39 protein-coding genes and 2 pseudogenes are annotated in these 43,172 nt (G+C 74.9%); 11 read left to right on the plus strand and 30 right to left on the minus strand.

The annotated features are described in order from the left end of the window. Both Ae505Ps2_RS02740 and guaA read right to left on the minus strand, forming a co-directional pair. Positions 1 to 197 (minus strand): annotated as a pseudogene (locus tag Ae505Ps2_RS02740) (IS701 family transposase); the annotation flags it as partial. A 225-nt stretch (positions 198 to 422) separates the two neighbouring features. Next, on the minus strand, positions 423 to 1,973 hold the full coding sequence (gene guaA / locus Ae505Ps2_RS02745; protein WP_075310204.1) for a glutamine-hydrolyzing GMP synthase: 1,551 nt from the start codon (positions 1,971 to 1,973) through the stop codon (positions 423 to 425). 179 nt (positions 1,974 to 2,152) lie between these two features. Here guaA and Ae505Ps2_RS02750 point away from each other — a divergent pair, with 179 nt between their 5' ends. Continuing rightward, positions 2,153 to 3,001 (plus strand): hypothetical protein, encoded by an 849-nt coding sequence (locus Ae505Ps2_RS02750; RefSeq protein ID WP_075310203.1) that lies wholly within the window; start codon positions 2,153 to 2,155, stop codon positions 2,999 to 3,001. A gap of 3 nt (positions 3,002 to 3,004) precedes the next feature. Here the strand turns inward: Ae505Ps2_RS02750 and Ae505Ps2_RS02755 are convergent, their stop codons facing one another. Continuing rightward, positions 3,005 to 3,439 carry a hypothetical protein gene (locus Ae505Ps2_RS02755; RefSeq protein WP_020622337.1) on the minus strand — a complete coding sequence of 145 codons (435 nt, stop codon included), beginning with the start codon at positions 3,437 to 3,439 and terminating at the stop codon, positions 3,005 to 3,007. Positions 3,440 to 3,538: 99 nt separating this feature from the next. Between Ae505Ps2_RS02755 and Ae505Ps2_RS02760 the strand changes: the two genes are divergently transcribed. From Ae505Ps2_RS02760 to Ae505Ps2_RS02770, 3 genes are all read left to right on the plus strand, one after another. Continuing rightward, a complete protein-coding gene (locus Ae505Ps2_RS02760; RefSeq protein ID WP_075333883.1) occupies positions 3,539 to 4,027 on the plus strand; it encodes an FBP domain-containing protein in 489 nt (162 codons plus the stop codon). Between the two features lie 138 nt (positions 4,028 to 4,165). Then, complete coding sequence (locus Ae505Ps2_RS02765) at positions 4,166 to 4,543, plus strand: NUDIX hydrolase (protein ID WP_075310200.1); 378 nt, start codon at positions 4,166 to 4,168, stop codon at positions 4,541 to 4,543. A 165-nt stretch (positions 4,544 to 4,708) separates the two neighbouring features. Next, positions 4,709 to 5,806, plus strand: coding sequence for a Fic family protein (locus Ae505Ps2_RS02770; protein ID WP_212567604.1), 1,098 nt, complete (start codon positions 4,709 to 4,711; stop codon positions 5,804 to 5,806). Positions 5,807 to 5,897: 91 nt separating this feature from the next. On the opposite strand, the gene Ae505Ps2_RS02775 is transcribed toward Ae505Ps2_RS02770, so the two are convergent. Continuing rightward, a complete protein-coding gene (locus Ae505Ps2_RS02775) occupies positions 5,898 to 7,022 on the minus strand; it encodes a GuaB3 family IMP dehydrogenase-related protein (RefSeq protein ID WP_075310199.1) in 1,125 nt (374 codons plus the stop codon). Between the two features lie 50 nt (positions 7,023 to 7,072). Further along, positions 7,073 to 8,584 (minus strand): IMP dehydrogenase, encoded by a 1,512-nt coding sequence (gene guaB / locus Ae505Ps2_RS02780; RefSeq protein WP_020622332.1) that lies wholly within the window; start codon positions 8,582 to 8,584, stop codon positions 7,073 to 7,075. Positions 8,585 to 8,733: 149 nt separating this feature from the next. On the opposite strand from guaB, the gene Ae505Ps2_RS02785 reads away from it, so the two are divergent. Continuing rightward, positions 8,734 to 9,141, plus strand: coding sequence for a DUF5319 domain-containing protein (locus Ae505Ps2_RS02785; protein ID WP_083696187.1), 408 nt, complete (start codon positions 8,734 to 8,736; stop codon positions 9,139 to 9,141). Positions 9,142 to 9,241: 100 nt separating this feature from the next. Here Ae505Ps2_RS02785 and Ae505Ps2_RS02790 read toward each other — a convergent pair whose 3' ends face one another. The 4 genes and pseudogenes from Ae505Ps2_RS02790 to Ae505Ps2_RS02805 all read right to left on the minus strand — a co-directional run bounded on the left by Ae505Ps2_RS02790 (position 9,242) and on the right by Ae505Ps2_RS02805 (position 13,710). Then, on the minus strand, positions 9,242 to 10,429 hold the full coding sequence (locus Ae505Ps2_RS02790; protein ID WP_075553387.1) for an anti-sigma-D factor RsdA: 1,188 nt from the start codon (positions 10,427 to 10,429) through the stop codon (positions 9,242 to 9,244). Then, positions 10,422 to 10,995, minus strand: a pseudogene (locus tag Ae505Ps2_RS02795) (sigma-70 family RNA polymerase sigma factor). The gene Ae505Ps2_RS02790 and the pseudogene Ae505Ps2_RS02795 overlap by 8 nt, the downstream one beginning before the upstream one ends. 866 nt (positions 10,996 to 11,861) lie before the next feature. Then, on the minus strand, positions 11,862 to 12,458 hold the full coding sequence (locus tag Ae505Ps2_RS02800) for a response regulator transcription factor (protein WP_010225624.1): 597 nt from the start codon (positions 12,456 to 12,458) through the stop codon (positions 11,862 to 11,864). A gap of 202 nt (positions 12,459 to 12,660) precedes the next feature. After that, positions 12,661 to 13,710, minus strand: coding sequence for a hypothetical protein (locus tag Ae505Ps2_RS02805; protein WP_075333886.1), 1,050 nt, complete (start codon positions 13,708 to 13,710; stop codon positions 12,661 to 12,663). A gap of 84 nt (positions 13,711 to 13,794) precedes the next feature. Between Ae505Ps2_RS02805 and Ae505Ps2_RS02810 the strand changes: the two genes are divergently transcribed. Continuing rightward, entirely contained in the window at positions 13,795 to 14,136 is a 342-nt protein-coding gene (locus Ae505Ps2_RS02810) for a WhiB family transcriptional regulator (protein ID WP_075310195.1), read from the plus strand. A 130-nt stretch (positions 14,137 to 14,266) separates the two neighbouring features. Here the strand turns inward: Ae505Ps2_RS02810 and groL are convergent, their stop codons facing one another. Continuing rightward, a complete protein-coding gene (gene groL / locus Ae505Ps2_RS02815; protein WP_020623961.1) occupies positions 14,267 to 15,889 on the minus strand; it encodes a chaperonin GroEL in 1,623 nt (540 codons plus the stop codon). A gap of 120 nt (positions 15,890 to 16,009) precedes the next feature. Next, positions 16,010 to 16,306 (minus strand): co-chaperone GroES, encoded by a 297-nt coding sequence (gene groES / locus Ae505Ps2_RS02820; RefSeq protein ID WP_198932340.1) that lies wholly within the window; start codon positions 16,304 to 16,306, stop codon positions 16,010 to 16,012. Between the two features lie 273 nt (positions 16,307 to 16,579). Between groES and Ae505Ps2_RS02825 the strand changes: the two genes are divergently transcribed. Then, complete coding sequence (locus Ae505Ps2_RS02825) at positions 16,580 to 18,172, plus strand: alkaline phosphatase D family protein (protein ID WP_233147663.1); 1,593 nt, start codon at positions 16,580 to 16,582, stop codon at positions 18,170 to 18,172. Positions 18,173 to 18,189: 17 nt separating this feature from the next. Next, complete coding sequence (locus Ae505Ps2_RS02830; RefSeq protein WP_083695280.1) at positions 18,190 to 19,101, plus strand: aldo/keto reductase; 912 nt, start codon at positions 18,190 to 18,192, stop codon at positions 19,099 to 19,101. On the opposite strand, the gene rimI is transcribed toward Ae505Ps2_RS02830, so the two are convergent. The 8 genes from rimI to glmS all read right to left on the minus strand — a co-directional run bounded on the left by rimI (position 19,080) and on the right by glmS (position 28,256). After that, positions 19,080 to 19,571, minus strand: coding sequence for a ribosomal protein S18-alanine N-acetyltransferase (gene rimI / locus Ae505Ps2_RS02835; protein WP_075553388.1), 492 nt, complete (start codon positions 19,569 to 19,571; stop codon positions 19,080 to 19,082). The two genes, Ae505Ps2_RS02830 and rimI, sit on opposite strands and share 22 nt — an antisense overlap. Further along, a complete protein-coding gene (tsaB, locus tag Ae505Ps2_RS02840) occupies positions 19,568 to 20,290 on the minus strand; it encodes a tRNA (adenosine(37)-N6)-threonylcarbamoyltransferase complex dimerization subunit type 1 TsaB (RefSeq protein ID WP_075310192.1) in 723 nt (240 codons plus the stop codon). Before tsaB ends, rimI begins: the two co-directional genes overlap by 4 nt. A 10-nt stretch (positions 20,291 to 20,300) precedes the next feature. Next, positions 20,301 to 20,777, minus strand: a complete 477-nt coding sequence (tsaE, locus tag Ae505Ps2_RS02845; protein ID WP_075310190.1) for a tRNA (adenosine(37)-N6)-threonylcarbamoyltransferase complex ATPase subunit type 1 TsaE — start codon at positions 20,775 to 20,777, stop codon at positions 20,301 to 20,303. Then, positions 20,774 to 22,027: an alpha/beta hydrolase gene (locus Ae505Ps2_RS02850; protein ID WP_075310188.1), complete on the minus strand. Its 1,254-nt coding sequence runs from the start codon at positions 22,025 to 22,027 to the stop codon at positions 20,774 to 20,776. Before Ae505Ps2_RS02850 ends, tsaE begins: the two co-directional genes overlap by 4 nt. Then, complete coding sequence (gene alr, locus Ae505Ps2_RS02855; protein WP_075312782.1) at positions 22,024 to 23,148, minus strand: alanine racemase; 1,125 nt, start codon at positions 23,146 to 23,148, stop codon at positions 22,024 to 22,026. The genes Ae505Ps2_RS02850 and alr overlap by 4 nt, the downstream gene beginning before the upstream one ends. Positions 23,149 to 23,294: 146 nt before the next feature. Continuing rightward, positions 23,295 to 24,719, minus strand: coding sequence for an argininosuccinate synthase (gene argG / locus Ae505Ps2_RS02860; RefSeq protein ID WP_075310186.1), 1,425 nt, complete (start codon positions 24,717 to 24,719; stop codon positions 23,295 to 23,297). A 51-nt stretch (positions 24,720 to 24,770) separates the two neighbouring features. Then, a complete protein-coding gene (locus tag Ae505Ps2_RS02865) occupies positions 24,771 to 26,309 on the minus strand; it encodes an NAD(P)H-hydrate dehydratase (RefSeq protein ID WP_075553389.1) in 1,539 nt (512 codons plus the stop codon). A gap of 87 nt (positions 26,310 to 26,396) precedes the next feature. Continuing rightward, the gene (gene glmS / locus Ae505Ps2_RS02870; RefSeq protein ID WP_075310182.1) at positions 26,397 to 28,256 is read right to left on the minus strand and encodes a glutamine--fructose-6-phosphate transaminase (isomerizing); all 1,860 of its coding nucleotides are present in this window, start codon (positions 28,254 to 28,256) and stop codon (positions 26,397 to 26,399) included. A 117-nt stretch (positions 28,257 to 28,373) separates the two neighbouring features. Here glmS and Ae505Ps2_RS02875 point away from each other — a divergent pair, with 117 nt between their 5' ends. Next, on the plus strand, positions 28,374 to 29,264 hold the full coding sequence (locus tag Ae505Ps2_RS02875; protein ID WP_249265211.1) for a dienelactone hydrolase family protein: 891 nt from the start codon (positions 28,374 to 28,376) through the stop codon (positions 29,262 to 29,264). A gap of 148 nt (positions 29,265 to 29,412) precedes the next feature. Here Ae505Ps2_RS02875 and Ae505Ps2_RS02880 read toward each other — a convergent pair whose 3' ends face one another. Together Ae505Ps2_RS02880 and shiA are read right to left on the minus strand one after the other, a co-directional pair. Beyond that, the gene (locus Ae505Ps2_RS02880; protein ID WP_084786189.1) at positions 29,413 to 30,528 is read right to left on the minus strand and encodes an alcohol dehydrogenase catalytic domain-containing protein; all 1,116 of its coding nucleotides are present in this window, start codon (positions 30,526 to 30,528) and stop codon (positions 29,413 to 29,415) included. Between the two features lie 27 nt (positions 30,529 to 30,555). Continuing rightward, positions 30,556 to 31,911 (minus strand): shikimate transporter, encoded by a 1,356-nt coding sequence (gene shiA / locus Ae505Ps2_RS02885; RefSeq protein WP_020624596.1) that lies wholly within the window; start codon positions 31,909 to 31,911, stop codon positions 30,556 to 30,558. A 150-nt stretch (positions 31,912 to 32,061) separates the two neighbouring features. Here shiA and Ae505Ps2_RS02890 point away from each other — a divergent pair, with 150 nt between their 5' ends. Next, a complete protein-coding gene (locus tag Ae505Ps2_RS02890) occupies positions 32,062 to 32,850 on the plus strand; it encodes an IclR family transcriptional regulator C-terminal domain-containing protein (RefSeq protein WP_020624595.1) in 789 nt (262 codons plus the stop codon). A gap of 15 nt (positions 32,851 to 32,865) precedes the next feature. Here Ae505Ps2_RS02890 and Ae505Ps2_RS02895 read toward each other — a convergent pair whose 3' ends face one another. The 9 genes from Ae505Ps2_RS02895 to eccCa form a co-directional block, all read right to left on the minus strand. Next, positions 32,866 to 33,195 carry a hypothetical protein gene (locus Ae505Ps2_RS02895; protein WP_075333887.1) on the minus strand — a complete coding sequence of 110 codons (330 nt, stop codon included), beginning with the start codon at positions 33,193 to 33,195 and terminating at the stop codon, positions 32,866 to 32,868. Then, on the minus strand, positions 33,189 to 33,470 hold the full coding sequence (locus Ae505Ps2_RS02900) for a hypothetical protein (RefSeq protein WP_075553391.1): 282 nt from the start codon (positions 33,468 to 33,470) through the stop codon (positions 33,189 to 33,191). The genes Ae505Ps2_RS02895 and Ae505Ps2_RS02900 overlap by 7 nt, the downstream gene beginning before the upstream one ends. Positions 33,471 to 33,616: 146 nt before the next feature. Next, positions 33,617 to 34,954: a phosphoglucosamine mutase gene (gene glmM / locus Ae505Ps2_RS02905; RefSeq protein ID WP_075310174.1), complete on the minus strand. Its 1,338-nt coding sequence runs from the start codon at positions 34,952 to 34,954 to the stop codon at positions 33,617 to 33,619. A gap of 11 nt (positions 34,955 to 34,965) precedes the next feature. Beyond that, the gene (gene rpsI, locus Ae505Ps2_RS02910) at positions 34,966 to 35,532 is read right to left on the minus strand and encodes a 30S ribosomal protein S9 (RefSeq protein WP_073576859.1); all 567 of its coding nucleotides are present in this window, start codon (positions 35,530 to 35,532) and stop codon (positions 34,966 to 34,968) included. Positions 35,533 to 35,561: 29 nt separating this feature from the next. Beyond that, a complete protein-coding gene (rplM, locus tag Ae505Ps2_RS02915) occupies positions 35,562 to 36,005 on the minus strand; it encodes a 50S ribosomal protein L13 (RefSeq protein WP_020622762.1) in 444 nt (147 codons plus the stop codon). A 234-nt stretch (positions 36,006 to 36,239) separates the two neighbouring features. After that, positions 36,240 to 36,530, minus strand: a complete 291-nt coding sequence (locus tag Ae505Ps2_RS02920) for a WXG100 family type VII secretion target (RefSeq protein ID WP_075312780.1) — start codon at positions 36,528 to 36,530, stop codon at positions 36,240 to 36,242. Between the two features lie 14 nt (positions 36,531 to 36,544). Beyond that, positions 36,545 to 36,847 carry a WXG100 family type VII secretion target gene (locus Ae505Ps2_RS02925; protein ID WP_075310172.1) on the minus strand — a complete coding sequence of 101 codons (303 nt, stop codon included), beginning with the start codon at positions 36,845 to 36,847 and terminating at the stop codon, positions 36,545 to 36,547. A gap of 156 nt (positions 36,848 to 37,003) precedes the next feature. Beyond that, positions 37,004 to 38,443, minus strand: coding sequence for a type VII secretion-associated protein (locus tag Ae505Ps2_RS02930; RefSeq protein WP_075553392.1), 1,440 nt, complete (start codon positions 38,441 to 38,443; stop codon positions 37,004 to 37,006). Continuing rightward, positions 38,440 to 42,306 (minus strand): type VII secretion protein EccCa, encoded by a 3,867-nt coding sequence (eccCa, locus tag Ae505Ps2_RS02935; RefSeq protein WP_075310168.1) that lies wholly within the window; start codon positions 42,304 to 42,306, stop codon positions 38,440 to 38,442. The genes Ae505Ps2_RS02930 and eccCa overlap by 4 nt, the downstream gene beginning before the upstream one ends. A gap of 118 nt (positions 42,307 to 42,424) precedes the next feature. On the opposite strand from eccCa, the gene Ae505Ps2_RS32410 reads away from it, so the two are divergent. Continuing rightward, positions 42,425 to 43,172: EsaB/YukD family protein (locus Ae505Ps2_RS32410; protein ID WP_212567605.1), on the plus strand; the 748-nt coding region annotated here is incomplete at its 3' end.

A 43,172-nucleotide genomic window follows, 5' to 3' on the forward strand; every position in this document is an offset into this window, starting at 1 on the left:
AGCAGCCGCTGCATCCCGTCCGGCGACATCGCCCCGGCGTGTTCGGCGAGGGTCCAGCCGTTCTTCCGCTCGAGCCCCGCGAGCAGGCCTCGCAGGTAGGTTCCGACCCGCCGGCGCGGCTCGACCCTGCGGAAACGGCCAGAGATCAGCTCCACCACCGCGTCCAACGAGGCCACCCACCCGGCAAGATCAACCACGCGGTGATCATCACCGCCGAACGGCCGTCAGCCTCTCACCACACGCCGAACTGCCGTTGCAGTACTAAAGGGTCATCACGGGAGCCGGCGGGCTGGGGAGCGCCGCCGGACCCGCTGCCGCCCGCGTGGCAGCGGCGTCCGACGGGGGTCGGACACCGCACAGGCCCGGGCTGGCCGGGGCGGGGCCGAGACATCGGCCCCGCCCCTGTTACGTCGGGCCCCGGCTCACTCCCACTCGATGGTGCCCGGGGGCTTGCTCGTCACGTCGACGACCACCCGGTTGACCTCGGACACCTCGTTGGTGATCCGGGTCGAGATCCGCTCGACGACGTCGTAGGGCAGCCGGGTCCAGTCCGCGGTCATCGCGTCCTCGCTGGACACCGGACGTAGGACGATCGGGTGGCCGTACGTGCGGCCGTCGCCCTGCACGCCGACGCTGCGGACGTCGGCCAGCAGCACCACCGGGCACTGCCAGATCTCGCGGTCCAGCCCGGCGGCGGTCAGCTCCTCGCGGGCGATCGCGTCCGCGGCGCGCAGGGTCTCCAGCCGGTCGCGGGTGACCTCGCCGATGATGCGGATGCCCAGGCCGGGTCCGGGGAACGGCTGACGTCCGACGATGACCTCGGGCAGCCCCAGCTCGGCGCCGACCATCCGGACCTCGTCCTTGAACAGCGCGCGCAGCGGCTCGACGAGCTCGAACTCGATGTCGTCGGGCAGCCCGCCGACGTTGTGGTGGCTCTTGATGACCGCGGTGCCGTCACCGCCGCCGGACTCCACGACGTCCGGGTACAGCGTCCCCTGCACGAGGAACCCGACGTGGTGGTCGGCGACGACCTCCGCCGTGGCCGCCTCGAAGACCCGGATGAACTCCCGGCCGATGATCTTGCGCTTCTGCTCGGGCTCGGTGACCCCGGCGAGCGCGTCGAGGAACCGGTCGGCGGCGTCGGCGACGTGCAGCGTCGCGCCGGTGGCGGCGACGAAGTCCTTCTCGACCTGCTCACGCTCACCCGACCGCATCAGCCCGTGGTCGACGAACACGCAGGTCAGCCGGTCACCGATGGCGCGCTGGACGAGCGCGGCGGCGACCGCGGAGTCGACCCCGCCGGACAGCCCGCAGATCGCGCGACCGTCGCCGACCTGGGCGCGGATCGCCTCCACGGTGTCGTCGATGATCGACGCCGTCGTCCAGGACGGGCGGATGCCCGCGACGTCGTGCAGGAACCGGCGGAGCACCTCCTGGCCGTGCGGGGAGTGGCCGACCTCCGGGTGGTACTGCACGCCGGCGAGGCGCCGCTCGGTGTCCTCGAACGCGGCGACCGCGACCCGGTCGGTGGAGGCGGTGACGGTGAAGCCCGCCGGCGCCGCGGTCACCGAGTCCCCGTGGCTCATCCACACCGGGTGCGTGCGCGGCAGGCCGTCGTGCAGCGTGCCGGGGGTGCCGGTGAGCGCGACCTCGGTGCGGCCGTACTCGCGGGTGCCGTCGTGGGCGACCTCGCCGCCCAGCGCGCGGGCCATCGCCTGGAAGCCGTAGCACATGCCGAACACCGGGATGCCCGCCTCGAACAGCGCCGGGTCGACCGCGGGGGCGCCCTCGGCGTACACGCTCGCGGGTCCCCCGGAGAGGATCACCGCGGCGGGCTCGCGGGCCACGATCTCGGAGACGGGCAGGGAGGCGGGCACGATCTCGGAGTAGACGTCCGCCTCGCGCACGCGACGGGCGATGAGCTGCGCGTACTGGGCGCCGTAGTCCACGACGAGGACGGTCGGGGTCTGCACACGACCAGGGTAAACGGGCGACGCAGGTCACCCGCCGTCCGTACCGCCCCGGCACCGTCCCGGCACCGTCTCGTCGATCCTGATGATCCCCGCCCGGCCGCAGGCGTGCGGCGTAACGGCGAGGCCCGGTTGCTCCGATGGGGGGATGACGGCACCGTACGACCTGGAGGCACGCCCCGATGGCCACCACCCCGACCGGCCACACCACCGGCACCAGCACCGGCGATACCCCCGCCGACCCGGCCGTCGACGGCACCACCACGACCGTCGCGCCTCTCGTCCCCGCCCAGCGCTCCGCGCCGGAGCAGGAGACCCGCCCGGCCGCCGCGCCCACCGCGGCGCCCACCGCGGCCGCCACCCTGGCCCCCGTCGACGAGCCCGTGGCCGCGGAGCCGGTCCGGGAGACCGCGGCACCGGTCGTCCCCCGGGCCCGCGCTTTCCGGGCCCGGGTCCTGCCGGTGTTCCTCTGCGCCGCCGCCACCGGCACCGCCGCGATCGCCGCCGCAGGGCTGATCATGTCCCCGCCGGCGACCTCGCCGCTGCCCACCCCGCAGACCGTGACCGCGTCCGGCGCGACGGTGCCCCAGGGCCCGCCGCTGCCGCAGACCGTCGCCGCGTCGCTGGTCGGGTCCGCCGCCGGGACCGGCCTGTGGGCCGGGGACCCGGTCGTCGCGATGACGGCGTGGCGCGACAACGGCGGCCTCACCCACCTCACCGCGATCGGCGACGGCTTCACCCGGGTCGCCGACGCCGCGGGCCGTCAGGACGCGGTGGCGCTCGCCGTCGCCTGCGGACGGCTGCGGACCGCCGTCGACGCCGCGCGAGCCTACGACGCCGTGCCCGACGCCGCCGCCCAGACGTCCTGGGCCGCGCTGCTCGACCACGGCGCCGCCGCCGCCACCGCGGGGACCTCCGGGGCGCTCGCGCTGGACCCGTCCCAGCTGTCGGTGTTCACCACGCAGGCGAACCTGGTGCGCGACGACCTGACCGCGGTCACCGACCGGGTCCGCGCCGTCCTGGCGGGCTGACCCTCACTCCTCGTGCCGCCCGCGCGACCGCAGCGGCGGCGGCTGCACCGACCCGAGCAGCGCCCGCAGGTCCGCCGCGCTCGCCGCGCGTCGCCCGAGGTCGACCGCGACGGTCGGCGCGATGTCGCGCAGCCGGCCGAGCAGGGCCGGGGCGGCCAGGTCGTACCGGCCCCCGGCCGTCCCGGTGACGATCGCGTCCGGGCGCAGCGCCCGCACCGCCTCCGGATCCGGGCTGCGGTCCTCGCCGACCGGGTCGACGCCGTCGAGCGTCCCCGCGCAGCCGACCAGCTGCGCGCCCAGCTCCAGCAGCAGCTCCCCCACCCGGGGATCGGTCGCGACCACCCGCACGACCGGCCCGCGCAGCGGCACCGGGGTCCCGGTCGCGTCGACGAAGGCACGTCCGCCGCCCATGGCGGCTCCGGCGGTGGGGCGGCTCATCGGCGGGCTCCTCCTGGGGTGACGACGGCGTCACCCCCGAACCTACCGCGGCGAAACCCGTTCGACCGCCGTCACCGGAGGCGCCTAGCGTGGTCCGCCGTGACCAGCCCGACCGAGACCCGGATCCGCCGCGCCCTCACCAACTGTTCCAAGGGGGAGGCGACGCGGCTGGTCCTGCCCGCGTGGGTCCGCGACCTGGACCCGGACCGGCTCGACGACGTCCGCGGCTGGCGTGACCCGAAGGCCCCCGACCGCGGGGTACTGCTCGTCCCGACCGACGACGGCCCGGCCGGTGTCGTCCTGCGCGCAGCCTCCGGCGGCGCCCGGTCCGCCGCGATGTGCGCGCTGTGCCGGACCACCCACACCGTCGGCGGGGTCGCGCTGTTCGCCGCTCCCCGGCGCGGGGCGAAGGGACGCCAGGGCGACACCGTCGGCACCTACATCTGCGCCGACCTCGCCTGCGCCGAGCACGTCCGTGTGGAGACGGCCACGGCCGCGCTCAAGCCCACCCCCGGCACGACCGTCGACGAGCGACGGGCCGGGCTGCGGGAGCGGGCCGTGGAGTTCGTCGCCGCCGTCACCGGGTGACCCAGCACTCCCCTGCTCGCATCGCTTGTCGTCATCGGCTCCCTCGTCGCTGCCTGCGACAACGACGACGAGGAGAGGACACGACCGCTGACCGGCGGCTACTGCGCCCGCGCGTGGTGGTGCTGATCTACTCGACCGGTGGATCAGCAGCTGATTGCAGTCGCGGTGGTTCGTGGCCCGCACGGCGTCCTGGTCGGCCGCCGGGCTGATGGCATCCCGCTGTGGGTGTTCGCAGGCGGAAAGGTCGAGCAGGGCGAGACCCCTGCCGCGGCCGCCGTGCGGGAGACGGCCGAAGAGACGGGCCTCGTGGTCGACGTCGTCACTGAGATCGGGCGCCGTCGCCACCCGCGGACCGGACGGCTGATGGTCTACGTTGCGTGTCGCCCCGTCGGCGAGGTCGAGCCGGTCGCGGCGCCGGAAGAGCTGGCCGAGGTTCGGTGGGTGTCCCCGGTCGAGCTGAGCGAGCTGATGCCGGATCTGTTCGGCCCGGTCCGCGAGTACCTCGGGGAGGAGTGAGCGGCCGGTCGCCCCGACGACACGAAGAACGGCTCGGAGGCCGAGAGCCGTGGGACGCGACCAGGATCAGTCGGGCAAGGCGTGGCGTGGACGTGTCACGAGACCTGACACGTCCGGCCAACGTGTTAGGTTCATCCGAATTTTTTAACGTGTGGAACGGATGAGGTGAAGGAGTCGACGCGTGCCCTGGAGCCCCGACGTTCCTTCAACGATCTGCCCCCGCTGCCGCCGGCCGGACTGGACCTCGAGCCGAAGCCCGTGCTCAAAGCGACCATCGAAGCCCGAACAGCGCTGGCGACACTCGCCCAGGCCGGCCAGTTCCTGCCGAACCCGAACATCCTGCTCCATGCTGTCCCGCTACTCGAGGCGCAGGCCAGCTCCGAGATCGAGAACATCGTGACCACGGCCGATGAGCTGTTCAAGCACGTCGACTCCGGCGGGGGAGATCATGCCACCACGGAGGCACTGCGCTACCGCAGCGCGCTGTTCGCAGGGGTCGAGTCGATCAGGGACCGGCCGCTCACGTCTGTGACAGCAGCTCGAATCTGCTCCGAGTTGCAGGGCCGGGAGATAGACGTTCGTGCGGTGCCCGGCACGCGCATCGCCAACCCGGCCACACGGCGAGTCGTGTACGCACCGCCCGAGGGTGCGGACCTCATTCGCGACAAGCTCTCGGCTTGGGAACGCTTCGTCCACGCTGACGACGATCTCGATCCACTGGTGCGCATGGCGGTGGGCCACTATCAGTTCGAGGCCATCCACCCCTTCCACGACGGCAACGGTCGTACCGGCCGCGTCATCAACATCCTGATGCTCATCGAGGCTGGTCTGTTGAACGACCCGATCCTCTACCTCTCACGCGCCATCATCGCCCGCAAGAACGACTACTACCGACTCCTGCGAGCCGTGACAGAGGACGGCGCCTGGATCGAGTGGGTCCTCTACATGCTCGACGTCGTCCGCGAGTCCGCTGTGTCGACGACGCGAAAGATCGGAGCCATCCGCACGTGCCAGGAGGACATCGCCGAGCGAGCTCGCGCTGCCACCTCGGGTGGACGGGACGCGCAGTTCCTGGCCGTGCTGTTCGAACAGCCCTACTGCCGCATCAGCACTGTCGCACGCCGGTGTGACGTATCGCGCCAGACCGCTTCCACCTGGCTGCACGCCCTGGTCGAGGCAGGCCTTCTCCACGACGTCAAGGCCGGTCGAGAGACCCTCTTCGTCAACCACGAGTTCCTGAGTGTGTTGACTCGCCCTGAGTGACAGAGCACGAAGAGTGCGAGCGCTGACCGGCGACGACGACCACCAGCTCGTGGTCCCGCCGGACGGCGGAACTACGGCTCGGGGGGCCGGCTCAGGTCCGCAGGTTCAACCCGACCCGCTGGAACTCCTTGAGGTCGGAGTAGCCGGTCTTCGCCATCGCCCGGCGCAGCGCGCCGAACAGGTTCGTGGTGCCGTACGGGCTGTCGGTCGGCCCGAACAGCACCTGCTCCAGGGACCGGCCGGACCGGGCGAGCCCGGTCACCTCCGACCGCGGCAGCGACGGGTGCGCCGCCGAGGAGGTCCAGTAGAGCCCGCCGGCCGGGGACTCCGCGGCCTCGGCGAGCTGCTCGCCGAGCATGACCGCGTCGGCGCCGCAGGCCACGGCACGCGCGATGTCACCCGAGGTGCCGATGCCGCCGTCGGCGATCACGTGCACGTACCGGCCGCCGGTCTCGTCGAGGTAGTCACGACGGGCAGCCGCGGCGTCGACGATCGCGGTCGCCATCGGGACGCCGACCCCCAGCACCTCGTCAGTGGTGGTCGAGGTGGCCTGCCCGTACCCGACGATCACGCCGGCGGCGCCGGTGCGCATCAGGTGCAGCGCGGTGCGGTAGTCCCCGACACCACCGGCGACGACCGGGACGTCCAGGTCGGCGATGAAGTCCTTCAGGTTCAGCGGCTCGCCGTCCGAGACGTGCTCGGCGGAGACGATCGTGCCCTGCACGACGAGGATCTCGACGCCCGCGGCGAGCAGCGCCGGGGTGAGCTCGCGGGCGCGCTGCGGGCTGACCCGCGCCGCCACGGTGTGCGAGCTGTCGCGCAGCGGGCGCAGTGCCTCGGTGATGAGGTCCTGCTGGATCGGGGCCTGGTGCAGCTCCTGCAGCAGGGCGACCGCGGAGTCCGGCTCGTCGCCGGTGGCCGCCGCGACGATGCGCTCCAGGGCGCCCTTCGGGTCGGCGTGCCGGGCCCACAGACCCTCCGCGTTCAGCACCCCCAGACCGCCGAGCTCACTGATCCGCACCGCCGAGTCCGGCGACACCACCGCGTCGGTGGGGTGGGTCAGCAGCGGGATGTCGAAGCGGTAGGCGTCGAGCTGCCAGGCCGTCGAGACGGCCTTCGAGCTGCGGGTCCGCCGCGACGGGACGATCTCGATCTGGTCGAGGTCGTAGGCACGACGGGCCTCCCGGCCCATCCCGATCTCCACGAGGTCACGCACGGGCACCACCCTAAGCGGCGCTGCTCAGAGCGGTGCTGGGGCCCCCGTGACTACCGCGCGGCGTAGTTGGGGGCCTCGACGGTCATCGTGATGTCGTGCGGGTGGCTCTCCTTGAGACCGGCCGCGGTGATCCGCACCAGGCGCGCCTGCTGCAGGTCCGGGATGGTCTGCGCGCCGACGTAGCCCATGCCCGAGCGCAGCCCGCCGCCGAGCTGGTGCACGACCGAGGACAGCGGCCCGCGGAACGGGATCCGGCCCTCGATGCCCTCGGGGACGAGCTTGTCCTCGCTGAGCACGTCGTCCTGGGCGTAGCGGTCCTTCGAGTACGACCGGCCCGCCGCGCCGGCGCGGCCCTGCATGGCGCCCAGCGAGCCCATGCCGCGGTAGGTCTTGAACTGCTTGCCGCCGACGAGCACGACCTCGCCGGGCGACTCCGCGGTGCCGGCCAGAAGCGAGCCCAGCATGACCGTCGACGCGCCGGCCGCGATCGCCTTGGCGACGTCGCCGGAGTACTGGATGCCGCCGTCGCCGATCACCGGGACGCCGGCCGGGGCGCACGCCCGGGTGGCCTCGTAGATCGCGGTGATCTGCGGGGCCCCGACCCCGGCGACGACCCGGGTGGTGCAGATCGAGCCCGGCCCGACGCCGACCTTCACCGCGTCCGCGCCCGCCTCGACGAGCGCCTTGGCGCCGTCGAAGGTGGCGACGTTGCCGCCGACGACGTCGACGTGGTCGCCGACCTCGGCGCGCAGCTTCGCGACGGTCTCCAGCACCCGACGGGAGTGACCGTGCGCGGTGTCGACCATCAGGACGTCCACACCGGCCTCGACGAGCTGCATCGAGCGGGCGTAGGCGTCGTCGCCGACCCCGACCGCGGCGGCGACGACGAGCCGCCCGTCCGGGTCCTTGGTCGCCAGCGGGTACTGCTCGGTCTTGTTGAAGTCCTTGATCGTGATGAGGCCGCGCAGCATGTCGTCGCCGTCGACGATCGGCAGCTTCTCCAGCTTGTGCCGGCGCAGCAGGCCCAGCGCCGCCTCCGCGGTGACGCCGACCTTGGCCGTCACCAGGGGCGCGCGGGTCATGACCTCCGACACGGGCCGGTCGGTGTCGACCTCGTAGCGCATGTCGCGGTTGGTGATGATGCCGACCAGGCGGCCGGTCTCGTCGGTCACCGGCACGCCGGAGATCCGGAACTTGGCGCACAACGCGTCGACGTCGGCCAGGGTCGCGTCCGGGCTGCAGGTCACCGGATCGGTGACCATGCCGGCCTCGGACCGCTTCACCACCTCGACCTGCGCCGCCTGCGCGTCCGGGGAGAGGTTGCGGTGCAACACCCCGAGACCACCGGCGCGGGCCATCGCGATCGCCATCCGGGACTCGGTGACCGTGTCCATCGGGGACGACACCAGCGGCACCTGGACCCGCACCCGGCGGGTCACCTGGCTGGAGGTGTCGGCCGAGCTGGGGATCACGTCCGACTCGGCGGGCAGCAGCAGCACGTCGTCGAAGGTCAGCCCGAGCATCGCGAACTTGTCCGGCAGGCCGCCCATCTCGCTCGTCATCTCTCCGGGGCTCCTCTAGCGGTCGAAGCAGTGTTGTCGAGGCGTTGCGGTCGACGCTGACGGCGGGCTCCCGCCGCAGGCCGCCATCGTACGTCCACCACCCCGGGGTGGGCCGGGCCCCGACCCCCCGCACCGGTACCGTGTACACCGTGTCACCAGAGGCGCTGCCACCGGACCCGTTCGCCGGAGACCCGGATGATCCTGCGCTGTCGATGCAGGCCTACGACGACCGTGGTGACGGCGCGTGGCCGGGTTCCGGTGACCCGGAGGTAACCCCGTTGAACGAGACCGACCGCGGCGAGATCCTCGCCGACCTGGCGGACCTGGCCGTCTACCAGGCACTGCTGGCGGGCCGCGGCGTCCGCGGGATCGTCGTCGACTGCGCCGACTGCGGCGAGCAGCACTTCCACGAGTGGAACCTGCTGCGCGCGAGCCTGCAGCAGCTCCTCGACGAGGGCCGGATGCGGCCGCACGAGCCGGCCTACGACCCGGACCCGGCGCACTACGTCACGTGGGAGTACTGCCGCGGGTACGCCGACGCGACCCTCGCCGACTGAGCCCGGCGCGACCCCACCAGACACGAAGGGCCCCGGAGGAGATCCTCCGGGGCCCTTCGCCGTGCTCGGTGCCGTACCGCGTCATCGCGTCGGTTCGGCGTCAGTTCGGCCTGCTGCTCACCGCGCCGGTCGTCGTCGACGACGGCGGGGTGGTGTCGTCCGCCGGGTCGCTCTGCCCCTCCCCGGCTGCGGTGGGCCGGGTCGTGGGCGAGGTCGTCGGGGTCGTCTGGTCCGCCTGGCCCTCCGTCGTCGGCGAGGTCTCCGACGGCGACGGCGCCGGGGTGGGTGCCGTCTCCCCCGGCCCGCTCAGCACCGACGGGTCGGTGGTGCCCTCCGGCGAGGTCGGACCACCCGGGGTGGTCGTCCCCTCCGACGGCGGCGGGGACGGCGTCGGGGTGTCCTCGTCGCCCTCGGTGACCGGAGGCGGCGGGGCAGGGGTCCCGTCGCGCAGCGGCGACCGCGGGTCGGTGGGTGTGCCCGGCGGGGTCTCGGCGACCTTCTGGCTCAGGAAGCGGTTCTGCTGCTCGAAGTCGTCGCGCACGTCCGGTGCGGTGCGGTCGACCAGCGGGCCGAGCGCGGCGAGCTCCTGCTGCGCACCGACGGTGTCCCCGGCGGCGAGCTTGGCGTTGACCCGCTCGATGCCCTCGCGCAGCGTGGCCGCCGCCTGCACCTGCTCGGCGCGCTCGCTGTAGAGCACCCGGGAGACCCCCCACAGGGCGTCGCCCGGCTGGGCCTCGTGCGCGCTGATCGACACGACGGCCAGCGCACACGCCGCGACCGCCGCAGCGGCGACGAGCGGGCGCAGGAAGGAGACCTTCCGCGACGGCTTCGCCGGCTGCAGGATCTGGACGGCCTCGTCGGTGTCGACGAGCTGCGGGATCGGGTCCCGGTCCACCCCGTCCTTCCACGACGAGAGCATCGCGGCCAGGTGGTCGTCGACGTCGTAGCCGCGCCGGCCTGGCCCGGACACGCCGAGCCCGGAGGACAGGGCGTTGATCAGCTCGTCGTCGGCCTGGAGCTCGACGAGGTCGACCGGGCCCTCGTCCTCGATGTCGTCGAAGGCGTCCCAGTCGTCGCCGCGGGCGGCGTGCCGCCGCACGACCGGCTGCGGGACGGTGTGCGCGTCGAACGGCAGCGGGTGGCCCCGGTGACCGAGCGGGTGGGAGTGGCCGTTGGTGCGGGGCGGGCGGGGCTCGCCGAAGCGGCCACGCGTCACCGGCGCGGGCGGACGCTCCCAGCCCTCACCGGGTGGGGGGAAGCCCGGACCGTGCGGACCCTGGTCACGCATCCCGGACCACCTGCTCACTCATCATCTTCCTCAGCCGGGCCAGCGCCCGGTGCTGGGCGACGCGGACGGCGCCCGGAGTGGAGCCGACAGCCGCCGCGGTCTCCTCCGCGGACAGTCCCACGACCACGCGCAACACGATGATCTCCCGATGCTTCTCCGGAAGGATCTCCAGGAGCTTGGACATCTCCTGCGACAGTTCCACCTGCAGGGCCCGGGACTCGGGGCCGTCGGAGGACTCCATGCGGTCCGGCACGTCGGCCATCGGTTCGGAGCGGTTCCGGGACGCAGCCCGGTGCGCGTCGATGACCTTGTGGGACGCGATGCCGTAGACGAAGGCGAGGAACGGGCGCTTGCACCCGGTACCCCGGCAACGCCGTGAGCACGGCCACGCAGACCTCCTGGGCGACGTCGTCCGCCGAGACGGACCCTCGGTCGGTCCCGAGTCGGGCGCGGCAGTAGCGCACGACGAGGGGCCGAATCATGGCGAGAACGCGCTCGACCGCGGACCGGTCGCCGGCCATGGCGGCTTCGATCCACTCGTCGGGAACGTCTCTTGATTCACTCATCGTGGGGAACCGCCCAGGCGTTACGAGCATCCAGCAGTGTCATCCGATCGTGGAAGCAACCCGCGTTCGCGCAGGTGAGATCGGCTCGGATCCACCGTATCCGAGCGGGACTCGCCGACGGGAGTCGCTCCATGCCAGATCAGACGATCGTGCACAGTTCCGGGTTGCGCGGGGCCCGTCCGCAACACGTCCACGGGGCGACCACGGTCGGCAAGCGGTTCGTCACCCACCGCAGAATGCGGTCACCGGACGCAGTGAAGATCGTCCGCGTCCGATCACCGGCGGTGGACCGCCCGGCGCGGGTCGCGTCCGGTTCGGCGCGGGATCCGGACGGTCGTCGTCGAGGTCGCGGGACTGCGGTGACGCGTGTGATCCCAGGGACGTGGGGGACACCGGGTGACAGTTCCCGGCGTCCCGTCGACCGCTCGCCGAGCGAGGGCCGATCGGAGGCCGCCGTTACGACGTCCGGCGCATCCGTCGTCGCCCTCGGCCCGGGGCCGCCCGCGTGCCCGGCGGGGACCGTCACACGCCGGCGGGGGTCGGTCACCTGCCGGGCGGGCGTCCCGGTCGTGGGATTCGGCGGGGTCCGGTCGCGGGGAGCACGACCGGCGTCCCGTCGGCGGGGCGGCGGACCGGCCGGAGCCGGTCGGTGCGGACGACCCGGGCGCGATGTCCCGGGTGCGGGCCGCGAGGTCGGCAGCGGCCCGTGTGCGTGGGGTCCGGACACGGGGGTCCGGGGCGTGGAGCCGGACCGCGGGGGTCGGTCCGGCTCACGATGCCCACCCGCGCGCGGGTGGGGTGGAGCGGCCGGTTCGGGGTCGGTCGCTCGGCGGTGCGGGGTCGTGCCGTTCCGGGTGGGGACCCGGTCAGGACACCAGGCCGCGTCGGAAGCCGTGGGCCACGGCCTGCGCGCGGTCACGGACGCCGAGCTTGCGGAACAGCCGGCGTGCGTGGGTCTTCACGGTGTCCTCGGACAGGTAGAGCTCGCGGCCGATCTGGCCGTTGCTCTTGCCCTGGCTCATCCCGCGCAGTACCTGGAGCTCGCGCTCGGTGAGCTGGACCCCCGGGTCGGTGGGGACGCGCGGGGTCGGCACCGAGGTGCTGGCCAGGGTGTGTGCCAGCGCGGCGACCAGCTCGGGACGCGAGGCGTCCCAGCGCAGGTAACCGCGCGCCCCACCGGCGATGGCGGCGGCGATGCTGCCGGCGTCGTCCGGGGCTCCGAAGACGATGACGTTGGCCTGCGGGTGAGCGGCCACCAGTCGGCGGGTGGCCTCCACCCCGGTGGGCACAGCACGCTGCGTCCCGACCAGGACGACGTCGACGGACTGGCGGGCGTAGCGGGCGAGGAGTTCGTCCCCGTGGGCGACGCAGTCGATGCGTTGGACCCCCGGGACCGCGGACATGACGCGAGTCAGTCCCTCGCGGACGCTGCGACGATCGTCGCAGATGAGTACCGTCGTCACGACGATTCCTTCCTGCAGCTTCCTGCAGCCGGGTGATTCTTCACCCTCCGAATCGGCGGGTGACACTCTCACCTTGACACGGTCGGGGCGATTTTGTGCCCTCCGTTCGGCGCGCTGATCCACGTGCCTCAGCGTCATGTGGGTGAAGCGTCGCCGAATGGAGTAGTCCATACGGTACATCGTCCGGACCGGACTTCGGGCACTACTCCCGCAGCAGGTCCCGCCCGCTACGGTCACTTCGCGTATAGAGGACGCTCACCGTGTGCAACACCGCATGTCGGCGACCCTCCGCATCCGCTCGGCGACTGCGCGTATCGACTGGTGACGCTCCGGCGTGTCGCGCTGCGGCGACCGGTCCGGAACCGGCGTCCGGCGTCGCCCGATCGGCCCCCGCCCGCCCGCGGTGCGGCCCGACGGGTACGGCATCCGGGCCACCCCCGGCCGGCTCCGATGCCCCGTCCGGCCCTGGCCCCGCGAGGTCGGCCCGGGCGAGCAGCGCGGGGCGGTGCAGCGGGAGCAGCCCGTGTGCGAGCGCGTCCGCGGCCACCGCGTCCAGCGCCGCGACGGCGCCCGCCCGGTCCCGCCCCGCCACCCCGGCGGCGACCGCCCGGACCAGACGGCTCTTGAGCACGTGCCGTGTGGACCCGAGCGCCAGCGCCCCGGCCAGTGCCTCGTCGGCGGCGGCGAGCGCCGCGGCCGGGTCCCCCGCGACCAGCGCGGTCTCCGCCCGCACCCATCCGTACCGGACCCGGGTGCGGTGACCCTGCGGGCCGCACCACGGCCGCGCCCAGCGCAGCAGCGCGGCGGCGGTCGCGACGTCGAGGCGACCGAGCGCGTCGGCGGCGAGACCGGTCAGCGCGTCGGCGACGGCCGCGGCGCGGTCGAGGCCCCACGGCCCGGGGTCACGCGGGGTCCCCGCGTCCGGCAGCACGAGTCGCAGCGCGGCGCCGTCGAGCGCGGCCGCGGCGCGGTGCCCGCCGAGCTGCCGCAGGTGGGAGGCCCGGGTGACGGTCGCGTGTGCCCGCGGCACCACCCCGGCCGCCGGGTCACGGCGCACCCCGTCGAGCAGCGCGGCCGCGGCCGCGTAGTGCCCGGAGCCGCCCCGGGCGACCGCGGCCGCCCACCGCAGCTCCGGTGCCCCGTCCGGGCGCGCCGCCCCGGCCACCTCCCGGTCCGTCGCCGCCCCGGTGATCAGGGCCCGGATCCCGGCCGACGGCTCTCGGTCTGCACCACCCTGTCGGACGTGCACCATCGTTCACCTCGAATCAGGTTTGCGGCCGCCGTGGCCAGGGAATCTGAGCGTCGTCAGGTTCGATAGCGAAGGCAGGTGACGAACATGGCGGACATCCGGAGGCTTCCCGGCCCGGTCGCCGACATCTACGACTGGCAGATGGAGGGAGCCTGCCGGGGGATGGACAGCGCGTTCTTCTTCCATCCCGAGGGTGAGCGCGGTCCCGCCAGGGCCCGTCGCGAGACCCGAGCGAAGCAGGTCTGCTCCGAGTGCCCCGTGGTGCAGCAGTGCCGCGAGCACGCACTCAAGGTGCACGAGCCCTACGGCATCTGGGGCGGCCTGTCGGAGTCCGAGCGGGACGCGATCATCCGCGGTCCGCGCCGCACGCTCAAGGTCGCCGCCGAGGCGGCCGTCCAGCCGGTGGAGATTCCCGTCCACACCGCCTGAGAGCCCCGACCGACGGGGGCTCCCATCTCCCGACGGACGGCACATCCACTTCCTGCCCCGCAACGCACAACGGCGGGCGACCCTCGGGTCGCCCGCCGTCGTCGTGCTCGGGGTGGAGCTGAGCCAGGGCTCAGTGCCCGTGACCGTGCCCGTGGCCACCGGCCGGGGCCGGGTCGGCCTCCTCCGGCTTGTCCACCACGGCGCTCTCGGTGGTCAGCACCATGCGCGCGATGGACGCGGCGTTCTCCACGGCCGACCGGGTCACCTTGACCGGGTCGATGACGCCGTCGGCGAGCAGGTCCCCGAAGGTGCGGGACGCCGAGTTGTACCCGGTCCCCCAGCCGCCCTCGGCCACCTTCGACACCACGATCGCGCCCTCGTCGCCACCGTTCTCGGCGATCCAGAACAGCGGGGCCGACAGGGCCTTGCGGACGATCGCGACACCGGTCGCGGCGTCCCCGGTCAGGCCCAGGCCGCCGTCGAGCTCGGCCGCGGCGTGCACCAGCGCCGAACCGCCGCCGGGCACGATGCCCTCCTCGACCGCCGCACGGGTCGCCGCGACGGCGTCCTCGATGCGGTGCTTGCGCTCCTTGAGCGCGGTCTCGGTGGCGGCACCGGCCTTGATGACCGCGACGCCGCCGGAGAGCTTGGCCAGGCGCTCCTGGAGCTTCTCCTTGTCCCAGTCGGAGTCGGACTCCTCGATCTCGCGCTTGAGCTGCGCGACACGGCCCTCGACGTCGGCCTTGGCGCCGGCGCCCTCGACGATCGTGGTGGCGTCCTTGGTGACGACGACGCGGCGGGCGCGGCCCAGCAGCTCGAGCCCGGCCTCGTTCAGCTTCAGGCCGACCTCGGGGTTGATGACCTGACCGCCGGTGGCGACCGCGAGGTCGTCCATGAACGCCTTGCGGCGGTCACCGAAGAACGGCGACTTGACCGCGGCGACCTTGACGGTCTTGCGGATCGAGTTGACGACCAGCGTGGACAGGGCCTCGCCCTCGACGTCCTCGGCGATGATCAGCAGCGGCTTGCCCTCGCCGAGCACCTTCTCCAACAGCGGGAGCAGGTCCTGGATGGAGCTGATCTTGTCGCGGTGCAGCAGGATGTACGGGTCGTCGAGCGCCGCCTCCATGGACTCGGAGTCGGTGACGAAGTACGGCGACAGGTAGCCCTTGTCGAACTGCAGGCCCTCGGTGATCTCCAGCTCGGTGGAGAGCGTGGAGCCCTCCTCGACGGTGATCACGCCGTCCTTGCCGACGGTGTTGATCGCCTGGGCGATCAGGTCGCCGATCTCCTGCTCGCGCGAGGCGATGGCGCCGACCTGCGCGATGTGGCTCTTGGCGTCGACCGGGGTGGCCTTGGACAGCAGCACCTCGGAGACCTTCGCCGACGCGGCGGCGATGCCCTGGCCGAGGGCGAACGGCGCGGCACCGGCGGCCACGTTGCGCAGGCCCTCCTTCACCAGGGCCTGGGCCAGCACGGTGGCGGTGGTGGTGCCGTCACCGGCGACGTCGTTGGTCTTGGTCGCGACGGTCTTCGCCAGCTGGGCGCCGAGGTTCTCGAACGGGTCCTCGAGGTCGACCTCACGGGCGATGGTCACGCCGTCGTTGGTGACGGTCGGACCGCCGAACTTCTTGTCGATGACGACGTGGCGGCCACGCGGGCCGAGCGTCACCTTGACGGCATCGGCGAGCTGGTTCACGCCACGCTCGAGCGCGCGACGGGTGTCCTCGTCGAAGCTGATCTGCTTCGCCATGTCTTGTTCTCGCTACCTCTCGGAGTTTCGCTCTGGTTCTCGGGGGAGAAACGCGACCGCCCCGGTGCGGACCACCGTGGGGTGGACCACCCGGGGCGGTACGTCAGGCGATGGCTCGCGTCAGTTGACGACGGCCAGCACGTCGCGCGCGGAGAGGATCAGGTACTCCTCGCCGTTGTACTTGACCTCGGTGCCGCCGTACTTCGAGTAGATGACGACGTCGCCGACGGCCACGTCGAGCGGGACGCGGTTGCCGTTGTCGTCCACCCGGCCCGGGCCGACGGCCAGGACCTTGCCCTCCTGGGGCTTCTCCTTGGCGGTGTCCGGGATGACGATGCCGGAGGCGGTGGTGGTCTCCGCCTCGCTGGCCTGGACGACGAGCTTGTCCTCGAGCGGCTTGATGTTCGCCACGACGATGACCTCCCCTTCCTGGGGTGAATCCGGTGTCACGGGTTCTCTAGCGGTGTCAGCAGCGCGCACGTGACGACTCCCGCCCCGCCGTCGCGGGTGTCGGAGCGGAGGTCGTCCGCCGCGCGCATTGGCACTCTATCCATGAGAGTGCCAGAAGCCGAGCGGGGGCTCAACCGCACCGTTCGGGACTGTCCGGAGTTCCCGGTCGTCGCCCGTTGTTCACGTCCTCGTCGCCGGGCCGCCGGGTGTCACTCGATCGGGAACGTTGCACTGCACATCGTGGTCACCTCCCGCCGTTCGCTGCTGCGCGCCGGACTCACCGCCGCCGCCGTCACCGCCGCCGCACCCCTGCTGCCGGGCGCCGCCGTCGCGGCGCCCGGGCCCGCACCGGCCCGGCCGCCCGGCGACCCGTTCGGTCTCGGCGTCGCCTCCGGGGAACCCGACGCGACCTCGGTCGTGCTGTGGACCCGGCTCGCCACCGACCCCCTCGCCGACGACGGCCTGGGCGGTGTCGGGAACCGCGCCACCGACGTCGAGTGGGAGATCGCCGACGACGAGCGCTTCACCCGCGTCGTGCGTCGCGGCCGGGTCCGCACCGGGCCGGAGGCGGGCCACAGCGTGCACGTCGAGGTGCCGGGCCTGCGCCCGGGCCGCGACTACCACTACCGCTTCCGCGTGGGCCGCACCGTCTCCGACGCGGGCCGCACCCGGACCGCGCCCCCGCCGGCCTCGATGACGCCGGTGCACATGGCCTTCACCTCCTGCTCCCAGTTCGAGCACGGCTGGTTCACCGCGTACCGGCGGATGGCCGAGGAGCGCCCGGACGTCCTGCTGCACCTGGGCGACTACATCTACGAGTACCCGGCGAAGGACTACGTCGCGCCCGGCGGGAACGTGCGCGACCACGCCAGCCCGGAGACGACGACGCTGGCCGGCTACCGGCAGCGCCTGGCCCAGTACCACGCCGACGCCGACCTGCAGGCCGCCCACGCGGCCGCGCCCTGGCTGGTCGTGTTCGACGACCACGAGGTCGAGAACAACTGGGCCGGCGACGTCCGGGAGCTGCCGATCGACCCACCCGGCGACTTCACCGCCCGCAAGGCCGCCGCGTTCCGCGCGTACTGGGAGAACATGCCGCTGCGCGCCGCCCAGCGCCCCCGCGGCGCGGCCATGCGGCTGTACCGGCGCGTCGGCTACGGCGGGCTGGTCACCTTCCACATGCTCGACACCCGTCAGTACCGCGGCGACCAGCCCTGCGGCGACACCTTCCGCAGTGACTGCGCAGAACGCACCGACCCGGCCCGCTCGCTGCCCGGCTCGGCACAGGAACACTGGATCGCCGACGGCTTCGCCCGCTCCCGCGCCCGCTGGGACGTGCTCGGCCAGCAGGTGTTCTTCTCCCAGGTCGACTACACCCCGGGCGCCGGGCGCGGCTTCAACCCGGACGCGTGGGACGGCTACCCCGGCTCGCGCGACCGCGTCGTCGACTCCTGGGTCGCGGCCACGCAGCGCGGCCGGGCCCGCAACCTCGTGGTGCTCACCGGTGACGTGCACGCGCACTGGGGGGCCGACGTCAAGCGTCGCTTCGACGACCCCGCCTCGCCGGTGGTCGGCACCGAGCTGGTGTCCAGCTCGATCACCTCGGGCGGTGACGGCTCGGAGAAGCAGAACGGTTCCGACACCGTCCTCGCCGAGAACCCGCACATCCGGTTCCACAACAACCGCCGCGGCTACGTCAGCACCCGGTTCACCGCGGACCGGATGGAGGCCGAGTTCAAGGTGGTGCCGTTCGTGAAGCAGCCGGGCGCCCCGGTGCAGACGCGCGGACGGTTCGTGACCGAGGACCGGCGGCCCGGCCTGCGGCCCGTCTGAGGAGTAGGTTCGGCGACGTGGCTGACCTGGTTCTCGGCGCGAACGTGTTCGGCTGGACGGCGGACAGGGAGACCTCCTTCGCCGTCCTCGACGCCTTCGTCGCCGCCGGCGGACGGATGATCGACACCGCGGACTCCTACATGTGGCGCGCACCGGGGAACTCCGGCGGCGAGTCCGAGACGATCCTCGGCGAGTGGATGGCAGCCCGCGGCAACCGCGACGCGCTGCACCTCGCGACGAAGGTCGGCGCGCTGCCCGGCCGGGAGGGTCTGTCGGCGGAGAACATCGCGGCGGCGGCGCGGGACTCGCTGCGCCGCCTGGGCACCGACCGGATCGACCTGTACTACGCCCACCGCGACGACGAGGCGACCGCGCAGGAGGAGACCCTCGACGCGTTCGACGCACTGGTCCGCGAGGGGCTGGTCCGCGAGATCGGCGCGTCGAACTTCAGCCCGGAGCGGCTGCGGTCGGCGCTGGAGATCTCCGCGCGCGACGGGCTGACCGCGTTCAGCGCCATCCAGCCGCACTACAACCTCATGGAGCGCGACGACTTCGAGGCGGGCCTGGCCCCGCTCGCCGAGTCGGAGAAGCTGGCCGTCCACCCCTACTTCGGGCTGGCCAAGGGCTTTCTCACCGGCAAGTACCGGCCGGACTCCCCCGCGCCGGAGGGCCCGCGGGCCGAGGGCGCGGCGGCGTACCTGGACTCCCGCGGCCGCGCCGTGCTGGCCGGGCTCGACGAGATCTCCGCCGGCTACGGCGTGCCGGTCCCGGCGATCGCGCTGACCTGGCTGGCCGCACAGCCCGCGGTGACCGCGCCGATCGCGAGCGCGCGGAATCCCGAGCAGCTGGAGCAGCTGCTGCCGATGCTCACCCTGGAGCTGACCGAGGACGAGCTGCGCCTGCTGTCCTACCTGTCCGCGACGTCCTGAGCGGGCGTGCGCACGCGGTCGCGGCGCATCGTGTAGGCGTCGGCCATCGACGGCCGGTAGTAGCGCTTGCGCACCCCGACGACGGTGAACCCGGCGCTCTCGTAGAGGGCCCGGGCCGGCTCGTTGTCGGTGCGGACCTCCAGGAACACCGTGGCCGCCAGCTCGTCGGCGACGGCGAGCAGCCCGTTCAGCAGGGCGCGGCCGATGCCGTGGCCCTGCCAGGCCGGATCGACGCCGATGGTGTGCACCTCCGCCTCGGCCATCGGCGGCCCGGCGACGACGGCGAGCCCGGCGTAGCCGACCAGCTCGTCCCCGGCCCGGGCGGCGAGGTAGAGCTGCCCGGAGGTCACGGCGGCGCGGAAGGCCTGCGCGGTCCACGGGTCGTCCCCGGGGAACAGGATCTGCTCCAGCTCCGCGCAGCGCCGGGCGTCGGACCGGTACAGCGGGCCCAGCGCGACGGTGGCGTTCATGCGGTGACGCGCTTGCGCCCGGTCGGTTCGACGGCGTCCGGGCGGCGCAGGTAGAGGGGCTCGACCGGGGCGGGGGCCCGGCCGGCGAGCAGGTCCGCCGCGGCGACGCCGACCAGCCCCTCGACGGTCGGGGCGCCGGGGCCGCCGATGTCGCGACCGAGCCGGTCGGCGAACGCCGGATCACCGATCACGGTGCCGATCGCCAGCTCGTCCAGGCGCGCGGCCAGCGCCTCCGGGGCCTCGACCGCGGGACCGGACAGCCTGCGGACCGAGTGGGCGTCGGCGGGGTCGGAGGCGTCGTAGGCGGCCCAGTAGACCTCCCTGCGCCGGGCGTCGGTGACGACCAGGAGGTTCCCGCCGGTGTGCAGCCCCCAGGCAGTGTCGATGTGCGTTCCGCCTGCGCTCCACGCGATCGCATCGTGGGTGACGACACCGTGCACGGGCACGTCGAGGGCGTGGCCGAGCGCGGCGGCCGAGGCGATCCCGACCCGCAGCCCGGTGAACGGGCCCGGTCCGGCGCCGACGACCAGCGCCTCGACCTCGGTGAGCGCACGGCCCGCCTCGGCGCACAGCGCGCGGACCGCGGGCATCAGCAGCTCGCCGTGCCGGCGGCCGTCGTGCGCGCGGGCGGCGACGGTCACCGGCGCGGCGTCGGGGCGGAGGTCGACGAGACCGGCGGTGACGACGGTCGTCGCGGTGTCGAGGGCCAGTACCAGCACGCCCGCGAGCCTACGGACGCGCGGTACGGCGCAGCGTCGCGACCCGGGTGTCGTCGTCGCGGCGCTCCAGGGCGATCGTCACCGCGGACCCGGCGAGCCGCTCCGCGACCCCGACGCCCCATTCGACGGCGACGACCGCGCGGTCCAGCTCGGTGTCGAGGTCGAGGTCGTCCAGCTCGGCCGCCACGTCCACGTCCCCGTCGGGACCGCCCAGCCGGTAGGCGTCGACGTGCACCAGCGCCGGGCCGTCGCCCGCGGAGGGGTGCTCACGGGCGATCACGAACGTCGGCGAGGCCACCGTGCCGGTCACCCCGAGCCCGCGGGCCAGGCCGCGGACCAGGGCGGTCTTGCCCGCGCCGAGCGGACCGGCCAGGAGCACCACGTCGCCGGCGACCAGCTCGCGGCCGACCGTCTCGCCGAAGGACTCGGTGTCGGCGACGGTCGGCAGCTCCGCGACGACGGCGTCCGCGCCGGGAGCGGGGATCACGGCCGGTCCTTCTTCCGGGACCGCCCGGCCCTGGCCGGGACGCGGCTGCCCCGGCGGACCCGGCCCGCGCTGCGCAGCAGTCCCTGCAGGGCGCTGCCGCCCGCCGCGGCCTGGTCGTCCTCGGTCGCGTCGGTGACCTGCGGCGGCCGCTTGGCCCGCAGTTCGCCGCCCGCGGTGCGCTCGGTGGTGCGGGCGATCAGCCCGTCCAGCTCGGCGTCGACGACCTCGGGCTGCTCCAGCATCGGCATGTGCCCGACCCCGGGCAGCCGCACGAGCCGTGCGGTCGGGATCGCCTCGGCGATGACCTCGCTGTGCCGCCACGGGATGATCCGGTCGCCGTCGCCCGCCAGGACGAGCACCTCGCAGCCGGACAGGCCGGGCAGCGCCGCGAGCCGGTCGTGGGTGCCGAGGGTGTCGACGAAGTCGGTGAGCGCGCCGACGGCGTTCGAGTCGATCATCGTGTCGACGAGGTCGACCATCCGCGGGTCGACCTGGCGGTCGCCGTAGGCGAAGCGCTTGGTGAACATCCAGATGATGTCGCCCAGCGCGCGCCGGCCCGTCTCGACCAGGCCGGGCTGCCACGCGGCGAGCCCACCGAGGGTCCGGATGATCGGGTTGCGCCGGGACAGGAACGTCCCCGGCAGCCCCGAGGACGCCATCTCCCCCGCCGAGGTCGACACCAGCGCCACCCCGGCGACGCGCTCGTGGAACAGCTCGGGGTGCTGCTCGGCCAGCGCCATCACGGTCATGCCGCCCATCGAGTGCGACACCAGCACCAGTGGCCCCTCGGGAGCCAGCGAGCGGATCACCGCGTCGAGGTCGCGGCCGAGCTGGTCGATCGTGCAGGAGTCCGCGGGCGCCCGCTCGGAGCGGCCGTGGCTGCGCTGGTCGTAGAGCACCATCCGCACCGACGGGCCGGTCAGCCCGGCCAGGTGCGGCCGCTGCTCCTGCCAGGTGCGCCGGTCGAGGGCGAACCCGTGCACGAGCACGACGGTCAGCGCGGGCTCCGAGCCGTCGGCCGGCGCGACCACCTCGCAGGCGATGCGGATGCCGTCGTCGGCCATCACCGACATCTCCTCGCCGACGGTGCCCGGCGGCGTCTCGGCGTGCGCGGACATCTCGGTGGCCAGGCTGCGGCGGGTGGCGGCGATCTTGCGTCGCTGCGCGGCGACACCGACCCCGGCCGCGGCGCCCGCCGCGCCGACCACACCGCCCGCGATCCCGGCGACGGTCCATCCCCTGCGGCTCATGCGACTCCCCCGCGCCCGTCGGTCACCGTGCGGCGGACCCGCCCCCGGACGCCCGTGACGATCTCGTAGTGGATGGTGCCCAGCTCGTCGGCCCACTCGCGGGCGGTCGGGCCGCCCTCGGTGCCGGTGCCGAACAGCTCGACCGGGTCGCCGATCGCGACCGGCAGCGTCCCCGGCCGACCGCAGTCGACGACGAACTGGTCCATGCAGACCCGCCCGGCGACCGGCCGGACGGTGCCGCCGATGCGCACGCGCATCCGACCGCCGTCGTTGAGGCGGCGCGGGACGCCGTCGGCGTAGCCCAGCGGCACCAGTGCCAGCGTGCGGGGCTCGCGGGCGACCCACTCGTGGCCGTAGGACACGCCCTCGCCCGGCTCGACGGTCTTGGTGAGCGCGACCCGGCCGCGCAGCGTCATCGCCGGGCGCAGCGGGCTGTCGGCGGGGTCGGCGATCGGGTCGAGGCCGTAGACGGCGATCCCCGGCCGGACGACGTCGAGGTGCAGGTCGGGGCGGGTCATCAGGCCCGCGGAGTTGCACAGGTGCAGCTGCGGTGCGAACCCGCGGTCCCGGGCGAGCGCGGCGGCGGCGTGCAGCCGCGCGGCCTGGCTGTCGACGGCGGGCTGGCCCGGCTCGTCGGCGGCGGCGAGGTGCGACCAGACGGCCGCGACCTCGCAGGTGCCGTCGGCGACCCCGTCCGCGACGGCGTCGAGCAGGGCGGGCCACTCGCCGGGCGGGCAGCCGTTGCGCGACAGCCCGGTGTCGGCCTTGAGGTGCAGCCGGACCCTGCGGCCCGCGGCGCGGGCACCGGCCAGCACCGCGGCGAGGTGCTCACGGCCGGACACCGACAGCTCCACCCCGGCGGCGACGGCGGCGGCGAAGTTCTCGTCGGGCAGGTGCAGCCAGGACAGCAGCGGCGCGTCGACCCCCTCGGCACGCAGCGCGAGCGCCTCGTCCAGGGTGGCGACGCCGAGCCGGGTCGCCCCTGCCGAGAGCGCCGCCCGGGCGACGGCGGCGGCGCCGTGGCCGTAGCCGTCGGCCTTGACCACGACCATCGTCTCGGCGCCCGAGGCGAGACCGGACAGGTACCGGGTGTTGTGCCGGACGGCGTCGAGGTCGACCACCGCCTCGGCCGCCGGTGCGCCGGGGACGCGACCGTGGCCGGGCCCGTACGTGCGTCCGGGTCCCGGGCCGGGAGCGTGGTCGGTCGTGGGTGACACGGCCCCGATCATCGCATCCCGGCCCGACGGGGCCCGGTCCTGCGCCCGGCTCAGTCGTTCCCGGCCTCCATCGCGGCCCGGTCGAGGGACTCCTCTGCCTGCTCGGCGTCGGGGTCCGACGGCGTCGCGGTGATCTCCGCCGCACGCCCGGCCTCGACCTCGCCGACGAAGGTGCCGAACTCGCCGCCGAGCATCCCGGTGGCCGAGTACTGCTCCAGCTTGGCGCGGGAGTCGGCCAGGTCCAGGTTGCGCAGGGTGAGCTGGCCGATGCGGTCGCCCGGGGTGAACGGGGCGTCCTCGACGCGCTCCATCGACAGCCGGTCCTCGGCGTAGGCCAGGGCGGGGCCGCGGGTGTCGAGCACCGACCAGTCGTTGCCGCGGCGCAGCCGCAGGGTGACCGAGCCGGTGACCGCGTTGCCGACCCAGCGGGTCAGGGACTCGCGCAGCATCAGCGACTGCGGCTCCAACCAGCGGCCCTCGTAGAGCAGCCGGCCCAGGCGGCGGCCCTGCTCCTCGTAGGCCGACAGCGAGTCGTGGTTGTGGATCGCGGAGACCAGGCGCTCGTAGGTGACGAACAGCAGCGCCATCGCCGGGGCCTCGTAGATGCCCCGGCTCTTGGCCTCGATGATCCGGTTCTCGATCTGGTCGGTCATGCCCAGGCCGTGCCGGCCACCGATCCGGTTGGCCTCGGCGACCAGCGCGACCGGGTCGTCGTAGCGGACACCGTTGATCGCGACCGGGCGACCGGACTCCCACTCGACGGTGACGTCCTCGGTCTCGACCGTGACGGCCGGGTCCCAGAACCGCACGCCCATGATCGGCTCGACGATCTCGATCGAGGTGTCGAGGTGCTCCAGCTTCTTCGCCTCGTGGGTGGCGCCCCAGATGTTGGCGTCGGTCGAGTACGCCTTCTCCGCGGAGTCCCGGTAGGGCAGCTCGCGCTCCCCCAGCCAGGCGCTCATCTCCGCGCGGCCACCGAGCTGGTCGACGAACGCCTCGTCCAGCCACGGCTTGTAGATCCGCAGGGCCGGGTTGGCGAGCAGGCCGTAGCGGTAGAACCGCTCGATGTCGTTGCCCTTGAAGGTCGAGCCGTCGCCCCAGATGGAGACGCCGTCGTCGGCCATGGCGCGGACCAGCAGCGTGCCGGTGACGGCGCGGCCGATCGGGGTGGTGTTGAAGTAGGGCATCCCGCCGGCGCGGATGTGGAAGGCACCGCAGGCGATCGCGGCGATGCCCTCGTCGACCAGCGCGCGGCGGCAGTCGACGACGCGGGCGGCCTCGGCGCCGTACTCCAGCGCGCGCTCGCGGACGGCGACGAGGTCGGGCTCGTCGGGCTGTCCGAGGTCGGCGGTGTACGCGTAGGGGACCGCGCCGTTCTCGCGCATCCAGGCGACCGCGACGGAGGTGTCGAGGCCACCGGAGAAGGCGATGCCGACGCGCTCGCCGACGGGGAGGCTGGTCAGGATCTTCGGCACGCGCGGAACGCTAACAACCCGCTCCCGGCGCAGGTCCGCCGGTGTGCCGCTTCAGTACGGGGCTGCGGCCGCCCGCACCGCCCGCAGCGCGACCGGGATCGCCGCCTGCATCGCCGACGCCGGAGCCGGGACCGGCGGCAGGCCGTGCTCGCGGGCGGCCGCCGTCGCGGCGCGGGCGTGCACCAGCGTCGCGCAGCCCGCCGCCCACCACGGGTCGAGCCCGGCGGCGAGCAGCGCGCCGATCATGCCGGTGAGCACGTCGCCGGAGCCCGCGGTCGCGGCCCAGGAGTCCGCGGCGGGGTCGACCAGCACCCGTCCGTCCGGTGCGGCGACGACGGTCGCGTTCCCCTTCAGCAGCACCGTCACCCCGAGGTCGGCGGCGGCGCGGCGGGCGGCGCCGATCCGGTCGGGCCCGACCTCGCCCGCGATCCGGGCGAACTCCCCCGCGTGCGGGGTGAGCACGACGGGCTCGCCGTGGATCCGGTCCCGCAGGTGCGCGTGCTGTGCGAGCAGGGTGATCGCGTCGGCGTCGAGGCAGAGCGGCACCTCCCGGCCCAGTGCCTCCTCCAGCACGGCCAGGCCCTGCCCACCGGTGCCGAGCCCCGGCCCGACCGCCCAGGCCTGGGTGCGTCCGGCGTCGGTGATGTCCCCGGTGGCGACGATCTCCGGCCAGTGCCTGCGGACCTCGTCGGCGGCGGACCCGGCGAAGCGCACCATCCCGGAGGTGGCCAGGGCCGCGGCGCCCGCGGCGAGGACGGCGGCGCCCGGGTAGGTGGCCGACCCGGCCGCGATCCCGACGACGCCCTGGCTGTACTTGTCGTCGTCCGGCCCGGGGACGGGCCACCGGTCGCCGACGTCGGCGTCGGACAGCACCCGGGCGTGCGGCTCGACCCCCTCCAGGAAGGGCCCGAGCCCGAAGTCCACCAGCCGCACCGGCCCGCACAGCGGCGCGGCGAGGGCGTGCACCGGCTTGCGGGTGCCGAAGGTGACCGTCAGCGCGGCGCGCACGTGCGGCCCGTCGGTCGCCCCGGTGTCGCCGTCGACCCCGGAGGGCAGGTCGCAGGCCACGATCGGCACGCCGGCCCCGTCGGCGGCGGCGACCAGCTCCGGCGCCGGGTCGCGCAGCGCACCGCGCCCGGAGATCCCGACGATCCCGTCCACGACGACGTCGGCGCCGGCCACCAGCGCCCGCGCCGCGTCGAGCCCGCCGGCACCGGCGGCGACCGGGGTCCCCGCCCCGGTGCCCCCGGGGTCGGCGGCCGGGGCGGAGGGGGTCAGGGCCAGTACCCGCCCGCGGGCCCGGCGCAGCGCGGCCAGACCCTCCGGGTGCGCGCGGTCCGGGGCCAGCAGCACCGCGGTGACGTGCGCGCCCCGGCGGCGCAGCCCGGCGCCGGCCCACAGCGCGTCGCCGCCGTTGTCACCCGCCCCGATGAGCAGCACCACCCGGCGGCCGTAGGTGGAGCCGAGGAACTCGCCGACGTGGTGGGCGAGCCCGGCCGCGGCCCGGCGCATCAGCACCCCGTCGCCGACGGTGCGCATCATGGCCGCCTCGGCCGCCCGTACCTGGTCCGCGGTGTGGAGCGCGTGCATGGCCGCGAGGCTAGCGCCGGGCGCCCGTGTCCGACGGTCGTGGAGCGGGGCGCCCGCGTCGCGAGCGCTCCGCTCCCCGACCGGTGATCACTCGACGGTGACCGACTTCGCCAGGTTGCGGGGCTTGTCGACGTCGTAGCCGCGGGCCCGGGCGATCTCGGCCGCGATGACCTGCAGCGGGATCGTGGCGACCAGCGGCTGCAGCAGCGTCGGTACCGCGGGCAGCTCGAAGAGGTGGTCGGCGAAGGGCCGCACCGTCTCGTCGCCGGCCTCGGCGAGCACCACGGTGCGGGCACCGCGCGCCTTGATCTCCTGGATGTTGGACAGCAGCTTGGAGTGCAGCACCGCGCGCCCCTTCGGCGACGGCATCACCACCACGACCGGCAGCCCGTCCTCGATCAGCGCGATCGGGCCGTGCTTGAGCTCGCCGGCGGCGAACGCCTCGGCGTGCATGTAGGCGAGCTCCTTGAGCTTGAGCGCGCCCTCCAGCGCCACCGGGTAGCCGACGTGCCGCCCCAGGAACAGCACCGCCTTCGACGGCGCCAGCTCCTGCCCGAGCGCGCGGGCCTCGCCGAGGGACTCCAGCACCTGGGCGACGGCCGCCGGGATGGCCTCCAGCTCCTCGAACTCGCGGACCACCTCGTCCGGGTACTTGGTGCCGCGCGCCTGCGCCAGGGCCAGGCCGACCAGGTAGTTCGCCGCGACCTGGGCGGTGAACGTCTTCGTCGCGGCGACGCCGATCTCCGGGCCCGCGTGGGTGTAGATCACCGCGTCGGACTCGCGCGGGATCTGTGCCCCGTTGGTGTTGCAGATGGCCAGCACCCTGGCCTTCTGCTCCTTGGCGTGGCGCAGCGCCTCCAGGGTGTCCGCGGTCTCGCCGGACTGGGAGATCGCGACGACCAGCGTCGAGCGGTCCAGCACCGGGTCGCGGTAGCGGAACTCACTGGCCAGCTCGATCTCGACCGGGATCCGGGTCCAGTGCTCGATCGCGTACTTCGCGAGCAGACCGGAGTGGTAGGCGGTGCCGCAGGCGACGACGAAGACCTTGTCGACGTCGCGCAGCTCCTGGTCGGTGAGCCGCTGCTCGTCGAGCACGATGCGCCCGTCGACCAGGTGGCCGCGCAGGGTGTCGGCGATCGCGGTCGGCTGCTCCTCGATCTCCTTGAGCATGAAGTAGTCGTGACCGCCCTTCTCGGCGGCCGCGAGGTCCCAGGTCACCTCGAACGGGTTGACCGCCACGGGCTCCCCGACGAAGTCGGTGACCTCGTAGCCGTCCCGGGTGATCGTGACGACCTGGTCCTGGCCGAGCTCGACCGCGGAGCGGGTGAACTCGATGAACGCCGCGACGTCGGAGGCCAGGAACGTCTCGCCGTCGCCGATGCCGAGCACCAGCGGGGAGTTGCGGCGGGCGGCGACGATCCGGTCCGGCTCGTCGGCGTGGGTCACGACGAGGGTGAACGCGCCCTCCAGCCGCCGCGCGACGGCGCGCACCGAGGCCGGGAGGTCCCCGGCGGTGTCACCGTGGGCGTAGGCGAGCGCGACCAGGTGCGCGGCGGTCTCGGTGTCGGTGTCGGACTCCGCCCAGATGTCCTGCGCCTCCAGCTCGGCCCGCAACTCCAGGAAGTTCTCGATGATGCCGTTGTGGACGACCGCGAGCCTGCCGTCGCTGCTGCGGTGCGGGTGGGCGTTGCGGTCGGTGGGCGGGCCGTGCGTCGCCCACCGCGTGTGCCCGATGCCCGAGGTCCCGGTGAACCGGTCCCGCCCGATCTCGTCGAGGCGTGCCTCCAGGTTGGCCAGGGCGCCCGCCTTGCGCTCGACCAGCAGCTCACCGCCGTCCGGCAGCGCGACGCCGGCGGAGTCGTAACCGCGGTACTCCAGTCGTCGCAGGCCGCCGAGGACGACGCCGAGTGCGGACCGATGACCGACGTAACCGACGATGCCACACATAAGGCTGAGCGTATCGACGCCCGGTTGCCGATCTTCGGGCGACGGGTGCGACCGGCGCCACGCCGGGCGCCCGTGCGAGGCGGGCACGCGGTGACCTGCACCGGTACGGTGCCGTCCGTGGCCCGGACCAGCGTGACCCGCCCCCCGTCGACGAAGGGGGCCAAGGACGCCCTCGGTGTGCTGTCGCGTCCGGGGCCGAACCCGGTGAAGTACGGCGACCTGGGGCTGATCGGCCTGCCGGGCATCGTCTACACCCCCGCGGAGGGCTACCAGCTGCCCGCCGTGGTCGTCGGGCACGCGTGGCTGCAGCCCGCGCATCGCTACCACGAGCTGCTGCGACACCTCGCGACCTGGGGGTTCGTCGCCGCCGCGCCGAACACCCAGCGCGGCCCGGTCCCGAGCATCGCCCAGTTCGCCTCGGACCTGAACACCGTCCTGGACGTGTGCGTCGGTGTCCGGCTCGGCGACGGTCACGTCAGCGTCGACGCCCGCAAGACCGCCCTGGTCGGGCACGGCACCGGGGGCGGCGCGGCCGTCCTCGCCGCGGCCCGGCGCGAGCGCCTCGGCGCGCTGGTGACCCTCGCCGCGTCGGAGGTGAAGCCGTCCGCGATCGAGGCGGCCGCCGCGGTGACCGTCCCGACGCTGCACCTGGCCGCCGCGGTCGACTCGCTGGCCCCGATGGAGGGACACGCGCAGCGGATCGCCACCCCCCAGCACGAGGCCGGCACCGACGTGACGCTGCGCGAGATCGAGAAGGCCGGGCACCTCGGGTTCTGCGAGGGCAGGCACTGGACGAGCTTCCTGCTGCAGAACCGCCCGCAGCACCGGACCCGGAAGATCACCCGGGCACTGGTGACCGCGTTCCTCATGCAGGAGCTGCAGAACGAGAAGCGCGTGTCCTCCCTGACCTCGGGGAACGTGCCCGGGGCCCCGCTGGTGGACCTCACCCCGCAGCCCGACGACGAGCAGGACCAGCAGCCGTCCGGGCTCCTCGGCATCGGCCGCTGACCCCTCCGCCCCGCGCCCGCACAGGTCCGCCGACACAGGGATCCGCCGCCCGCGCGGAGATCCGCACCTCGCGCGGTGATCCGCCGCCCGCGCGCGTCCGGACGCGCGCGGGGCGCGGATCAGCGCGCGGACACGTCCCGGCGGCGGCTCAGGGCGCCAGCCAGACCTTCCGGTCGGCGGTGGCGACGGCGTCGAACGCGGCGGCGGCCCGGTCCGGCGCGAACGGCTCGGGCTCCATGAGCCCCACCAGGGCGTCGGCGACGGCGGGCAGGTCCGCGAGCGCACCGGCGAAGTCGCCGGGGTGGTCGTAGATCAGCGACCCGGTGACGGTCACCTGCCGCTGCACCAGGTCGTGTGTGTTCACCGGTGACTCGCCGTCGTGCTGCCCGATGAGCAGCAACGTCCCGGCCCGGTCGACCGCGGCGACGGCCGTCGGCCAGGCGGCGGGGGCGCCGGAGGTCTCGAACACCGTCCCGAACACCTCGCCGGGGACGAGCTCCTCGGCGCCGAGATCCACCGCGCGCCGCCGGCGCCCGTCGTGCGGCTCGGCGACGACCGGGACGTGCCCGGCCGCGAGCAGGCTCAGGCACAGCAGGGTGCCCTGGCTGCCCGCCCCGACGACCAGGCAGCGCGATCCCGGTTCCGGTGCGGCCCGGCGGAGCGCGGCCCGGGTCACCACCCACGGCTCCACGCAGGCGACGACCCGTTCGGCCGTCGCCGGGTCGAGCCCGGCCGGCAGGGCGTGGGCGTACCCGGCCGGGACGGCGACGAGTCCGGCGAGCAGGCCCGGCGCGTTCACCCCGAGGCTGCGCCGGTCCGGGCAGGCCGACGTGCGGCCCGCGACGCAGAACCGGCAGCGTCCGCAGGCGAGGTTCGGCTCGACCACGACGATCTCGCCGACCCGGCCCGGGTCGACGCCCGCGCCGACGGCGACCACCCGTCCGCCGCCCTCGTGCCCGACCGTCCACGGCAGCTCCGGGACCGGCCGGGCGCCGCTGCGGACGGCCAGGTCGGTGCCGCACAGCCCGACCGCCGTGACCCGCACGAGGACCTCGCCCGGCCCGGGCTCCGGCGCCGCGACCGGAACGACGTCGAGACGGCCGGGAGCGGTGTCGAGGCCACCGGAGCCGGTGTCGGCGCGGCCGGAGCCGGTATCGGTGCGACCCGAGCCGGTACCGGTGCGACCGGTGTCGACGCGGGCGAGGCCGGTGAGCCGCACGGCCACGGTGGTGGCGGGGGCGGGGGCGGTGGAGGTGGTCGACATGAGGGTCTCCCGGGTCGTCGGGTGCGGTCAGGAACGCGAGGCCACCGGGGTGGCCGGTGCCTCCTCGCTCTCGGCGTGGGGTGCGTAGCTCATGAAGGACGCGACGAGCAGCGAGATCAGGCAGCCGCCGCAGAGGTAGGCCGCGACCAGGTACCAGCTGCCGCCGCCGACCGCGACCAGCGCCGTCGCGATGAACGGGGTGAACCCGCCGCCGACCACGCTGGCGAGCTGGTAGCCCAGGCCCGCGCCGCTGTTGCGGTGCCGGGCGCCGAACATCTCGGTGAACAGCGGCTGCTGCACGCTGACGATCGCGTCGTGGCCGATGTTGACCAGCAGCACGGCGCACAGCACCAGCAGCACCGCCGAGCCCTGCTCCATCGCGACGAAGAACGGCACTGACGCGAGTACCGCGACGACGGCGCCGACCAGGTAGACGGGGCGGCGTCCGTAGCGGTCGGACAGCCAGCCGAACAGCGGGATGGTGATGATCCCGAGCCCGCCGACGAGCAGCCCGACACCGAGCATGAAGCCACGGGTGAAGCCGTACTGCTCGGTGGCGTAGGCCAGCGCGAACGTCACGACGATGTACATGGTCAGCAGCTCGGCCAGACGCAGCGCGACGATCTTGACGAAGGCGCCGGGGTGGCGGCGCAGGGCCTCCAGCACCGGCAGCTTCTGCTTCTCGACGGGCTCGGCGGCCTGCGCGGCGGCAGCCTTCTTGAACGTCTCGGACTCGTCGACGCCGGACCGGATCCACAGCCCGACCAGCGTCAGCAGCAGGCCGAAGAAGAACGGGATGCGCCATCCCCAGGTCTCGAAGGCGGTCTCGCTCATGACCGCGACCAGGATCGCGACGAAGCCGTTCACCATCAGCAGCGCGACCGAGTAGCCGACCTGCACACCGCTGGAGTACAGCGCCTTCCACCGCTTCGGGGCGTGCTCGACGGCGAGCAGCGCGGCGCTGGCCCACTCCCCGCCGACAGCGAGGCCCTGCACGCAGCGCAGCGCGACGAGCAGGACCGGGGCCAGGTAGCCGACCTGGTCGAAGGTCGGCAGCAGGCCGATCGCCGCCGTCGTCATGCCCATGATCGCGATCGTCCAGACCAGGGTGCGCTTGCGGCCGATCCGGTCGCCGAGGTGGCCGAACACGATCCCGCCGAGCGGGCGGAACAGGAACCCGATGCCGAAGGTCGCGAACGCGGCCAGCGCGCCGGCGGTGGGGCTCTCGCTCGGGAAGAACAGCGGGCCGAAGACGAGTGCGGCGACGACCCCGTAGAGGAGGAAGTCGTACCACTCGACGACGGCGCCGACGAACGAGCCGGCAGCGGCACGCCGTGCTCCGGCCGGTGCGCCCGGCGGCTGGGCTGATGACACCTGTGTCATGACCTTCTCCTGTACGCGTCCTTGCGTTGTGCGCTGTGCGCACACTCGTGTGCTGTGCGCACAGCCGTACGGCGCGCCGAGCACTGGTCGCAAGACCGGGGCGCTTCCGGCCCGCCGGTAGGGTCGGGCGTCCGACGGGAGAGGGGTCCGATGACGGCGGAGCCGGCCGGCCAGGAACGCCACTTCGTGCGGGCGGTGGAGCGGGCGTTCCGGGTGGTCCGCGCGTTCGGGCCGGACACGCCGTCGATGACGCTGAGCGAGGTCGCGTCCCGCACCGACCTGGACCGGGCGACGGCCCGGCGGCTGCTGCTGACGCTCGTCGACCTCGGCTACGCGCGCCGCTCCGGGCGGGACCGCTTCGAGCTGACGCCGCGGGTGCTGGAGCTCGGCTACGCCTACCTGTCCGGACTGTCGCTGGTCGACGTCGCGCTGCCACACCTGCAGGCGATGTCCTACGAGCTGCGGGAGACCGCGTCGCTCACCGAGCTCGACGGGCCGGACGTCGTGTACCTGGCCCTGGCGCAGAGCTCCCGGTTGAGCGGGCTGCGCATCACCGTCGGCACCCGGTACGAGGCGTGGGCGACGTCGATGGGCCGGGTGCTGCTGGCCGGCCTGCCCGACGACGAGCTCGACGCGCACCTGGCGTCGGTGACGGTGCAGCGGCGCACCGACCACACGGTGCGCGACGTGGCGGCCCTGCGCGAGGCGGTCGTCGCCGCGCGGGAGCAGGGCTGGGCGCTGGTGGAACGGGAGCTCGAGGACGGCCTGCGGGGGATCGCCGCGCCGGTGCGGAACCGGTCGGGGCGGGTGATCGCCGCGGTCAACGTGTCCACCCACGTCGGCGTGGCCTCGCGGGAGGAGCTGACCGGGCGGCACCTGCCGCGCCTGCTGGAGGCCGCCGCGGGGATCGAGGCGGACCTGGTGGCCTCGGATCTCTGAGGCCGTTCCGCCTGCTCACCGCTCGTACGGGCCGGCGAGCGAGGGGGCCACAGGACCGCGGCGGTCGGTGACGCGCGTCCCGGTGAGACCGGGCAGCCGCATGCCGGGGACGGCGTCCTCCGCCCGGGTCGCGTCGCGCGCGGCCTCGTCGGCCAGCCGGCCCACCTCGCGCCCGACGAGGTCGAGCCGGGCCGTCACCGCCTCCCCGGCCGGGTCGTCCCACGCGGCGGCGACGGCGGCGCGGATCCCGGCGAGCAGACCAGCGGTGTCGTCGAGCCGGTCCACCAGCGCCCGCAGGGCCGTGGCCTGGTCCGCGGCGCCGGCGTCCGGGCCGCCGGTCAGCACGGTCGCGCCCCGCCGGGGCCGGGCCCGTGCCGGGGGTCGGGGGCGTCCCGGAACGCGGTGGCCGCGGCGGTGTCCGCCACCCGGGCGGTGGCCGCGGCGCGCCGGACCGCGTCGGCCAGCGACGCCAGCTCGTCCGCGACCCGCCGCAGCCGGACCGCGCGGTCCCCGTCACCGGGGCCGGTCGCGGGGGCCTCGGTCAGCCCGGCAGCCAGGTCCGCCAGCCCGCGGGCCGCGCGGTCGAGCGCATCGGGGTCCCGCCGCACGTCCGGTCGCATCGCCCCAGCATGGCGACGGGCCCGCGCCGGCGGGCCCGGACGCGCGGATCCGGTTCGCCATCGCGAACCGGAGTCGCGGCAGGCCGGCCGGACGACGTCGGGGCCGCCACCCGGTGTGGGTGACGGCCCCGATCGGCGTGCGTCGGTCAGCGCGCGGCGGCGACGATCTCGGCCAGCCGGCCCGCGACAGCATCGGCCTCGTCCTCGCTGGGCGCCTCGACCATCACGCGGACGAGCTGCTCGGTGCCCGACGGGCGCAGCAGCACCCGGCCGGTGTCGCCCAGCTCCGCCTCGGCCTTCGCGACGGCCTCGGCCACGTCCGCCGACGCGGCGACCGCGTCCTTGTCCGCGACGGGCACGTTGCGCAGCACCTGCGGCAGCACCGTGACCACCGAGGCCAGCTCGGCCAGCGGGGTGCCGGTCTGCGCGACCCGCGACATCAGCCGCAGGGCGGTGAGCAGACCGTCGCCGGTCGTGGCGTGGCCCGGCAGCACCACGTGCCCGGACTGCTCGCCGCCGAGGGTGAACCCGCCCTCGCGCAGCCGTTCCAGCACGTAGCGGTCGCCGACCTTGGTGGTGTCCAGGGTGATCCCGGCCTCGCGCATGGCGATGTGCAGGCCCAGGTTGCTCATCACCGTGGCGACGAGCGTGTCGTGCGCGAGCTCGCCGGCCTCGCGCATGGCGAGTGCCAGCACCGCCATGATCCGGTCACCGTCGACGACCGCCCCGGTCGCGTCGACGGCCAGGCAGCGGTCGGCGTCACCGTCGTGGGCAATGCCGAGATCGGCGCCGTGCTCCAGGACCGCGGACCGCAGCAGGTCCAGGTGGGTGGACCCGACGCCGTCGTTGATGTTGAGACCGTCCGGCTCGGCGTGCAGCGCGATCACGTCGGCGCCCGCCTGCCGGTAGGCCTCCGGCGCGGCCAGCGCCGCGGCGCCGTGTGCGCAGTCGACGACCACGCGCAGCCCGGACAGCGAGCCCGGTGCGGCGGACAGCAGGTGCGCGACGTAGACGTCGGTGGCGTCCGGCGCGTCCCAGACCCGGCCGATGCCGTCACCGGTCGGTCGGGCACCGAGACCCTCGGCGAACTGCTGCTCGATCGCGTCCTCGACGTCGTCGGGCAGCTTGTGACCGCCCGCGGCGAAGAGCTTGATGCCGTTGTCGGGCATCGGGTTGTGCGACGCGGAGATCATCACGCCGAGGTCGGCGCCGGTCTCGGCGACCAGGTGCGCGACGCCCGGGGTCGGCAGCACGCCGACCCGGATCGCGTCCGCGCCGGCCGAGGTGAGCCCGGCGACGACCGCGGCCTCGAGCATCTCGCCGCTCGCGCGGGGGTCGCGTCCGACGACCGCGAGGGGCCGGCGGCCGGAGCCGTTCGAGAGCGTGCGGGCGGCCGAGGCACAGACACCAACGGCGAACTCCGGAGTGAGGAGTTCGCCGTTGGCCAGGCCCCGGACGCCGTCGGTTCCGAAGAGACGAGGCATCCGGTGTGCGATCAGCGCTTGGAGTACTGGGGCGCCTTACGGGCCTTCTTGAGGCCGTACTTCTTGCGCTCGACGGCGCGGGCGTCACGGGTCAGCCAGCCGGCCTTCTTCAGCGGCGGGCGGTCCTCGGAGTCCAGCTCGACCAGCGCACGGGCGATCGCCAGACGCAGAGCGCCGGCCTGACCCGCGGTGCCGCCACCCTTGAGGTTGGCGAAGATGTCGAAGCGCTCGGTCTTCTCGACGAGGACGAGCGGCTCCTTCACGATCTGCTGGTGCAGCTTGTTCGGGAAGTACACCTCGAGCGGCTTGCCGTTCAGGGTGAACCCGCCGGTGCCCGGCAGCAGCCGGACGCGGACGACGGCCTCCTTGCGGCGGCCGACGGTCTGGACCGGGCGGTCGCCCAGCACGGGGGCCTCGGCGGCGAACTCGTCGGCGTCGAAGTCGGCGGCGTCACCGATGGTGTAGTCGACGTCGGCGACCTCGGTCTCGGTGGCCTCGGTCTCGGTCGCCTCGGCGGCCGCACCCTCGGTCTCGACCGCGTCGACGACCTCGTCGGGTCCGTTCTCGGGGCTGGTCACGGGCTGTCCCTCTTCGTTGCTCGGGGTGGTCACTGGCTGACCTGCTTGATCTCGAACGGCTGCGGCTTCTGGGCCTCGTGCGGGTGCGCCGGGCCGGCGTAGACCTTCAGCTTCTTGGCCATGGCGCGGCCGAGGCGGTTCTTCGGCAGCATGCCCTTGATCGCCTTCTCGACGAGGCGGTCGGGCTGGCTGTCGATCATCTCGCCGACGGAGCGCTGGCGGAGGCCACCCGGGAAGCCGGAGTGGCGGTAGACGAACTTGTCGGCCCGCTTGTTGCCGGACACCGAGATCTTCTCCGCGTTCACGATGACCACGAAGTCGCCGTTGTCGACGTGCGGGGCGTAGGTCGGCTTGTGCTTCCCGCGCAGCAGCGTGGCAGCGTGGGTGGCGAGCCGACCGAGGCGCACGTCCTCGGCGTCGATCACGTGCCAGGCGTGCTGGATGTCGCCGGGCTTGGGGCTGTACGTGGGCACGGATCTACCTCGTCGTCGTTCTCGGCTGGTGGGCCGTCCGCACGGGTTCCGGCCCACTCTCTAGTCTCTGGTTCCTCAGCGTGCTGCTGGTGGACGCCGGAGGGACGCTCGATCCCGCCGCTGTCGCCGGAGGACGGCGCCCGCGGGTCTCCACCGCTGCACAACGAGAGCCAAGGGTACCCGCCGGTTCCGGGGGCGGACGCAAGGGGGTCGTCCGGGCCCCCGGACCGGGGGTCAGGCGAACCGGGCCCGGTTCGCCTGCTCGGTGTCGCGGTAGTTCTGACCGGCCTGGCCGACCAGCTTCCCGATGGTGCCCAGGGTGGTGGTCAGCTCGGCCGCCGAGGTGTCCCACTTCTGCTGCGACGCCTGGTAGGTGCTGGCCGCGTCACCGGTCCAGGTCCCGACCATCGGCGCCAGGTAGCGCCGCAGGTCCTCGAGCTGGGAGTTGATGCGCGCGGTCGTCGCGACGGTGTCGGCCGACGCCCGCTCGAGCGCGCTGAAGGTGACCTTGATCTCGGATCCCACGATGTAGCTCCCCCTCACCCGAGCACCGACGTGATGGCGGTGCGGTTCTGGTCCTCCTGCTGCTGGTACGTCGTCGCCGTGCCGCCGAGCTGCTCACCAATCGCGCCGAGCGCCTCGTTCAGCCGCCGTGCCTCGGTGTCCCACTTGGCCATCAGCTGGGCGAACGCCGTCGCCGCGCTGCCGGACCACTGCCCCTGCAGCGGCCCCAGCTGGCTGCGCAGGCGGGCGAGCTCGCCGTTGACGGCGTCGCTCACCGCCCGCACCTGGCCCGCCGCGCGCACCATCTCCTCGGTCGTCGTACCGAACCCGTCGGCCATGGACCCCACCTCGTCCCCGTCCCGTCGCCCGGCCGGTCGGGTGTCCGGCGACCAGGCCCGGGGACGCGGTGTCCCCGGCCCGCGCACAGTGGCAGGGCGGCCGGGCCGCCGTGGCCGAACGGCGCGGACCGTTCGCGACCGGGAACGCCGCCCGGGTCACCGCACCCGGTGCAGCGAGGCGACGACCTCGGCGCAGGCGGGCGCGACCGGGGCGCCGGCGGGCCTGCGGCACCCGGCGACGAGCTGGTCGGAGCCGTCGAACACGACGTGCCAGTCGACGACGGTCCCGTCGCCGGGGTCCTCGCTCCACCGCAGGACCGGCCGCCCGCCGACCGTCGCGCTCGCCGGGCCCTCCCCGCCGACGAGTGCGGCGAGCTCGCGACGGGCACGGTCGGGCTCGCGTCCGGCGTCGTAGCCCAGCGGGCTGCGCTCCAGCACGAGCAGGTCGGCACCGTCGGGGCTGCCGACCGGGGTGAGCAGCACCCGTCGACGCTGCGGGTCACCGCCAGTGTGCTCCCAGCCGATGGGCAGGGTGGCGGCGTAGCCGTACTGGACGACCGTCGCCCCGGCCGGTGGCGCCGGGTGCGGGCCCGCCAGGAGCAGCCCGGCGCCGAGCAGGACCGCGCCCAGCACACCGGCGACGACGATCGCCGCCCGGGCCCGGTCCGGGCCGTCCGCGAGCGGGGTGGCGGGGACGGGTGCCCCGGCCGGTCCCGGCTCCGCCGGGCCCGCTCCCGCGCCGGGGTCACCGGGCCAGGGGGCGGCGCGGCCGGCGCCCTGGCCGGGGCCGGGGTCGGGGTCGGCACCGGAGGCCGGACCGAGCTCGGTGCCCGGCCCTGAGCCCGGCCAGGTGTCCGGCCCGGTGTCGGTGGACACACCGGCCCCGAGCACGGCCGCACCGACCACCGCCGCCGCCTCCGGCCCCCAGGGCTCGCCGCCGGCGGGACGCAGCCCGGCGACACGCACCGGGCAGGGCAGCACCGGGCGGGGCAGCCGGGCCCCGGCACGATCCGCGGGCCGCGCCGGGTCCCGGCCGTCCGCGCACCCGGCCGCCTCGGGGCCCGGCCCACGGTCGTCCCCCCGACGGTCCGGGCAGGCACCGGACCCGGCGCGCCGATCCGGGGCGTCCGCCACGAGGAGCGAGCCGACCGTCCCCGCGACCACGACCAGCTTCGCACCGGTCGCCCGCACGAGCGCCGCGAGACCCGCCGGGTCAGCGAGGTCCGAGAGGTCAGCGAGGTCCGACAGGTCGGTGCCCGGCTCCCCCACCGGCTCCGGCACCCCGTCGCGTACGAGGGTCGCGCCGTCGTCGTCGACGACCAGGACCGGCCCGTCCGGCAGCTCCGGTTCGGCCGCGAGCACCGCGACCGCGGCCGGGACCACCAGCACCCGCGGACCTCCGGGGAAGGCACCGCCCGCCGTCGTCCCGACCCGGACGACGACGCCGGGCGGATCGTCGCCGAAGAAGTCCGCGACGGCCGTCGCCGGGGGTGTGCCGGGTGGGGCCGCGGCGACCAGGCGCAGCCCGCCGGCGTCGGCGGCGGCGAGCAGCACCGCGTCGCGGCGGTCGTGCACGGCGACCGCGACGCCGCTCACCCCGGCTCGGTCCAGGCCAGCTGCACCCGGCGTGCCCCGGCCCGCCGGTCGACCAGCACGGCCCGTCCCGGCGGCATCGGCCCGGGGCGGACCTTCTCCAGCAGCGCACCCTCGTCGGGGCTGCCGGAGCCGACCAGGCCGGGGGCGCCGAGCTCGCGCAGCCGCCCGAGTACCGGGTCGAACAGCGCCCGCCCGGCGCCGCCGGTGCGCCGCGCGAGGACGACGTGCAGCCCGACGTCGCGGGCCTGCGGCAGGTACTCGGCGAGCGCGAGCAGCGGGTGCGTCCCGGTCGATCCGGCCGCGGGGACGACGAGGTCGTAGTCGTCGACGAGCAGCCACACGTCCGGTCCGCTCCACCAGGACCGTTCCCGCAGCTGGGCCGGGGTGACGTCCGGACCGGGCAGCCGCCGTCCGAGGGAGCCCGCGATCTCGGCGCAGGCGTCGGTGGTGGCCTGCGCGGTGGAGGTGTGCGCGAGCAGGTGGCTCTGCGGGATCCCGCCGAGCAGCGTCCGCCGGTGGTCGACGACGACGATCCGCGCCCGGTCCGGCGTCCACCGCGCGGCGATGCCGTGGGCGAGGGTCCGCAGCAGCGTCGTCTTTCCGCCGCCGGAGTCGGCGAAGCAGAGCAGGTGCGGCTCGTCCGGGTCGAGCTCGACGGTGGCGAGCCGGTCCTCGTCGACGCCGAACGCGGGCCCGCGGCCCGGTCCGGGCGGGAGCTCGGCGACCTCGATCCGGGCGGGCAGCAGCCGCACCGGGCCGACCGACGGGCCGTCCCAGGCGTCGTCGATCGCCCGGGCGGGGTCGGTGCCGGGGACCAGGCAGGGCGCGGCGAGGACGGTGGCCTCGCCGTCGGCGGACAGGCCGTGCCCGGGCAGCGCCGGCACGGCGGCGGCACGACGCCGGTCCACCTCGGAGTCCGACGGGTCGCCCAGCCGCAGCTCGACCCGGCTGCCGAGCTGGTCCTTGAGCGCCGGCCGGATCTCGGCCCAGCGGGCCGCGGACAGCGCGAGGTGCACGCCGTAGGCGAGCCCGCGGGCGGCGAGCGCGGTCAGCTTCTCGTCCAGGTCCTCGAACCCGGCGCGCAGCGCCGCGTAGCCGTCGACGACCAGCAGCAGGTCGGTGGCGGGCACCTCGGCGAAGCCGCCCGCGGCGCGCCGGGCCCGGAACTCCTCGATCCCGGCGACGCCGTGCGCGGCGAACAGCTGCTCGCGCTCGTCGACGGCGGCGACGGTCTCGGCCACCACCCGGCGCACCAGGTCGGTGCCGCGACGGTCGGCGACGGTCCCGACGTGCGGCAGCCCGGCCAGCGGGGCCAGGGTCCCGCCGCCCAGGTCGAGCACGTGCACGCCCAGCTCGGCCGGGGTGTGGGTGAGCGCGAGCGCGGTGACGACGGTGCGCAGCGCGGTCGACTTCCCCGACCGCGGCCCTCCGACGACGGCCAGGTGCCCGGCCGCGCCGGACAGGTCCAGCACCAGCGGGTCGCGCCGCTGGGCGTAGGGCCGGTCGACCAGACCGATCGGCGCGGCGAGCCGTCCCACCGGCCCCGGCGCGCACAGCCCCCGCCCGGTCCGGACCAGCGGGTCGCCCAGCACCACCGGCAGCGGCGGCGGCTCCGCGAGCGGCGGCAGCCACACCCGGTGCGCGCATGGGCCGGGCCCGGACACCGCCTCGGCGATGCGGTCGAGAACGGTGCCGGTGGGTGCCGGCTCGGGGTCCGGCGCCGGGAGCTGCGCCGAGGCGGGCAGCGCCACCGGGCCCGCGCGGAACGGCAGCGCGACCCGCGGCGCCCCCGGGGCCCGCCGGCGCGCGAGGCGCGGGGTGTCCGGGCCGGAGACGTAGGCGGCCCGGAAGCGCACGAGCTCGTCGGTGCCCGCGGACAGGTACGCGGCGCCGGGCGTCGGTGGGAGCAGGTGCGCGTCGGGCACGCCCAGCACCGCGCGGGACTCCGCGGCGGAGAACGTGCGCAGCGCGATCCGGTAGGACAGGTGCGACTCCAGGCCGCGCAGCCGGCCCTCCTCCAGGCGCTGCGAGGCCAGCAGCAGATGGATCCCGAGGGAACGGCCGAGCCGGCCGATCGTCACCATCAGGTCGATCATCTCCGGCCGCTGGGCGAGCAGCTCGGAGAACTCGTCCACGACGACCAGCAGCGACGGCAGCGGGTCCAGCGGCGCCCCGTCCCGACGCAGCGCGTCGTGCTCGGCCAGCGACGACAGGTTCCCCGCGGCGCGCAGCACCTCCTGGCGACGGGTGATCTCCCCGGCGAGCGCGTCGGCCATCCGGTCGACCAGGGTCAGCTCCTCGGCCAGGTTGGTGATCACCGCGGAGGTGTGCGGCAGCCCGGCGAGCCCGAGGAACGTCGCGCCGCCCTTGAAGTCGACGAGCACCAGGTTGAGCTCCTCGGCCGTGTGCGTCGCGACCAGCCCGAGGACCAGCGTGCGCAGCAGCTCGCTCTTGCCGGAGCCGGTCGCGCCGATGCACAGCCCGTGCGGCCCCGCACCGCCCTGTGCGGACTCCTTGAGGTCGAGCAGCACCGGTCGGCCGCCGCCGTCGGTGCCCAGCGGGACCCGCAGCCGCTCCGCGGGGCCCCGTCGCGATCGCAGCACCGCGACGCCGCCGGAGTCCGTCGTGGACAGACCGAGCAGCGACGGCAGCCCGGCCGCCGAACTGTCCACACCGGACGCAACGACGTCGGCGGTGCCGTCCGGGCGGTAGCGCGCGAGCCGCCGCGCCAGCGCCAGTGCCTCGGCGACGACGAGCCCGTCGGGGACACCGACCTCCCGGCCGCCCGGCCCGCCCCGGCGCAGCGTGCGCACGCCGTCGGGCCCGGTGCCGGCGGCCAGGCGCAGCACCGACGCCGCGGGCCTGCGCCCGCCCGCGGGCCCCAGCCGCAGCACCGTGACGCCGGGCAGCCCGGCCCAGGCACCGGGGGTGTCGGCCGCACCGTCCAGCACGACGAGCAGGTGTTGCTGGGCCGCGGACGGCTCGTCCACCCACCAGCGCCGCACTCGGTCCGGGTCGTCGGTGATCATCCGGACCGGCCCGACGGCGTCGGTGCGCCGCGGGTGCGCCACGTGCGGCAGCCACTTCGCCCACTCCCAGCGCGCGGCCGCACCCCCCGGTGCGACGACGGCGAGCCGCGCGTCGTCGGGGCCGTGCCAGGTGACGTACTGGGCGACCAGGGCCCTGGCGAGGTCGAGCACCGGTGCGGCGTCCGGGTCCGGCTCGAGCCAGATCGTCGCCGACGCGCGGGTGTCGACGGCCACCGGGAGATCGTCCACCGTGGACCAACGGCGCAGGAACCGGCGCAGTGCCAGTGCGGACAGCGGTTCGAGTGTCTCCATCGGACCGGTGTGCGGCGCGGTGAGCCGGGTGGCGAGCCGCTGGGTGCCGCGCCCGGCGCGCAGGCGGCCGAAGTCGTCGTCGCCGGGGCGGCGCTCCCACAGCCGGTCCGCGGCGAGCACGTCCGGCCAGGCTGCCGGGTCGGGGTGCACGGTCTCCAGCGCGTGCCGCTGCTCGGCGGCGATCGCGCGGGCCCGCCCGCCCAGGACGTCGAGGTAACGCAGGTAGTCGCGGCGGTCCTCGTCCATCGTCGCGGTGCGTGCTCCGGCGCCGCGGCCGCCGCCGGCCAGCATGCCCAGCGCGGACAACGCGAACATCCCGCCGAACAGCCACGTGCTCGTGTCCCCGCGCCCCAGCACGACGAACAGCAGCGCCCCGCCGACCATCGCCAGCGGCAGCAGCCGTTGCACGAGGCCGCCGGGGACCGGGCGCTCCGGCTCGGGCGGCGGTTCGAGCACCAGCTCGCCGCCGGGCAGCTCGGGCACCGAGCGCCGCGGACGTCGCACCCCGACGGTTCCCGCCATCGCCTTCCTCCCGTTCACGGTTCTCCCGAACGCCCACGGCGGCACCGGGACCGTCGGATACTCGCAGCCGCCCCGGGCCCGCCGGGGCCGTTCGGAGAGATCCGTCAGGGAGCCGCTCGTGACCTCCGTCCTGCCCGTACCGGCCGCGACCGATCCCGGCGACCCGACGTCCGCCGCCACGTCCGGGCCCGTGCCCGGCCGCTGGACCCGGGTCGGGGTGCACACCCCACGCGGACGCCTCGACGTGGCGCTGCCTGCCGACGTCGCCGTCGCCGAGCTGGTCCCGATGGTGCGTGAGCTGCTGGGCCGCGCCACCGCGGACACCCCGCAGGCGTGGCGGTTCACCGGGCCCGCGGGCGGACCGCTGCCCGCGGCCGCCACCCTCGACGAGCTCGGCGTCCGCGAGGGCGAGCTGCTGCACCTGGGCCCGCCGCGCCCGGCGCCGGCGCCGCCCGTCCTCGACGACGCCGCCGAGACCGTCGCCGGCGCGGTGCGCGAGGCGGCCGACGCCGCCGGGACGGCGCGCTGGTCCGGCACCGCCGCGGCGGTCCTGGCGACGGCCGCCGCGGGCGCCGTGCTGTCCACCGTGGACGGACCGTGGCGGCCGTGGGCGTGCGCACTCGCCGCCGTGGGCGCCGTCGGTGCGCTGGTGGTCGCCCACCGCGGCCGCCACGACGACCGGCTCGCCACCGCCGCCGCACTCTGCGCGGTTCCCGCCGCGGCGACGGCCGGGCTCACCGCGCTGCCCGGGCCGGCCGGGGCGGGGGCGCTGCTGCTCGCCGCGGCCGGGGCCGGACTGGCCGCCGCCGCGGGCCAGGCGATCGCCCGGGCGGTGTCCCCGGTCCTGCTCGCGGTGGCCCTGGCCG

Origin of the sequence: Pseudonocardia sp. Ae505_Ps2, from assembly GCF_001932425.1 — a bacterium.
Lineage (GTDB): Bacteria > Actinomycetota > Actinomycetes > Mycobacteriales > Pseudonocardiaceae > Pseudonocardia.

Bases quoted from the DNA above. Each gene is read 5' to 3' on its own strand.
- Ae505Ps2_RS02750 (WP_075310203.1), top strand. From the start codon at position 2,153: ATGGCCACCACCCCGACCGGCCACACCACCGGCACCAGCACCGGCGAT.
- Ae505Ps2_RS02755 (WP_020622337.1), bottom strand. From the start codon at position 3,439: ATGAGCCGCCCCACCGCCGGAGCCGCCATGGGCGGCGGACGTGCCTTC.
- guaB (WP_020622332.1), bottom strand. From the start codon at position 8,584: ATGACGAGCGAGATGGGCGGCCTGCCGGACAAGTTCGCGATGCTCGGG.
- Ae505Ps2_RS02790 (WP_075553387.1), bottom strand. From the start codon at position 10,429: ATGCGTGACCAGGGTCCGCACGGTCCGGGCTTCCCCCCACCCGGTGAG.
- Ae505Ps2_RS02805 (WP_075333886.1), bottom strand. From the start codon at position 13,710: ATGGTGCACGTCCGACAGGGTGGTGCAGACCGAGAGCCGTCGGCCGGG.
- Ae505Ps2_RS02810 (WP_075310195.1), top strand. From the start codon at position 13,795: ATGGCGGACATCCGGAGGCTTCCCGGCCCGGTCGCCGACATCTACGAC.
- groL (WP_020623961.1), bottom strand. From the start codon at position 15,889: ATGGCGAAGCAGATCAGCTTCGACGAGGACACCCGTCGCGCGCTCGAG.
- rimI (WP_075553388.1), bottom strand. From the start codon at position 19,571: ATGAACGCCACCGTCGCGCTGGGCCCGCTGTACCGGTCCGACGCCCGG.
- Ae505Ps2_RS02850 (WP_075310188.1), bottom strand. From the start codon at position 22,027: ATGAGCCGCAGGGGATGGACCGTCGCCGGGATCGCGGGCGGTGTGGTC.
- Ae505Ps2_RS02865 (WP_075553389.1), bottom strand. From the start codon at position 26,309: ATGCACGCGCTCCACACCGCGGACCAGGTACGGGCGGCCGAGGCGGCC.
- glmS (WP_075310182.1), bottom strand. From the start codon at position 28,256: ATGTGTGGCATCGTCGGTTACGTCGGTCATCGGTCCGCACTCGGCGTC.
- Ae505Ps2_RS02880 (WP_084786189.1), bottom strand. From the start codon at position 30,528: ATGTCGACCACCTCCACCGCCCCCGCCCCCGCCACCACCGTGGCCGTG.
- shiA (WP_020624596.1), bottom strand. From the start codon at position 31,911: ATGACACAGGTGTCATCAGCCCAGCCGCCGGGCGCACCGGCCGGAGCA.
- Ae505Ps2_RS02890 (WP_020624595.1), top strand. From the start codon at position 32,062: ATGACGGCGGAGCCGGCCGGCCAGGAACGCCACTTCGTGCGGGCGGTG.
- Ae505Ps2_RS02900 (WP_075553391.1), bottom strand. From the start codon at position 33,470: ATGCGACCGGACGTGCGGCGGGACCCCGATGCGCTCGACCGCGCGGCC.
- glmM (WP_075310174.1), bottom strand. From the start codon at position 34,954: ATGCCTCGTCTCTTCGGAACCGACGGCGTCCGGGGCCTGGCCAACGGC.
- Ae505Ps2_RS02925 (WP_075310172.1), bottom strand. From the start codon at position 36,847: ATGGCCGACGGGTTCGGTACGACGACCGAGGAGATGGTGCGCGCGGCG.
- eccCa (WP_075310168.1), bottom strand. From the start codon at position 42,306: ATGGCGGGAACCGTCGGGGTGCGACGTCCGCGGCGCTCGGTGCCCGAG.